Genomic DNA, 57,671 nt, shown 5'->3' on the forward strand with positions numbered 1-57,671 from the left:
ACCACTATGCTGGACGTATTCAAAAACACCAAGATAAAACCTTGCGACACAGTGAGTTCAGCTTGGCTCTCTATGGGCAACGGTGGACGTATGGGATGGAACTGTGGGCCAATCAAGCGTTTCAGTTGATGGCGCTCAAACCCCACAAACGCCTCTATTTTCAGCGGGGTCTCCGTGCCCTATCCTTGATGCAGCAAGCTATCTAGCTATGTTGTCACCCTTTCAGTTATTTCCAATACAATCTAATATTCAGTTTTACGGATTAGCGCTACGGATGAGGTCAGTGCTGAGTGCTGAGTACTAATTTGTATCCGCGATCTGGATAATCAGCTACAGATCTGAGCTTAGAGCATGTTTGCTGTTGCATCGCGGCGGCAACATGCTGTGTTAAAACTTAGTTTTCAAATCTAGAAGTCAGTCGCGAAATCTCGTACTACAGTAGACAGTGTTGCGAACTCATCTTGCTCTATGGCTCAACCCAAAGCCGTTATTTTGCTATCCGGCGGATTAGACTCGGCCACTGCGGCGGCCCAAGCGATCGCAGATGGTTATGAACCGATTGCCCTATCGTTACGTTATGGTCAGCGTCACGACCGAGAACTTCAGGCAGCCCAGCAAATCGCCCAGCACTTGGGCATTGCGGAACATCAAATTATTGATGTAAACCTGGCTCAGTGGGGCGGTTCCTCATTGACCGATCGTAATCAAGCCTTACCTCAAGAGGGGGTGAAGCCCAACGAAATTCCCTCGACTTACGTACCTGGGCGCAACACAGTTTTTATTGCGATCGCACTTTCTTTGGCAGAAGCTAGGGGAGCCGACGCTATTTATCTCGGCATTAATGCTGTGGATTACTCCGGCTATCCGGACTGTCGGCCTGATTACCTCAGCGCCTTTCAGCGATTGGCCGAGCTATCGTCAAAAGCAGGTTTAGAAGGGCATGCCCCACAACTGATTGCGCCACTGGTGAGGGACAGCAAAGTCGATATTGTAAAACGAGCTGTGCAGCTCGGTGTGCCCGTGCCCGCAACCTGGTCGTGCTACCAAGGTGGAGAGGAACCCTGTGGGCGCTGCGACTCTTGCCGGATTCGCGATCGCGCTTTAATTGAAGCTGGCTATGAGCAGTGGGCCACACCCGCTGGGCGAGCGCTATACGCAACGGCCTAAGTCAACCACCTAACTACAGAAGTCACATTGCGCTAATAGAGAAAATAGGGAGCAGGCCTTGCCTGTTCCCTATTGCTTTAGCTGGAGTAATTCATCTAAAGAATGTTTAGTTCGTAATGTTGCTTAAACCTTCTCTGACTTTCTCTTCAACCGTTGTCTCCTGCTGTGAGTTTTCAGGACGATTCATTCGGTTGGCATCAGCACTACCCTGTACCTCGTTAACACCTCTGCGTGCTTCGGTTTGCACTTTGTTGCGACCACGGGGTTCCTCTTGCAGAACCTGCTCAGACTTATTACGCACTTTGGGCAGCGAATCTGATCCCTCATGAGAGCTAGCAGCGGCTGGCAGCACATGAGAAAGCGTGAGCAGAACGCCAAAACAAACAGCGATTAAAACACGTGCGATCGCACGAAAAGACGACTTAAGTTGAATAGTCATTCATGACCTCCAATAAACATTTAAATGTAAAACAAATGATGATCTAACTACTAATTAGTCAAAGAAATCTTTGACTTGAGATTTTGCTCGCTCAGCAGCTCGCTCGGTGCGATCCATGCTACGTTCAGCTTTGCCCTGTGTCCGATTAACGGCTCGTTCTGCTTTCCGCTCTGCTCTGTTTAGGTCGCGACGAATTTTTCCTTGCGGATCTTGGACAGCCTTTTCAAGTTGTCGCCGGGCCTCAGGGCTGGTTTTATCTTCGAACTCATCTTTAGCTCGCTCTCTGACAACATCAGAAGCGGCTGCAATTTGATAGGAGGGAGACTGATTAGAAAGTGCGATCGCAGGTTGGCTAAATGCGAATAAAAAGCTACTTCCACTTACAAAAACAGCCAGCATTACACCGAAACCAACCGCCGCTTTCAGCATTGATTTCAGCAATAGATGCCCTTTACTAATTAGAAAATTAGTCATAATTTAATTCCTTCTAAGTAATGGCATCACTATTAGTATCGTGAACGGGATCAAACTCACATCCATCTGAAGTTGATTATTTTTTTGTCAATACGATCTTTACTCTCTCTATCGATAGAGGTGTGCCCAAGATCGGGTGCGATCGCAGTTATGCATTGCAGAGGTGTATTGCAGGGGCAAAGGCATGTGCAGATGGAATATCAAATTTCGTCAAGCGTTAGTCTACTCTCCGGAGTCGGGCACATTAGGATTGTTGGTTACTAATAATCTTCCACCGCTGGTTTTGCCCTATGTCTCTATCGGTTAGCGTGCGCGATATTCAAACCCTTGTGCAGGCGTTTCATCCCATTGTGGTGATTGAAACGGTTGAAGAAGAACGAGTGCTGGAACTCTTGCAAACGGCTACCAAAGACATGTCAATGCCGCTGTTTCAGTGGAGTATTGCCAACGGTCTGTCGAAAACTCAAGATAGCTTCAATGCTCCCTGGAACAATCAATATGCTCCGCCCGGTTCCCTCAAGTCGGCCTCGCTCGAAAATACGACTGAACCGATTGACGTGCTGAAGCACATCAGTGGCCTCAATATTCAGGCCATTTTTTGGCTGAAGGATTTTGGTAAGCATCTAGATGAGGCGGCGGTCGCACGACAACTGCGCGAGGTGGCACAGGACTTTTCTCTCAACCGCAGCGCCATTGTGATTACGGGTGAGAATGTCTCGCTACCGCCTGAAATTGCCCATGATGCCGTATTCTATGACCTGAAGCTGCCGGAGCGAGATGAGCTGTATAAGGCTGTCTCTCAAACGGTGAAATCGCTGCAAAACCGCAACCGAATCTCAATTGAGCTACAGGAAGACGATGTGCGATCGCTGGTGCAGGCGCTTAGCGGCATGACACTTAAACAGGCTCGTCAGGTCGTCGCCTATGCAGCTCTGGAAGATGGTAAACTCTGCACCCACGACATCAGCCGCATTTTGCATCGCAAGGCTCAGCTAATCCATGAAGGAGGACTGCTAGATTATCTGCCGATGGATCACGAAACGATTGATATCGGTGGCTTTGGTGGTCTCAAGCGGTGGCTAGCCGAAGCAAAAGTTGGATTCAGTTCCCAAGCCCAGGCACTCAATCTGCCTGCGCCCAAAGGTATTCTGATTGTGGGTATCCAAGGCTGCGGCAAATCGCTAGCCGCTAAAAGTATTGCTCGCGGTTGGCGGATGCCTTTGCTCAAGCTGGATGCGGGGCGACTCTACGATAAGTACATTGGTGAGTCGGAGAAAAACTTTCGGCAAGCAATTACCCTGGCAGAGTCAATGGCTCCTACCGTTTTATGGATTGATGAAATTGAAAAAAGCTTCAACGGCGGTAGCGGCGGCGATACGGATGGCGGGCTCAGCCAGCGCATGTTCGGCTCATTTTTAACCTGGATGCAGGAGAAATCCCATGAGGTCTTTGTTGTCGCAACGGCTAACGACATTTCTAAGATTCCACCGGAACTGCTGCGCAAAGGGCGGTTTGACGAAATCTTTTTTGTCGATTTGCCCAATGCTCAGGAACGAGCTGATATCGTAGGCATTCACCTGACGCGACGGCGACAAGACCCAATGCAGTTTGACATGCCAGCGCTGGTAGCGGCCACGGATGGCTTCAGCGGGGCCGAAATTGAGCAGGCGGTGATTAGTTCCCTCTATCACGCGCTGTATCTTAAGAAGCAGCCTTCAACCGAGCTAATGTTGGAAAAAATCAAAACCATGATTCCACTTTCGGTGGCTCGCCGAGAAGACCTACAGCGGCTACGTGCGATCGCACAAGAGCGCTTTGTTAGCGTCCGTTAATCATCAGAATCGTAATCTCCACCCGAACCATATTGCCAAGCATCCTGACGGCGATGCCAACGGTAGCGCTGTTCGGGCGGCAACTGTTCTATCCAGTTTCCGAGCGGTCTATCCAGCGAATTCAATACACTGTACAGTGATAGTCCACCATAATGCCGCAGCCAGTCTACCAAGCTGCCAATCCCCACCTGTGGCAGAATCTGCGTTACCATCAGCGGCTGTGCCGTAGTCGCTTTGAGCAGCGTTTTTGTCAATGCGGGAAACTGCACCACATCCTGCATAAACGGCTTCAGTACATCATCCCCCAGACCAGCCATCTGCTGAAAAACGCTAGACAGCAAGTCATTGATTTGGTTCGGTTGCAACGACTGATCAATACCGACGCTCATCGAGCGCTGAAACAGCCAGGTCACCGACAAATTCGGCTGATAGGGCTGGAGTAGCGCCAAGTCTGCCTGGCCCACTTGATCACAGCGCAGTGCCTCGTCAATGCCCTTGGTTAATCGTTTGAGGTGCCGAATCATTGCACCAAAGCCACCAAAGCTAAGCGGCGACTGGCTCCCGCTGCTATCTCCAATGGGCAATAGCCGATCGTAGGAATAGTGTAATGGGCTTTGCCGATAGCAGGGAAAAAAGCCAAACAGCGCTCGCTGAATATCGAGCTGATCGAGTTCAATATTTTGATAAGTCGGTAAAAGCTGAAAATACTCATTAAACAGCGTTTCCAAACTGGGTCGCTCCGGATGGGCATCTACATAGGTAAACATGTAGGTTGTGCGCCCATCCCGTGCTGGAAATGCTTCCCAAAAATACTGACACTGATTGCGAATTGGCGTAAACGAGGCAATCAGATCTCCTGTTTCGTTCTGCTCATAGCCCTGAGCACAGGTGCCCACCACCAAACAAACCGCATCTGGCTTTTGGCTACCGCGTACATGGCGCACAATTGGTGAAAAATGCCCCATCGCATCCAGCAGCAGGCGAGCTGTCAGCGATTCTGCTGAAGAGACAGCGTCTTGCTGACGCAGATATTTCACCTGCACACCGTCGGCCTGGACAATGACTGACTCAAACGAAGCATTTTCAATCAGTTCACCCCCTGCCGCCAGAAACTTTTGCTTCAGCGTTTCCAGCAAATAAACCGGATCAACGCCGACATTCAGCACATCGCGTACCCAAAAGTCCGGCCCCTGATGGAAATGAATTCGGCCTGGATTGTATTCTGTTGCGATCGCAGTTTCCAGTTCAGTCTCTGTTAGCAATCCCAAATCGACTAGCTCTCGGATTTCTCGCCGGGAAATATTCCACTCTTGGTCTCGTCCCCGTAACTGCCCCCGTTCCAAGAGCGCCACTCGCCAACCTTGTTGTGCCAGTGCCGCACCCATCATGATGCCCAGGGTGCCACCGCAGATGACAACATCCCAATCGGGCAGGCGATCCAGGCCCTCAGCGGTAGTGGTCACAATATCCGGATGGGGTTGGGGTGAGTTTCCTTGTCGATACTGCTGCCAAACCTGATCCGCGCGGCGCAAACGCTCAAGTGTTTTATCGGGAAGCGGCGAGAGATACTGCTCAGTAAGAGACATAGGCTCAACTACAACGGCTGCTGTTCTTTTCTATGCTATAGCCCAAAAGCTAGTACATATGCCAGTTTTCAGTTGTTCCAAGCCAGATCAGTATAAAAATGATCATGGAAACTCAAATTTATGTCTGTGGATTAAAGGCTGAGTGCTTGAGTATGGGTATTAGGTTTTGGAGTTTTGGGTATTAGGTTTTGGGTGCTGAGCTTTGAGTCTTTCAGCTTTTACAGCCCTCTACATTCCTCACGCCTCACTTCTTCAACCACCAAATGGCTGTCCAACGGCTACAACTGCATTTTGGCCACCAAAGCCAAAACTGAAGCATAGGGCAGTCTTAATTGAAGCAGAGTGAGCCTGTCGAACAAAATTCAAGGAAAAATCGGGCTGTTTCAGACCTACACAAGGAGGGGCTGTCTGGTGTCGAAGTGCCAATAAGCAAAAGCTCAGTCCTAAAGCTCCAGATGCTCCCAGGCTGTGACCTGTTGCTCCTTTAGTTGAGCTGACGAGGGGGGCATGAGGAAAAAGCTGCTGGATGAGAGTGGCCTCGTTTTGATCATTCAGCCGTGTACTGGTGCCGTGTGCGTGAATATAGTCCACCTCTGGGGTACTAAGATGACTGCGCTTTAGACAGTGCTCAATAGCTGCGATCGCAGCTTGCTGATCGGGATTGGGCGCACTGACATGATGCCCATCTGCCGTGAGTCCTACACCTAAAATTTGGCCATACACCTTCGCATCGTGCTGTACTGCCGAACGAGCCGACTCCAGTACCAACACAGCCGCTGCTTCTCCAAGTACCAGTCCTTCCCGCTGCCGATCAAAAGGATAACAGCCTGTTGCTGCCAAGGCACCCATTTTGCGGAATCCGGCCAGTGACAGTGGCGTAATGGGCGCTTCAACTGCCCCTGCTAAAACGCGATCGCACTGTCCCGTTTTGATTAATTCATATCCTTGTGCGACTGCCCACAGCCCAGTCGCACAAGCTGCCATTGGTGCTTGTACAACCCCCGCCGCTCCAATCTGATGAGCTGCTGCGATCGCACACTGATGAGGCAGCACATTTAACCATCTTGACAAGCTGCTTAGGGAACGTTGCTGAGCAATATACTCGATTTGCCCTTGATAGCTGCGGCTGGAGCCCATCACCACGCCACAGTCTGACAATGGTGGTTCTAACTGAGCATCTTGTAAAGCCTCAGCCACCGCTCGATAGCGCAACTGATTTAGATCAACCGGACTATCCTGAATTAGTGCTAGAGGGAAAGATTCTAGTGTAGGAAAAGGCTGGTGAAGTGCGATCGCAGTCTGTCCTTTTAAAGTCCGACCCCAAGTTTCCGTTAAATTTCCTAGCGCTGAAACAATCCCAATTCCGGTTACTAATACAGCTTGCTCTGATGCACTCACCGCTCAATGTGTTGGTATGTCCGACGTTATGCTTCAGTGATGGATGGGGGATAGAAGACCATGAAGGCTGTAGAGGGATATAAAGAGCTATGAAGGGAGCCTAGGGCACTGTTTATACATATCTGAATAGTTCTTCTAAATCCCGGACTAATCCCCCTTAGAAAGGAGAACTTTGAACGACTTCCCCCTTTTTTAAGGAGGGCTAGGGGGGATCTCAACGTCGGAACGAAGTCCAACAGACTTATGCATAGTAGTAGGAGTCTGGGAGAGGTGGAAGTGGTCATTCAGGATTGTCGTGTGGCCGTTCGGCATGGTGGCGCTGAAGTAAATCATAACCCGCCGAATTGCAGACTAGAGTTGCACGGTCAACCTCTTCTAATAACCATTGACTTGTAAGAAGGTGTATCTGAGTCTCCATGACTTCACAAGCCTCTACAGCCTCTACAACCCAATCCACCTTACCTCCCAAAACCTAGAACCTAATACTCTAGACTTTATTAGAAATAAAGTTTTTGGGGTTGGAAATTGTTTTGTAGCGCGGCGAAGCCGCGCTACAAAACAATTTCCGATAAAGTCTTCTACTTCTCCTCCGAGTCCGCTGCCTTCTCCACGTCAGCGTTTTTCAAGTTTTCTTCACCCTCAATTACTCGCGCCGATTCAATCACATCTCCCTGCTGAATGGAGTCGATCACATCCATCCCAGATTGCACATAGCCAAATACGGCATAGCTACCGTCTAGAAATGGGACATCTGACAACGTGACATAAAACTGGGAGGAAGCCGAATTGGGCAGTGCAGAGCGGGCCATTGCGACAGCGCCCCGCCGATGATTAAGCACTGGAGAGGATGAAATATTCATTTCCTCAAATGTCTGACCGTAAACGGGCTGCTCCGCTCCTTCAGGCTGGATTTCTAAGGGGATGTAGCGAGGTTCTTGAGTGTTGGGGTCGATAAAACTGCCTGTCCCAAGTTGTTGAGGAGGAAAATTGGGATCTTTACTTTGCGGATCGCCCCCCTGGACAACAAACGGCTGCGGTTCTCGTACAACCCGATGGAACACTAAACCGTCGTAAACACCACGCTTGACCAAATCAACAAAGTTACCCGCTGTTACTGGCGCATGTCCACCATCAACTTCAATGACAATGGGTTCACCTTTAACAATAAGTTCTACTGTTGCGGTTCCCTCCAACACAGGTAAGTTCTGAAGCTGTGGCTGAGAGGTCTGGGCAATGGCGGGAGCACCAGCAGCGGCATTATCGGGTTGTCCAGCTTCAGTCTGAGATGACGAACAGCTCGTTAACGTTAAAGCTGTACAAACTAAACCAATCGTGAACCAGCGGGAAAAACTTAGCTGCATGTCCAATTCAAACTCCTTGAAGATGGCAAAGTATCGCCTTGCTGTGAAAGTACAGTACCGATGGATGACCAACAAGGGATCTATAGGAAAATCCAAGCAAAGGATGATTATTACATACCGACAACAGATTGCGATCGCAGATGATCGCGCTCAATCATCCGTTACTATCCATTACGTAACCCTGTTGTGTACGCTGACTTGGCGTTCTAGTTATTTAGGATGAGCCCGTTCATTGTAATCCTTAGACAGCCTAACCTAAGGCAATCTACAAATGAATCTGCACCGAACTGTCTACAAACCTTCAAGCGGCACTTCTAGAAAGCGGGCTAACGCTGCACCTTGGTTTTCCAATTGCGACAACGGCAAAGGCTGTCCAACTCGCGTCAAGGGAAGATCACCACTGCCTTTTACCCGTAGATACAAGGCGCGACGAGGATTGAGACCTTCTTTGATCTCAACTCGAATAGATTGAACATCTTCCAAGCTGTGGGAAATATCAATTTTGCGGTTTTGTCCAGGAAAGCCCCAACGAAAGACTGTTAGCTTACCGGAATTCTTATTAAATTCGTTGTAGCCACCGCCAATATCCCAGAGAATAACCAGCCACAAGTACAGCGATAGCAACAAGCCAGCTACACCATAAAAGCTCATTGCAATGCCTTGGGGCACAAATACAAGCTGGGTTGGATCAGAGAACGGCAGCAGATTGACTTTGAAATAACTGGATAACCCAGCCAGCAGGAACCCGCCTGCCCCCAGTGCGATCACTGTAGCCCAGAAGTAGTTACTCAAGCGGCGAGAACCGATAATGGTTTGCCGCAGCACTCGATCATTTTGTGTTGTCTTCGTTTTAATGGATGCAGTCATAAGTAGTTGTTTGTTAATGCGTTGAATCTCTTAATGAGTCGTCTATGGGATGAATTGGAGCTGAACGGATCGGAGTGCAATTGACGAATTGCCTAACTGTAAGTCTTCGTTAAGGAATTCAGTCTGAGAAAATTCTAGCGAGATTCCTTCGATCTTTAAGGTCCTGCTGGAAACGGCCAGATCTTATACCTTACAGAACTAAAGCCCCAGTTAGGCAGATTATCACTGCTCGATAACCACAATCCAGAGAGAAAACCAAAGATGAAAATGATACGAACTATTGAAATTGGCAATCGTTACGTCGATTCCAGAGGCAAGCCAAGCCCAAAAAAATTGATGTCCTGCACTACGAAGATACGTGTAAATATTATCTGCCGATAGGGTGATGCAGTTTAGCAAACACATCATGTTGTATTCGTGTAGGCGGTATATGGTCAATATATAGCCGATTTTGACTAAATTTAGCGATCTGGACTCATATATCGCTTCCATTATTAAAAATGCCTTGTAAACCGCGTGATTTCTGGCTTTGGCGAGACCATCTCTGTAGAGGATTTGCGCGATCGCGCGTCCGTTCAATTCGTGCTACACCTTCGATTAGAGCAAAAAACTGCCTGAGAAATTACGTATCGGATTGTAAAATCCGGGATCTCTCCTTATCATATAGAAACGTTAAATCCGCGAAGGCTTGGCTCTTGAGCCAACTTTCGGTTGCTGAGACTAGAACAATGTGGCCTGATCATTCTCATAATCTGAGATGATATTTCACAACACGTTCTGTCTCCGGATGCCAAAGAAGTTTCGTCTTTAGTTGCAGTAGATTCTTAGTCATGTACTGCATAAGATAGATTTCTTTGGGTAGACGCAATATTAATGAGGATTTGAGATGACCATAGCAATGGGACGGGCGCAAGCCAATCGAGGATGGTTCGACGTCCTCGATGACTGGCTCAAGCGCGACCGATTCGTCTTTATTGGCTGGTCTGGTCTTTTGCTATTCCCCTGCGCCTACATGGCGATTGGTGGATGGCTGACCGGCACCACCTTCGTTACCTCCTGGTATACCCACGGTCTAGCCTCTTCCTACCTGGAAGGCTGTAACTTCTTGACCGTCGCGGTATCCACACCCGCTGACAGCATGGGACACTCCCTGCTGTTCCTGTGGGGTCCTGAAGCTCAAGGCGACTTCGTACGCTGGTGTCAAATCGGCGGCTTGTGGAGCTTTGTAGCGCTGCACGGTGCCTTCGGTCTGATTGGCTTCATGCTGCGACAGTTCGAGATTGCTCGACTGGTGGGCGTACGTCCGTACAACGCGATCGCATTTTCTGCGCCGATTGCCGTTTTCGTATCCGTTTTCTTGATGTACCCCTTAGGCCAATCGAGCTGGTTCTTTGCACCGAGCTTCGGTGTGGCGGCCATCTTCCGCTTCCTGCTGTTCCTGCAGGGCTTCCACAACTGGACATTGAATCCCTTCCACATGATGGGCGTAGCTGGTGTCCTGGGCGGCGCACTGCTGTGTGCGATTCACGGTGCGACGGTTGAGAACACGCTGTTTGAAGATGGCGACTCGTCGAACACCTTCCGAGCGTTCAACCCGACCCAGTCGGAAGAGACCTACTCGATGGTGACCGCGAACCGATTCTGGTCGCAGATTTTCGGTATCGCCTTCTCCAACAAGCGCTGGCTGCACTTCTTCATGCTGTTTGTGCCCGTGACGGGTCTGTGGATGAGTGCGGTTGGCATTGTAGGTCTAGCATTGAACCTGCGGGCCTATGACTTCATCAGTCAGGAAGTTCGAGCTGCAGAAGACCCTGAGTTTGAGACCTTCTACACCAAGAACATCCTGCTGAACGAGGGTATCCGTGCCTGGATGGCCCCGCAAGACCAACCCCACGAAAGCTTTGTATTCCCTGAGGAGGTTCTGCCCCGTGGTAACGCTCTCTAATACGATTGTGGGCGGACGCGACCAAGCAACTTCAGGTTTTGCCTGGTGGGCAGGTAATGCTCGTCTGATCAACCTGTCCGGTAAACTGCTTGGTGCTCACGTTGCTCACGCTGGTTTGATTGTTTTCTGGGCTGGTGCAATGACCCTGTTTGAGGTCGCTCACTTTGTACCCGAAAAGCCCATGTATGAGCAGGGTTTAATCCTGCTGCCTCACCTCGCAACCCTTGGCTGGGGTGTTGGCCCTGGTGGTGAAGTATTTGATACTTTCCCCTATTTTGTTGTTGGTGTTTTACACCTTATTTCCTCTGCTGTTCTTGGCTTGGGTGGTATTTACCACGCGGTTCGTGGCCCTGAAACGCTAGAAGAGTACTCTGCGTTCTTCGGCTACGACTGGAAAGACAAGAACAAGATGACCACTATCATCGGTATTCACCTGATCCTGTTGGGATGTGGTGCATTCCTGCTCGTGCTGAAGGCGATGTTCTTCGGTGGTGTTTATGACACCTGGGCACCGGGTGGTGGTGACGTGCGGTTAATTACGAACCCCACGCTAAACCCAGCTATTATTTTTGGCTATCTGGCTGGCTCCCCCTTTGGTGGCGACGGCTGGATCGTTGGTGTCGACAACATGGAAGACATCATCGGTGGTCATATTTGGGTTGGTTTGATCTGCATCGCAGGTGGTGTTTGGCACATTCTGACTAAGCCATTTGCTTGGGCACGCCGCGCATTCATCTGGTCGGGTGAAGCTTACCTCTCCTACAGCCTCGGTGCTTTGTCCCTGATGGGCTTCATTGCTGCTTGTATGGTTTGGTTTAACAACACTGCTTATCCCAGTGAGTTTTACGGCCCTACCAATGCTGAAGCATCTCAGGCTCAGGCTATGACCTTCTTGGTTCGTGACCAGCGTCTGGGTGCCAATATTGGTGCAGCTCAAGGTCCAACTGGTTTGGGTAAGTATCTGATGCGTTCTCCCACTGGTGAGATTATCTTCGGTGGTGAAACCATGCGTTTTTGGGACTTCCGTGGTCCTTGGCTGGAGCCTCTACGTGGACCTAATGGTCTGGACTTAGACAAGCTCCGCAATGACATTCAGCCTTGGCAAGTTCGTCGTGCGGCTGAATATATGACCCACGCACCCAACGCATCCATCAACTCGGTAGGTGGCATTATTACCGAGATCAACTCTGTGAACTTTGTGAACCCTCGTCAGTGGCTGGCAACGTCTCACTTTGTACTGGCGTTCTTCTTCCTGGTTGGTCACCTGTGGCATGCTGGTCGTGCTCGGGCGGCTGCGGCTGGATTCGAGCGCGGTATCAACCGTTCGACTGAGCCTGTATTGTCAATGCCTGACCTTGACTAGGTTTCAAGAAACTGGATTCTCTAAGGAGAGTCTTGAAGTTTGAAAAGGGCGACCTTATTGAGGTCGCCCTTTTCGTTTGCTGAGTTTATCGAGCTTACGTTGAACTATTCGCGGACAAAGTCAGATTCAAGCGTTAAATCCAGGTCGGTTTCAGGTTCGATAATGATGACCTCAACTTCGTCTTCATTGCCCTGATTGATCAGTATTTCTGCCAGAACGCCAACGCCTGCTCCGCCTAATACTTCCAAAATATCAATGCTGCCAAAAATTTCGGATAAGACAGCAGCAGCGGCACCGCCGACTATCGCACCACGCAGGATATCAGGATCGGAGTCTTCGGTGATGATCTGAGTATCCGTAATCTCATCCGAAGTGGCATTGATTGTCAAAGCCTCTTCGTCATTGTCAATACTTGTGTCTGGGAAGACAATGCTTTCGGAGACAAACTGTGTGCCATTATCGGTGGGGCGCAGTTCTCCGGTGATGACGCTATTTTCTGGAATGACGACCCGATTAGTGGAGGGCGATCGCACATCGTCAGCAACGATCAAGTTGACTTCTGCTGTTTCGTCCGGCTTGATGATGATTCGTTCGGCCTCGTTATACTGCACGGGAATTTGCGTACCTGTGGGTAACCTGTACTCTAGCCGCTGTTCTAAAAGCTGAGCGATAGAATAGGGTTTGGGTTGAGTCTGAGCCGCGACTGCGACAGATGGCAGCGTTGTGGCGGTTGCCATGCCCAAGACTACTGTGAATGCTGTTCCGGTATGCCACCCTTTAAACCGTGTCATTGTACCCTCAGTGCTAAAAGCCTTGCGTTATGTGTGGCCGTGACCGATAGATGGCGCGAAAAGTTCCAGATTGAATATCTTTGTAATAATTTTTAGAGCGTTTGTTCACCAGAGAGGTGTGCCCAAGATGAAAATGCGAGCAATCCGTCATCAAGCTATTCATTTAGGGCTTGCGATCGCAGTGGGTGGTTTAGCTCTAGTCGGGAGTGGCTGTGCAACACAGCCAAATTCATCAGATTCTGAAGCATTTTCCGACACTTCATCTGAATCGTTTCCTCAAACCTCTGAATTCATCACCACGGATCCAGAGGCGGCGGCTGATGCTGCATCGGCACCAGCAACGGAAGAGGAAAAGTTTAGTGATGTTCGTGATCTTTATCAAGAAGCATTGAAAGATGGTGATAGTGCCATTTCGCTCTCGCAATCAGCTTTCACGTCTCAAGATTGGCAGTTGGTAGTGAGTCGCTGGCAGCGTGCGATCGCACTTTTGCAGCGAATACCTGCTTCTCACGCCAACTATGGGGATGCGCAGCAAAAGCTTCAGGAGTTTCAGACTCAACTCAGCACTGCTCAGCAGAAGGTGGATCAGCCTAGCCCCAACCGTACGCTTGAACTCGATGCTGAAGCACTAGCGGCGGCTCAGCAGGCGGCTCAACAAACTAATCAAGCCGCCAGTGCGGCTACCAGCAGCGCCGCCACCAGTAGCTTTATCGAATTATGTGATGGTCAATCATCCCTCACAGATGATGCTCAACATACGGTGCAGGCGCTGTTGGAACTGGCTGGCACTGAAAACTGTGGTGAAGCTGCAACTGCTTTGGCGACCCAAACAGTGATTGATTTAGGTGGCAAAGAAATTGTGGACGTGCAGCCGCTGACCAGTTTGCCCCAGATGACTGAGCTACGACTGGGTTCAAATGCGATCGCAGATTTGACGCCACTATCTTCTTTGACCCAGCTTGAAACTCTACTGCTCAACAATAATCAAATTGCTGACGTTGCGCCGTTGGAGTCGTTGACGAAACTGAAAACCCTGATTTTGAACAATAATCAGATCGCCAATATTGCACCATTAGCCGCTCTTACAGCCCTAGAGCAGCTTGAACTGCGTAACAATGCGATTGACCAAGTTACTGCCCTAGCCTCGCTGACCCGTTTGCAGCAGTTAAGCCTCAGCGATAACCAAATTGAAACTGTGAAAGCGCTATCTCCTCTAACTCAGCTCAAAAATTTGAGTTTGGACGGCAATCCTCTAGCGAGTAAAAGCTGTCCGGTTGAAGATGAAGCTGTTTGCCGTTTTTAAATCCCCGGAGGCGATTGCGCGACTGCCTAATTCGGCTGGATTAAATGGACGCTTTAAAGCTGACTCGTAAACGCCTTGCTTGGATAGAGATGCTACGTCTTCTCAGGATTAGCCGATCTCAAACGCTGCTCTTTCGTGCTACGCTCAGCGTTGTCATTATGGGATAAAGCTGTGTTACTAAAGTCCAAGCATTTTCTTGGGAAACACTAGCAGCACCAGCCATCACCAAATCATTGGGTTCTAATCCATCGATTAAATATGAGGATTCATCCTACCGCTGTAGTTGAACCGGGAGCCAAACTGGGCGAAGGAGTAACGGTTGGCCCCTTTGCCTATATTGATACTCAGGTAAAAGTCGGGGCTGGCTGTGCGATTGGCCCTCGGGCGACGCTGCTGCGCTATACAACTTTGGGTGAAAACTGCCGAGTTCATGCGGGGGCCGTCATTGGCGATACGCCGCAGGATTTGGCTTTTGAAGATGTCGAAACGTATGTGAAAATAGGCGATCGCTGTGATCTGCGGGAGGGTTGCACGGTACATCGTGGGACTCAGCCCGGCTCAGTCACGGTTGTCGGCGATGACTGTTTGCTGATGGCCAATAGCCATGTGGCGCATAATGCCCAAATTGGTAATCGGGTTATTTTAGCGAACAATGCCCTGATTGCAGGGTATGCCCAGGTGGGCGATCGCGCCTTTATCAGCGGTGGTTGCCTGGTGCATCAGTTTACTCGTGTTGGCCGACTGGTGATGATGTCAGGCGGTTCGGCCGTGCAGAAAGATGTGCCGCCTTTTTTTATGACGCGGGGCGTCACGATTAACACCATCATGGGCTTAAATGTTGTCGGTTTGCGTCGGGCTGGATTAAGTAGTGATGAGCGCCAGGTGCTCAAGCGAGCAATTCAGGTGCTTTACCAGTCGGGCCTAAGTGTTCCCAGTGCTGTTGACAAGCTAGAGCAGGAACTTGATTCGCCGCTGATTGATGAAATTTGTGCGTTTATTCGCACCTCAGAGCGGGGAATTTGCAAGTTTTTTCGTCGCTAATGGTTTAGTGCTTTATCCATAATTGGATCACTGAAACTGGACAAGTGACGTGGAACCGCCGAGTTGATTTACGTGTAGTTACTTAACAAATCGTCTGTTCCGGCGCGATCGCAGCCCATGCTTTTTGGATCATGAGTCACAATAAAACGGAATCTAGTTACTGTGTTCCCCTCTGACTCTACTGAATCATGAAACGACAGGGACTCTTCCTGACGATTGCGGCAGTTGTTATTCTGTTGCTGCTCTTTTCTAGCACGCTAATCCACTTACTGACGGAATCCTGGTGGTTCGATTCCGTTGGCTTCAGCCCGGTCTTCTGGACGCGGATTCGCTGGCAGGTTGGGTTATGGCTTGCCACGTTCCTGATCTACGGTGGTTTTATCTGGTTGAACTATCGGCTGGCGCTTCATCTCAGCCGCGATCGCAGATTTTATCTGCTAGAGCGAACAGAACTGGGCAACTATGCTGACTGGATTGTGAATGCGATCGCACTGGCCTTTACGATTGGCATTGCCCTACTGGCGGCGTCTGCTACTGTCAGTCACTGGGAAAGCATTTTACGTTTTCTCAATCCGACCCAGTTCGATCAGGCTGATCCAATCTACAACACCGATATCGGGTTCTATGTCTTTCAACTGCCTTTCTATCAGCAGTTTCAGTCCTGGCTACTGGCACTGCTGTTTTGGGGACTGATCATTGCTGCAGTCATCTATGTGCTGAGAGGATCGATTAATCTGGACCGGGGCTGGACCAATCTACTCACGGGTAATGTGAAGCTGCATCTGAGCGTTTTGCTAGCTGCGATCGCGGTTGTGATTACGTTTGGCTTCTGGCTTCAGCGGTTTGAGCTGCTGTATTCACCGACCGGTGTTGTCTATGGAGCCGGGTTTACAGATATCAATGCTCGCCTACACGCCTACTGGATTATGGGCTTTGTTACCCTAGCGCTGGGCACGCTGTTTGTGATCACCCTGTGGCGCAGTGGGTTTGTATTGCCCACCTATGGACTAGTTTTTTATATCATCGTTTTTACGGTGGTGGCAGGTCTTTACCCTTGGTTCCAGCAGCAGTTTGTTGTGGCTCCCAATGAACTGGCTAAGGAACGGCCTTTTATCGAAAATAATATTGAATTTACGCGCAGTGCCTATCAGCTTGGTGACGTAGAGCGTGACGATTACCCAGCGGAAGACAACCTAACGCGGGCTGACATCGAAGCAAGCAGCCCCACGATTCGCAATATTCGCCTGTGGGACTATCGCCCCCTGCTGAGTACCTACCAGCAGCTCCAGGAAATCCGCGCCTACTACCGCTTTACTGATGTAGACGTAGATCGCTACACGATTGACGGCAACTATCGTCAGGTGATGCTATCTCCCCGTGAACTGGATACGTCTCGCCTTTCTGAACAGGCGCGTAACTGGGTCAATCAGCGGCTGAAATATACTCACGGCTATGGATTCGCAATGAGTCCGGTCAACGTAGTACGTCCCGATGGTCTGCCTCAATTTTTCGTTCAGGATATCCCCCCCCAAACCAGTGTCGATCTGGATGTGCAAGAGACGGCCATCTACTACGGTGAACTGACCGAGGATTACATGTTCACGGGCGCAACGATTGAAGAATTTGACTATCCTCAAGGAAATACCAACGCCTCAACTCGCTATGAAGGGGCAGGTGGCGTGCCCGTCGGTAGTCTACTGCGTCAGCTTGCCTATGCCTTTGATTTTGGCGACTTCAAGCTACTCATTTCTAACTATTTGACCAGTGAGTCTAAGATTCACTACCATCGCCAAATTCGCGATCGCGTTGCCCACGTTGCCCCCTTCCTGCGCTACGACTCAGATCCTTACATTGCGATTATCGACGGGCGAGTTCAGTGGATTGTTGATGCCTATACGATTAGCGATCGCTATCCCTATTCTGAACCTGTTGCCCGTGCTTATCGTGCTTCAGCCGCTTTAGGCAATGGGGGTTCTGCTAGTGAGCTAATCCGCGATCGCACAAACTACATTCGCAACTCGGTCAAGGTGGTGGTGGATGCGTTTGACGGCACGATGCAGTTTTACGTGGTAGATGAAACTGATCCGGTGTTAGCAACCTACCGTCAGATTTTCCCTGAGTTGTTTCTAGGTGCGGATCAGGTGCCAGAGCAGGTACGTAATCACTTCCGCTATCCGCTCGATTTATTCAAAATTCAAGCGGTCATATACCTCACTTACCACATGGATACTCCAGAGGTATTCTACAACCAAGAAGATCTCTGGCGCTTCCCGGTAGAGGTCTATGAAGGCAACCAGCAGGTGATGGAGCCGTATTACATGATCATGAGCCTGCCAGGACAGAACCAGGAAGAGTTTGTGCTGATTCTGCCGTTTACACCTGTGAATAAAGACAACATGATTGCTTGGATGGCAGCGCGATCCGATGGTGAAGACTACGGCAAACTGCTGCTATATGAGTTTCCTAAACAGGAACTAATTTATGGGCCGAGCCAGATCGAAGCCCGTATCGACCAAACGCCTGAGATTTCAGAACAGCTTACGCTGTGGAGCCAGCAAGGATCGCGGGTGATTCGTGGAGATTTGTTGGTGATTCCAATTCAGGAATCGTTGCTGTATGTTGAACCGATTTATCTGCGGGCTGAACAGGGTGAACTGCCGGAACTGAAGCGAGTGATTGTGGCCTATCAGGATGGTGTGGTCATGCGAAATACGCTCGAAGAAGCGCTGAGTGCCCTGTTCGGTGAGGGCGCTACTACATCCACACCTCCGACAGCTCCTCCGACAGCTCCGGCAGCGCCTCAGCCACCTGCTGCACCCACACCCGCTGTGCCCGATAGTGCCAACATGTCTGAGCTAATTCAATCCGCCCAAACGGCCTACGACAATGCTCAGGCTGCCCTGCAGCAGGGCAATTGGGCGGAATATGGCCGCCATCAGCAAGAGCTGGAAACAATTTTGAATCAGCTGGCTCAAGAATCAGCGGCTGAAAACAGTGATTGAGAAACAACGAAAAGCGGAGTTTTGTTTACAGACAAACTCCGCTTTAAAACTCAACGTATAACTGAAAGAACAAAGACTTGAAGTAGCCCAAAAAGCTGTTAAATCGGTGCGTTTTACCAGCTTTTGAGGCTGCTATATGACCTGATTAGGCTAGATAGCCAAGAAAAAATCCTAGATCAACGACTGATTTCAGATCCTTAGCCAAGATATTGTGCTTCCTGCTCTAGCTGACGCACTAGATTTTCATCGCCTCGAGAACGAGCCGATTCCATCCTTTGCTGGAGCCGTTGTCGTAATGCTTCACGATGAGCTTCAGCGGTTTTTGTTATGATTTCACGACGTTTTCTGTTCATGGTAAACATCCAATCCTTTGTTAGTGCGGTAATGATTCTACTGCTAATCTAGCATTTTAATTTGTTTTTGTAGTTAATGTTACAGAATCATGTTTATAGTGATTCCAGCTAAGAGTGAGAAAACGAGAGAGGAGAGTGCCTCAGAATGAGGCACTCTCCTCTCTCGTTCTTATCTAGAACCGCTATATTTCGCTTCTGGCCATTATCTTGCCCTTAACTGCAACGGTCATTTGCCGCCGTGTGAGACAAATGACCGTTGGGGATGGTTGATGAGCTAAGTGGAAGAAGGTTTTGTGATTTAAGCTTTTGCGATCGCGCTCATCACAACTCTTCGGGTTGTTGCCCAACGACGACAGGTGCAATTGAGCTGAGTTCTAGTTCCGGGTGTTCGCCTTCCACTTGCTGGCAGTTCCATTCATTTTTGAACAGGAGAACCGGACGACCCCAGGAATCTTTTACCGTAACGGTATTGAATAAACGCCCCGCTTTTTCGAGTGCCTCCCAGCCACCGCCGACCCAGCGGGCGACGCTATAAGGTAGGGGTTCTAGCAGAGTTTCGACGTTGTACTCGTTCTGCAGTCGGAACTGGACGACTTCGAACTGAAGCTGTCCGACGGCAGCCAGAATGGGATCGCGACGGGATTCATTGGCGGAGTACATGATTTGCACTGCCCCTTCCTCACGCAGCTCATTTACCCCTTTGCGGAACTGCTTGAACTTAGAGGGATTGGGATTGCGCAGATAAGCAAATAGCTCCGGCGAAAAACAGGGAATACCCTCGTACTCCAGCGACTGTTTGCCTGTATAAATCGTGTCGCCGATCGCAAATACGCCGGGGTTGTTCAAGCCAATCACGTCGCCCGGATAGGCCTCATCCAGCGACTGACGGCCTTGAGCAAACAGCTTTTGAGGGTGAGATAGGCGGACATTTTTTCCCGTGCGGGCATGGTTCACCACCATATCTTTTTCGAACTTGCCGGAACACACGCGGATGAAGGCGATGCGATCGCGATGTTTCGGATCCATATTGGCCTGAAGCTTGAACACGAATCCGGAGAAATCTGGCTGAGTTGGCTCCACGTCACCCACAGAACTGCGGCGGGGACTCGGCGGCATAGCGTACTCTAAAAACGCATCGAGAAACAGCTTGACGCCAAAGTTGGTCATGGCGCTGCCAAAGAATACGGGTGTCAGTTGTCCGGCATGAACTGCCTCTAAATCCAGGTCTTCACCGATTTCTTCAATGATTTCCAGTTCATCTTTGAACTGGTAGTACAAATCGGGATCAATCAGCTCCTCAATGCGCGGATCGCCAAGTGGAATAACGTCTACCTTGGCTTCTCTGCTACCGTGCGCTGTGCGCTCAAATAGGTGAAATGACTTGGTGCGACGGTCATAAACGCCCCGAAACTGGTCGCCGATGCCAATGGGATAGTTCACTGCATAGGTTTTCAGCCCCAATTCCTGCTCGATTTCGTCCATCAGTTCTAGTGGTTCGCGACCTGGACGATCCATCTTGTTGAAAAAGGTGAAGATGGGTAGCGATCGCATTCGGCAGACTTCAAACAATTTGCGCGTTTGAGGCTCCAAACCTTTGGCCGAATCTTCCAGCATGACCGCATTATCGGCAGCCGCTAGCGTGCGATAGGTGTCTTCACTGAAGTCTTGGTGTCCGGGCGTATCCAGCAGGTTGATCCAGTAGTTGCGATAGTCAAAATGCAGCACAGTTGAGGTGATCGAAATGCCCCGCTGCTGCTCCATCTCCATCCAGTCGGAGGTGGCATGGCGCTGGGCCCGACGAGCTTTGACGGCTCCCGCTTCGTGGATGGCTCCACCGTACAGCAATAGTTTTTCAGTTAATGTTGTCTTACCTGCATCAGGGTGAGAGATAATCGCAAAGTTGCGCCGCCAATCTACAGCACTTTGGATCTCGGCAGGAGCAGCAGAAGTCATAGGCACCAAAACTCAACAAGATAGACGAAAACTACTTCAGGACAGACATTCAGCTTCTGCCTAAACGTAGACCTCTTCTAAGTAATTATAGAGACCTTTTCAGAAGCGACGCACAATCAGCCGTTTTGCTGAGTCCCTTTAACGCTGGAATTCTGCTAAAGTTTGCTCATAATTGGGCATCTTAAGTTAAATTAAGCGACTATCAAAATTAATTGTGCGATCGCACTTTAATCGGCCACTAAATAATATTTCGCTAAAGAAAATTGTAGGTTTTATTCATAGCTAAAACTTCCTCCTAAGTTGCGACGATGACGGCCTAGATTGAAACCGTCATCACAACCTTGATGGTGTTTCTTCTTTAATCTGATTGACTGAAGCCATATTCAAATTTAGGTGTAATTAAATTTGGCGCGATCAAAATCAGGGGCACTCTAATGTTGGACAAATAATGTCATCGGAAACTCTGTACGTCGCGACTTGGAGCAACGAATGACCAGTGACTTACCGGATCAGCCATCTAACCTGTCGTTTAAGGTGTCAAAGCTCAATCCCAACCATCAATCCATCTCACATCGCCCGATTCATCAGCTGATTGAGCAGGTCAATCGAGCTGTTAGTGAGGCGATCGATAGTGAAGCTGCCTTTGAGGTGGTGCTGCAATTGATTTGCCAATTGATTAACGGAGCACTGGCCGAGATCTGGTTGCCAACTCCTCAGCAGGGTGGATTGTGCATTAGCCCAATATGGTACAGTCCGCAGCCGGAGCAGTTTCAAGCTTTCCGCAAGGTGAGTGAGCAATTTAGTGTCACCTTGGGCACGGGCTTGCCGGGACGGGTCGCTGTTACTCGCCAGCCAGAATGGATTGCAGCCATTGAAGCTGAGTCTGACCAGTCGCTGCTCCGTAAGAACGCTGCTCTCCAGGCCAATTTAAATGCTTGCCTGGGCGTTCCGATTAAGGTGGGAGATCGCGTTTTGGCGGTGCTAATTGTGTGGCTGGTCGATGCCAACTCGGTTGACCCAAGCCAAATTGAGCAGGTGCGCCAAATTCTGACCCAGCTGGGTTCAGTGCTGCGACTCAAGCAGAGCGAAGCTGTGCTAGCCGAGCAGCAGCAGCGGCTCACGGCCCTGATGGATTCGCTGCCCGGTATTGTGTTTGTTTCCAATGATGATGCTGAGTGGTCGATGCAGTTTCTTAGCCAAGGCTGTTACCCTCTGACGGGCTATTCTCCGTCTGAACTAGCGGGGCCAGTGCGATCGCAATCGTATAACGATATTACTCACCCCGAGGATCTGCCGCGGGTGTTACAGGCGATTGATGGTGCGATCGCACAGCAGCAGCCCTATGTTGTTGAGTACCGGATTCGAACTAAGCAGGGTGAAGAGAAATGGCTCTGGGAAAAGGGCTACGGCGTAACCAATGCCCAAGGTAAGGTGATTGGTCTTGAAGGCTTTATTACTGACATTACTGAGCGCAAGCAGACGGAGCGGACGCTGCAGGAAAAAGAGGCGTTCTTGAAGCTGATCTTGGACAATATTCCCCAGCATATTTTTTGGAAAGATCGCAACTTGACCTACCAGGGCGGCAACCAAGTTTGGTTGAACTCGATTGGCTTAACCTCGATAGAGGACGTAATTGGCAAAACTGACTACGATCTTTGGTCCTTAGCTCAAGCCGATAATTTTCGGGATGCCGATTTAGATGTGCTGGAGCGCCACAAGCGGCGGATCCATGTTATTCGTCGCAAAATTCAGCAGAATGGGGACGAAATTTGGCAAGACGTGAGCAAAGTGCCGATTTATGATGCCGATAACAACACAATCGGCATTTTAGGCATGTTCGAAGACATCACGGAATGGCGCAAAGCAGAGGAAGCTATTGCCCGTCGTGAACAGTATTTGGCCGCACTTGTCGATCTGCAGTATCGGTTGCTCAACTTGGAATGGGATGTAAGTGCCGATCTGTATGCTGAAATTTTGCCCATCTTGGGACAGGCCGCCCAGGCGAGTCGGGCTGGGGTGTTCGAAGTGGCAGTCACCAAATTGGATCAAATCCTGCCGCAATCGGATAAACCGATCACGGGCTCAACCGCGAGACCGAAAATCACCTGCTGGCAACAGTCGATGTGGGCCGATCCAGACTTTGTGTTAGAGCCGGAGCAGTGGCAACTTCAGCTTGAGCTCTACCACCATCAGTTAAGTCACTGGTTCGAGCAGTTGCTGGCTGGAGAAGAATTGGTCTGTTTAGCTACGGCTCAGCTAGAGACCGAACTACAGGCCGTATTAGCGCCCCTTTCTATTCAGGGAGTGCTGATGCTGCCCCTAAAGCAGGGCAAGGATATTTTTGGATTTATCGTTTTAGAAAACTGTACCTACGAACTGTACTGGGAGGATTCTGAGATTGATTTACTCAAGGCAGCGGCGGCAGCGATCTCGTTGGCCTACGAGCATCAGCAAACCAAGAGTTCTCTCAAACAGGCCGAAGTGAAGTACCGCAGCATTTTTGAAAATGCGGTGGAGGGCATTTTTCAAACTACACCGACAGGTCAGTACCTGACGGCTAATCCGATGCTGGCCCAAATTTATGGTTATGACTCACCGGAAGAGTTAATTCAGTCCATCACCAATATCCAAAGTCAGCTCTATGTCGATCCGCAGCGACGCCTGGAGTTTGAGCAGTTAATGGCGGCACAGGGCTCGGTGTTTAACTTTGAGTCCCAAATCTTTCGCAAAGACGGCAGCATTATCTGGATTTCGGAATCGGCGCGGACGCTCTATGACGAAACGGGTGCGATCGCAGGTTATGAGGGCACGGTGGAGAACATCACCCCGCGTAAGCATGATGAGGCAGAACTGCTAAAGCGGGATCACCTGTTGGAGGGCGTGGCGGCAGCGGCCACCTGCCTGTTGACCCAGCCGGATTTCGCTACGGCCATTCCGAACGTCCTGTCCATCCTGGGTGAGGCCGCTCAAGCCGATCGGGTTTATATCTACGAGAACCATCCCCATTCTCAAACAGGGGAAATGGCGATGAGCATGCGGTTTGAGTGGACTCATGCCGACATTGTGCCCAGCATCAATCAGCCCCACTGGCAAAATCAGCCCTATCGAGAATTTGGCCTGGATCGCTGGTACCAGAATTTTCAGAAAGGTCAGCCTGTGCGCGGTTTAACGTGCGAGTTTCCCGCCAGCGAACAGCAAATTCTACTGCGCGACCAGATTCAGTCGATTTTGATGGTGCCGATTTTCATCGATCAGGTGCTGTGGGGCTATATCGGTTTCGATGCCTGTCAAGAGGCACGGGAATGGACGGCCAGAGAAGAATCGATTCTAGTTGCGATCGCAGCTAGTCTGGGCGGAGCGATCAAGCGCCAGCAAACCGAAGCCCAAATGCGCCATCAGGCCTTTCACGACAGTTTAACTGGCCTGCCCAATCGCACGTTATTCAATGAGCATTTGCCGCTGGAGATTGCCCATGCTCGCCGCTCAGGTGAAATGTTGGGAGTCATGTTTCTCGATCTGGATCGGTTCAAAAATATCAACGATACCCTGGGGCACGCCGTGGGCGATGAGCTGCTCCGACAGGCGACTCAGCGCCTGCAGCAGAGTTTACGCGACGCGGACTTGATTGCCCGCTGGGGTGGCGATGAATTCACCCTGGTTTTACCCCATTTGTCCAGCCCAGACGATGCCGCCAAAATTGCCCGTCGCATTCGGGACAGTCTCGCCACGGCTTTTCATGTTGGGGAGCATGAGCTTTACATCACGAGCAGCATGGGGCTGGCGATCTATCCACAGGATGGAGAAGACTTAAACACGCTCCTCCAAAACGCCGATACCGCCTTGTACCGAGCCAAAGACGAAGGCCGCAACAACTACCAGTTCTATCGGGCTACGCTCAACTCCCAGGCTTCCAGACTGCTCCAGTTGGAAAATCACCTGCATCATGCGCTGCCGCTCAATGAACTGGAACTGTACTATCAGCCCCAAGTGAATATCCAAACAGGACAAGTGATTAAAATGGAAGCGCTGTTGCGCTGGCATCACTCGCACTGGGGCAGCATTTCACCCGGCACATTCATTCCCTTAGCAGAGGAATCAGGCTTAATTGTGCCGATTGGGGAATGGGCCATCAAGACGGCCTGTGCCCAAAATCGCGCTTGGCAACTGGCAGGCATTCCGCCGTTGAAAGTTGCGGTAAATTTGTCGGCGCGCCAGTTTCAGCAACCTTCTCTGCTGGAACGGATTACGCAAATCCTGCAGACCGTCGAGCTGGCTCCAGAATTTTTGGAACTGGAAATTACTGAAACGGCGGCCATGCAGAATTTGGAACATACATCTAATGTGCTGGAGCAAATTCGGGCAATGGGCATCAGCATTTCGATGGACGACTTCGGTACAGGCTACTCCTCCCTGTCCTATTTTGAAGCGATTTCCGTTGCACACAATTAAAATTGACCAGTCGTTTATCCGTGACCTGATTCATCGTCCTGCCGATAAAGCGATTGTCTCAGCGATTATTACTCTCAGCCGAGGACTCGGTTTAAGCGTTGTGGCAGAAGGGGTTGAGACTCAAGCCCACATGGAATGTTTGCGATCGCTAAAGTGCAAGGAGATGCAGGGCTACTGGTTTAGTCGTCCCCTCACTGCAGAGCAAGCGACCCAGTTTCTGTTGGAGCATCAGCAGGATGGCAAGCTATGCGTTTAGGGTACTGTCTTAGCCTGAATAGTAGCTTGAAATCAGCTTGGGAATGAACGGTACGCGGTGCACACAGCTCATTCCCAAGCTCAAGATGGGTTTGTTTCTATTCGCAGTAGCTCAGAGTCCCTTGATCTCCGTCCAGGCAAACTCGTCGTCCCACAACCAAGGCAGCATTCTCGCCATCGTGACCAAAGGGTAGGTTAACCACGACTGGAATATTGAGATCATAAGTGCGATCGCGCAGTACTTCCTCCACACTAAAGCTCGGAATATCCTTGGGTGGATCACACTGACTAAAGCGGCCCAATGCAATTCCCTTAATGCCATTCAGCGCCCCACTCATGCGCCACTGAGTCAGCATCCGATCAATTCGATACGGCGCTTCTCCCACATCTTCAAACGCCAAGATCACATCATTTAAGTGGGGTTGGGCTACGGTACCCAGCAAATGAGTCGCTACGGTCAAATTTGCGGGTAATAGATATCCCGTCGCCTGACCACCAACCCAGCCATCACCCTGCAATGGTGCCAGTTCTGCCCGTCCAGTCACAAACTGAAACAGCCGCTCTAGAGAATGGGGCGGTTCCGCTGCAATGGTTGTTAGTAACGGACCGTGCATCCCCGCGACTCCCTGCGTCGCTAAACTCCACAGCAAACTTGTCACATCCGAAAAGCCAATCAGCCACTTGGGAGCAAGTTGAAAATCATCCGGCCATGTCCAATTTTCCAGTAACCGCGCTCCGCCCCAGCCGCCGCGAGCGCAGAGAATGCCGCGACAATCTGGATCACTCAATGCCTGCTGGAGCTGTTGCCGCCGCTGCTCGTCCGTTCCAGCCAAGTAGCCACTGCGGTCGTCGTATCCCGGACAAAACTCAATCTGATAACCTTGCGATCTCCAAATTTCAACGCCTTGCTCAAATGCCTGTCTCTCCCGCAACGTCCCACTCGGCGCAATCACCCGCAGCAAGTCTCCTGGCTCTAGTGGTGGCGGCAGTTGGCAAGGCTTAAACATCTCAGTACATTTCTCCTTCTCTAACGTCGTTTTTATTAAGGGAGCAAGGGGAAAGGGGGAAAAGGAGCTTTCATATCTAGCATTATTTGAAACATGAAGCTTAAGTTACGGCTACCAACAGAACCCTCTGCTTCCCCGCACCCCTGCTCTGCTCCCCTACTCCCCTGCCCCCCTCACGTCCTCTCCATCAACTCTGAATTATTGATCACGTCCCACAATCAACTCCAGCCTCCGCTGTGCCGCTGCCAATGCTTCCGCAGGTGGTTCACCCAACAGGGACGCTTCAATCGCCCGACCAAAGTTTTCTGATAAGTAGCGATAGCCGGGGATCAAGGGTCGCGATCGCGCCCACTCCATCTGCTGCAAAAACATCTGAAGGGCCGGACTCTCAGCCACAAACGCCTGATAGTCGGGACTATTCAACACATTGGGATTAATCGGTAAGTAACCTGTTTTCAGCGCCCACTCGGTTTGAAACGATTCACTAATCACAAAGTCGAGAAACTCTAGTGCTGCTTGCTCTCGTTCTGACGTTGTTTTCATCACAAAAAAATTCTCACCGCCCACCACCGCCGCAGGCTGATCTCGCATTGGTAGTGGAAAAACATCGTAGTCCACACCTGACTCCTCAAACTGCCCAATATTCCACGGCCCCGTGAACTGCATCGCCACCTGACCGCTCATGAAGCTATCGGTTTCATAACCGCGCTCTGGCGGAGAAAGCTGCACCACACCGTCTTGCACCAGGGATGATGCAAACTCCAAAGCTGCGATCGCACCTTCATTGGTTAAATCCGGCTGCCCATTTTGGACAATTTCACCGCTCGCACTATAAACAAACGGTAAATAGACAAACACATTCCATTCGCCTTTGCCCAGAGATAGCCAGAGGCCATACTGATCGGTAAAGCCATCCCCATTGCGATCGCGAGTTAACTGGGCGGCCACCTGCGCAAATTCTGACCAAGTACGGGGCAACTGTGTGATCCCCGCTTCTTCGAACAGTGACGGACGGTAGAACACACCAACATTATTCGTGCCAAACGGCACTGACCAATAGTGATCTTCCAGCCGCATCGATTCATGTAGGGTCGGAATAATCCGCTCCAGCCGTCCATCTTCCTGGAGCCAATTATCCAGTGGCAGAATCGCCTCCAGTTCAACTAGTTGACCTGTAAACGTTGGGATATACCACAAAATATCCGGCGGAGCGCCACCGACCACGCCCGTCAAAATCTTAGGAATCTGCTGATCCGGCTGACCAATATACAGCGATTCCACTTCAATATAGGGATGAGCCTGATTAAATTGCTCAACTAAAGACTGAAAAACATCACGATTACTAGGCGGACTGATCCCCTGCCAGAGTGTGAGGTGAACGACCTCGCTGTTACCGTTGGCGCTACCGATCCGCGCGGTATCCGTTGGGCCACTCTGACACCCCAGCAGGCCCACCGCCAGGATCAACAAGCTGCACCCCAGCCCCAAGTGTGTCCACAATCGCGGCCAAATAACCTGCCAGAAGCGTTGCGATCGCAACCAAAACAAACAGCATCTCATCGTAAAGTCCTAAAGTATTAGCCCAGCGCAACCGACATTCTAATTAAGTTACTGGCAAATCGAGCGCACAATCCGGCCAGCACAATGAAGCAGCCTGGATCAGAATTGATATCATTAAGAAATGAAACAAAGATTAACGGTCTGCTCCTGCCCACTTAGTACACCTTGTAACAATGGCACGTCGCTCCTATCAGGCGGTTCTACTCGTCGATGGCTATAACATTATTGGCGCTTGGCCCCGGCTAGAGCGCGTTCGAGATCAGCATGGCTTAGAAGATGCCCGTCGTGATCTAGTAGAAGCGCTCACCGGATACAGCACATTCAAGGGATTTGATACGCGGATTGTCTTTGATGCCTATGGGCAGATTGATCCTTCAGTGCCAGAAGCCGTGACCGAGCATGTTTCCATTCACTACACGGATTTTGGTCAAACCGCAGATTCCTATATTGAAAAAGCCTGTGCCATGTTTCGACATGATGTGCGCAAGTTCTCTCAGCGGCTAATTGTCGCCACATCTGACCGAGCACAACAGCTCACGGTCGTGGGTTATGGCGCAGAATGGATGTCAGCCCATCGCTTAATTAGTGATGTCGATCTGGCGCGCCATCAGGTGCGTCGCCGTCAGAAGCCTGCCCGTTCCTCCAGCAAACGGTTCCTATTCAGCTCGCTCGATCCCAAGGCTCAAGCTCGTTTAGCAGAAATGCGATTGGGTTTGACAGAGCGAGAATCGTGAACCTGGTAAAAAGTTCAAAAAAAATTGGCTTTACCCCTTGTCAAACTGTCCCCTGAGTCAGTAATATGAAATTCGCGTCGTTCCTCAGTAGCTCAGCGGTAGAGCGGTCGGCTGTTAACCGATTGGTCGCAAGTTCGAATCTTGCCTGGGGAGTTTAATCTATTCAGCAGAAGTAAGCTTGCAAGCAGGCGTAAGTTCTGCGATCAATATGCCGCTAATAGGTTTACAATTTGTCCTGTTTTCAAGTAGGATAAAATCCGCCTTCCTCAGTAGCTCAGCGGTAGAGCGGTCGGCTGTTAACCGATTGGTCGCAAGTTCGAATCTTGCCTGGGGAGTTTAGTCAACTAGACTGCAACACATAGACTGCAACGTAGATTGAAGGCTCAGGTTGTGGTATGCTCGCTTAGTTTTGATTAGATCTCTGTTCTCTAAATGCAGCGTCGCCAAAGGGCTTGATCTGCTATCTCATCTGCACATGTGGTGTATACACACAGCAAATTGAGGCAGGTGCGATCGCAGATTTTGTTTTGCTGGTTGTTTGGCCTGAATGGCTCAACATCGGCGAATTAATCCGCTGCTTTGGCCCGATTTTAGTATCGATCAATGCAACGAATCAGGGATTCGCCTGAAAAGATTAGGCAGACGTGCTTATAATCGGTACAGAGTTCTATATAAATCTTCGAAGTCTAAAGTATTTCGGCAATAATCGTTACAAGACGTAAGACCCTGTAGAAAAAGATATAGATTCGGAACATGCCACGAATTCTCGTTATTGATGATGATCCTGCGATCGCAGAACTAGTCAGTGTCAACCTAGAGATGGCTGGCTATGATGTTAGCCAAGCTGCTGACGGCATCAAAGGGCAAGCCTTAGCCGTACAGTTGATGCCTGATCTGATTGTCCTGGACCTGATGCTACCGAAGGTAGACGGTTTTACAATTTGTCAGCGGCTACGGCGCGATGAGCGGACGGCAGATGTTCCAGTCTTGATGCTAACCGCATTGGGACAAACCCAAGATAAAGTAGAAGGCTTCAATGCTGGAGCTGATGACTATCTCACCAAGCCATTTGAGGTGGATGAAATGCTGGCGCGAGTGCGGGCACTGCTCCGGCGTACCGATCGAATCCCCCAAGCGGCCAAGCATAGCGAGATTCTCAACTATGGGCCGTTAACGCTGGTGCCTGAACGCTTTGAAGCGATTTGGTTTGACAAAACCGTCAAGCTAACTCATCTTGAATTTGAGCTGCTGCACTGTCTTCTACAGCGTCACGGTCAAACCGTTTCGCCCAGTGAAATTCTCAAGGAAGTGTGGGGCTATGACCCGAACGACGATATCGAAACCATTCGAGTTCATGTTCGCCACTTACGGACAAAGCTTGAACCCGATCCACGCCATCCGCAATACATTAAAACGGTTTATGGTGCTGGATACTGTTTGGAACTCCCGACTAGCGGAGCGGTTCCGGCAGATCTGGGGTTGTCATCGGCAGAATCTTGAAGGGGAATAAGCCGTCTATTGAATAAGTATTACTTATCCAATAGACGATAGTCTGTGTGTCTTTCATAACGAGCCTAAAGAAAACCTTTGGGCAGATGAACCTTGCTAAAAATGTTGTCTACCCTGAAAGCAACCGCCGATGGGGTTAGGTGAGGCATTTTAGGTATAGTTTACGTTATACGTAATGTCTCACACCCCCTGTCGCAACGATTTGCGTTGTCCAGAGTAGACAGAAACCCATATGACACAGCAGAGCTTTGGCGTTATTGGTCTCGCCGTCATGGGCGAGAACCTAGCCCTAAACGTTGAACGCAATGGATTTCCCGTTGCCGTTTATAACCGTACCCGCTCCAAGACCGATGACTTTATGAAAGAGCGGGCAGAAGGTAAGAATATCAAGCCAACCTATAGCCTAGAAGAGTTTGTAGCCTCTCTTGAGCGTCCTCGTCGCATTCTGGTCATGGTCAAGGCGGGCAAACCCGTAGACTTGGTGATTGAGCAGCTCAAGCCGCTGCTCGATCCAGATGACATGATCATCGACGGTGGTAATTCCCTCTATCAAGACACCGAGCGTCGTGTCCAAGATCTAGAATCCACGGGTCTACGCTTCATTGGTATGGGCGTCAGCGGTGGTGAAGAAGGAGCCTTAAACGGCCCAAGCATGATGCCGGGTGGCACAAAAGCTGCTTACGATTCGATTGAGCCCATCGTGACCAAAATCGCGGCTCAGGTTGATGACGGAGCTTGTGTGACCTACATTGGCCCTGGCGGCGCTGGACACTACGTCAAAACCATACATAACGGTATTGAGTACGGCGACATGCAGCTGATTGCCGAAGCCTACGATCTGCTCAAGAATACGTTGGGCTTAGATCATACACAGCTTCATCAAGTGTTTGCCGAGTGGAATGAAACTGAAGAGCTGAACTCGTTCCTGATTGAAATTACGCGGGATGTGTTCAAGCAGATGGATGCCGACACTGGAATGCCGCTGGTTGAGGTGATTCTCGATTCCGCTGGCCAGAAAGGAACCGGACGCTGGACGGTTGTTAGTGCCCTAGAAATGGGGGTTAGCATTCCGACTATTTTTGCCGCAGTGAATGCCCGCATCATGTCGTCTATTAAGGATGAGCGTGTAGCGGCGTCTAAGGAATTATCTGGGCCATCGGGTAAGTATGATGGCGACACACAAGCCTTTGTCAACAAAATCCGGGACGCACTCTACTGTTCTAAGATTTGCTCCTACGCTCAGGGTATGGCCCTGCTGAGTACAGCATCCGACACCTTTAACTACGATCTGAATCTGAGCGAAATTGCCCGCATTTGGAAAGGTGGCTGCATCATCCGGGCTGGCTTCCTCGGTAAGATTCAAAACGCCTTTCAGCACAATCCGAAACTGCCGAATCTACTGCTGGCTCCAGAGTTTAAGCAAACAATCCTGGATCGCCAAGAGGCATGGCGTGAGGTCATTCAGGTGGCCGCTAAGCTGGGTATAGCCGTACCCGCATTTAGTGCATCGCTGGATTACTTTGATAGCTATCGCACGGCAAAACTGCCCCAAAATCTCACCCAGGCCCAGCGCGACTTCTTTGGTGCCCACACCTACAAGCGAGTCGATAAGTCCGGTGTGTATCACACTGACTGGCTGGGCGATGGTAGCACGGAGCAAATGGAAGAGTAGGTTCTCACACCGCTACTCTCGTGTTTGACACCACAACCTAGAAGATCCATCTAAACCTAAAAAGGTCACTTTGCTGTTGCGCGGCGGCAGCAAAGTGACCTTTTTGAGTTTCTGTGCGATCGCAGTTCGGATATCACACTATTATGTATTAATTCTGTTAAATCCTTCTACGGTTTGGTTCAAGAGCGGCGCTTCCAAAGTTAACTGTGTTAGATTGAGCGTACCGTTCCTTGCAGTGTTTTCAATATCAATATGGCAATTACCAAGCGTGGCCTTGTACTAGGCATGACCGCCGTCGCCGTAACCGCTGTAACGATTACAGGGGCTGGCTTGCATTTTTCAGAGAGCCAAGCCTTTTTTCGTGACAGTCCGAAAGAACTAATTGACGAAGTTTGGCAGCTCATCGACCGAAACTACGTTGATGCGACGTTCAATCAGGTTGACTGGCGGGCGCTACGCACTGAATATTTAGAGCGTGAATATAGCGATCGCGAAGAGGCTTATGTTGCCATTCAAGAGATGCTGGAAACCTTGAATGATCCATATACTCGCTTCATGGATCCGCAAGAGTTCCGCAATATGCAGATTGATACCTCTGGTGAACTGACAGGGGTAGGCATTCAGCTTGCCCAGGACGAAGAAACCAATGATTTGTTAGTCGTTGCCCCCATTGAAGACACACCCGCCTTTAAAGCTGGGGTTTTGGCAAAAGACGTTATCACTGCCATCGACGGTCAATCCACTGAGGGAATGGATTTGAATGATGCCGTCAATCTAATCCGTGGCCCAGTTGGTTCCCAAGTTACGCTAACCATCCGGCGCGAAAGCGAAATTATAGACTTCGAGTTAGATCGAGAGTTAATCGAAATTCACCCGGTTCGTTACAGCCAGCAGCAAAGTCCGGCTGGAAGCATCGGCTATATTCGCCTAACTCAGTTTAGTGCTAACGCAGCACAAGAAATGCAGGATGCAATCAGCACGCTAGAAGAAGAGGGCGTAAACGGCTATATCTTAGATTTGCGCTCTAATCCAGGTGGTCTGCTCTATTCCAGCATTGACATCGCGCGCATGTGGCTCGAAGACGGCACTATTGTTTCAACCGTTGATCGGCAAGGTGAATCGGATCGGCAGGTAGCCAACCATCGGGCACTAACCGATAAGCCGCTCGTTGTCCTAGTAGATGGTGGTTCTGCCAGTGCCAGTGAAATTCTATCTGGCGCACTTCAAGACAATGAACGTGCAGTGCTTGTCGGCACTCAAACCTTTGGTAAAGGTCTAGTGCAGTCAGTTCGAGGTTTAGGAGATGGTTCTGGCATTGCCATCACGGTTGCAAAGTACCTGACGCCAAGTGGCCGAGACATCAACAAACAGGGCATCGCGCCAGATATTGAACTTGATTTGACGGACGAGCAGCGAGAAGCACTCTCGCAAGATCGGACGCAAATTGGTACCTCGGCTGATCCACAGTTTGCCAAGGCACTGGAAATTCTGACGCAGCGAGTCATGGCTGAATCGTCAGAGCCTACGGCTGCAGTTTCTCAACCTTAGAAATACGCGCTCTCTCTTACAAAAGGACGGTTGGCACACCAACCGTCCTTTTGTGTTTTATAGCTGTAACCAGCTCAGTTAAACGGACGTTTTAATAGCGCGGCAAGGCCGCACTTGTAACACCAAATCCGACTTGACAATACTTGGCAATGCCCAATGGTGTTAACGTGGCTGACGACTGAGCAGATCAATAATCGCCGCATAATCTTTATCAGGATGATGTCCTTCGGCTTGTCCGCGTCGCGCGTAGTCGAGGGCATCATCAAACTCGTCATCGTGAGTCCGCTGAAAGGGATTGGCCCCAGCACTAAGTAATCGCTCTACGATATCCAGATCGCCTCTATAGGCTGCCTCTGCAATTGGCGTAAACCCAGTTCGCCATCCCCGGTTGACATCTGCACCGGCCTGAATCAAACGATCAACAACAGCCATATTCCCGCTACCCGCGGCCGCAACCAAGGCACTGCCATCGCTGTAATTCAGGTTCGCACCTGCTTGCAATAGTTCTTCTACTTTTGCCAGATTACCGTGACTGGCGGCCTCAACCAAGGCCACATCATTGAGACCCTCTTCAGATGCACCTGCCTGACGAAGTAACTGTTGGACGGCCCAAGTCCCCATCATCAAGGCTGTATTGCCTTCATTATCTCGCAGATTAACATCCGCACCCGCATCAATCAGTGCTTTGACGGCATCGACGTTTTCTCCTGCAATGATCAGCGCAGTTTGGCCCTTATCATTTTGGGCATTCACATCGGCTCCATGCTCAACCAGCAGCCGAATCACTTCAGCTCGGTTAGAAGCAAAGAAACTGCTGGCAATATACATCAAGGCCGTTTGACCTTCATCAAACTCTTCATCACCACGCAAGTTTGGATCGGCTCCAGCATCCAGAAGTGCAATCATCACCTCTTTGTGGCCGTACATCGCGGCCAGCATCAGCGGACTTTTACCGGATTTGGTAATGACATTGGGATCGGCTCCGTCTGCCAGCAGTTGCTGCACCTTGGCCAGTTTCCCGAACAGCGCCGCATCGCCGAGCTGTTCTGCCTGCTTGTTAGCTTCACGGGCTTTCCGCTTGATGGCGTTAGCCATCTCCTTTTGACCATGCTTATCGGCATAGCGACGAGTCTCTTCATCAACAAGATGATAGAGATAATCGTAAACCGCTTGGTGTGCGCCCCGAGCAGCACTCATGATGGCCGTTTCCCCTTGGCTCCAGGCATTGACATCAGCGCCATGCTCTACTAAGGCTGTCACCATGTCCAAGCGACCGTACAGGGCCGCCTGCATAATCGCCCGATAGTCATCTTCCATACCGGCGTCTGGATTTGCGCCTGCCTCCAGCAATAGTTGCAAAATGGGTAGATTATCTTTAGTGATTGCGACTGCCAAGCCAGTTTCTTCGAGCGTGCCTCCTTCTGGAGAAGCTCCAGCATCCAACAGCAGTTTGACCAGATCTGAGCGATTTTGCTGAATTGCCATGCCTAAAGGCCGAGCATTAACCGACCAGTCCAGTAAATCTAGATTGGCTCCGGCAGTAATCAGGGTTTGAATGATCTCCGGCTGGCCTCGGTAAACGGCTGCCACTAGAGGAACTGCTGTATCCCAACCGCTAGGATTCAGCTCTGTACCTGCTTCTATAAAATGTTTAACCTGAGCTAAATCATCTTGAAGAATGGCTCGAATCAAGGGTGATGCATTTTCTTCATCGTATTCAACGGCATCCTCATCATATTCATCGGATTCATCATCCTCGTCTTCGAAATAGTCAGAATCATCGCCCATCATCTGAGCCACACCAGCCTGGGCCAATGCACCTGCAAACTGTAGCCAACCATGTCCTGCATTTGATTCCTGACGGAGAGTGTACTCATCGACCATTTGAGCCACTGTCAACAGGTCTGCAAAGATGACCTGTGCCGCGCCATGCTGTTGCTCGAAATCTTGCACAGTTGTCAGATGCTGCTCCAAAAGCGCAACCGCACTGAGTCCGGGAAACGACATGCGAAAGAGCTGCTGTTCGTCGTAGACGTTCTGGACAATTTGTGTGGTGGTCGTTGTCAAAAAGCTGTCGTCTGCGAATTTCGCAACACAATCAATCCCGCTCAAACCGGATTCTGTCGCCATCACTGAAACAACAATGCAATGATCCGATGTGGCATAGGCGTAAATCTCGATCTGGTCAAATTGAGAGCAGGTTAATTTTCCTAAATACGTTAGACCTTGATCCAGGAGAAGTTGCCCAACCTGGTGAACGCTGGCATGTGCGGATGCCGGTAACGCTTCGTATTCAGTACCAAAATAGTTTCCGGCTTGACCGCTGTAGAGTAGGGGAATCGGCTGGTCTGCACTCATGAAAAACCTTTGAACGACAACTGGAACAAATTGTTTGTCCTAGAGTGCCCGAAATCGTCTATGGACTCATACCAGCTTTATGAAGTAGTGCTATGGTTCAGGAATACAGTAGACAACTAGACAACGACAGTAAATAGCGGCAGTAGACAACTACAATAGACAATGCCGCAATAGAGCAGCAATTAGCTCAGCATGCTTATCATGTCCTGCAATTTAGGATAGACTTCGTTGCTACGAAATATTTTTGGCTGAACGATTACAATGGCGGCGGATTAATCCAGCAAAGCTGTTTATATCAGTCTCTCCATTCAGTTGTTTCTGTTAAGAAAGTTGACACAAATAGACTCCAAATCTGAAAAAGCGGAAGAGGTCTTCTAGGCATCTTTCTATTTTGGGATTGAGTTTTATTGGTTCGTTATTGATGACAAACATTTACATATTGATCAAATGACTATGATTGACTCGACGCGATTAACGCGATCGCGCTTTTTGCGACAAACATGTTTAGGATTGAGTGCCCTGCTGTTGGTCACGGCCTGCGGTGGTGGCGGCACTGATACGGCGAGTGGAGACGGCGCAGCCTCAGCCGACGGTGCCCAAACACTGACCGTTGCCACTGAACCTGCGTTTCCACCGTTTGAAGCTCAGGCCGCAGATGGTAGCCTAGAGGGTTTTGATATTGACCTGATGACGGCGATTGGCGAACAAGCCGGTTATGAAGTCGAATTTGAGAGCTTGCCCTTTGACGGCATTATTCCGGCACTGCAAGCGGGTACGGTAGACGCAGCGATTAGCGGCATGACGATCACCGCTGAACGGGAAGAAAATGTTGATTTTACCGATCCGTACTTTCAGGCTGGACTTGCGATCGCAACTCGCAAGGATGAAGGTACGGTGCAGTCGTTTGAAGATCTAGAAAACAAGCGCATCGCCGTTCAAATTGGTACCACAGGCGCAGAAAAGGCGAATGAAGTATCGGGTGCAGAAGTGAGTACCTTTGATTCGGCTCCACTGGCACTCCAAGAACTCCGAAACGGCAATGTTGATGCCGTGATCAACGATGCCCCGGTGACGCTCTATGCCATCAAAGAGGGCAACTTGGATGATCTGGAAGTGGTGGGTGAACAACTGACATCGGAGTATTACGGCATCGCCTTGCCGACAGGTTCCGAGGATCTAGAGGCGATTAATCAGGCTTTAGATGAGATCATCGCCAACGGCACGTACGCGGAGATCTATCAAAAGTGGTTTGGCACTGAACCGCCTGAGCTACCGGAAAACTACACGCCATAGGTTGTGTTCAGAATGCTCGGTTCTTAACTCGACTTGATTAGGAGTTATGCAATTTAGCCTAGCCAACGCTACTGATAGAGTTATGATCCCCCCTGCCCCCCTTAATAAGGGGGGTGGCGATAGCCGGGGGGATCCTGCAAGCTGTAAAACTTGTCAAGTGCGTAAGTCCTACTGATGTCATTCACTTAAATGGAGCCTGTATTGTGCTGATTCTTGGAGCAATTGATCTAGCACGGTCAATGGAGATTATCGCCGCTGCTCTTCCCAACCTGCTGCGCGGGGCGCTGATCACGGTTGAGCTAACGGCCCTAGCCGTTCTATTTGGCCTCGTTTTTGGATCGCTGATTGGTGTTGCTCGTCTGTCACCGATTCTGCCCCTGCGCTGGTTGACGCGGGTCTATGTTGACTTCTTTCGCGGAACGCCACTGCTGGTGCAGATTTTCATGATTTACTTTGGCATCCCGTCCCTGGCTGGGGGATTGGATCTAGAGTTTCGCTATCCCAATCGGCTGCTGCCTGCCGTTCTCGCCCTGTCGCTCAACGCGGCGGCCTACATTGCCGAAATTGTGCGAGGTGGTATTCAGTCGATTGAACTGGGGCAACAAGAAGCTTCTCAGTCGCTGGGTCTGGGTTCGGCGCAAACCATGTGGTACATCATTTTCCCGCAAGCCTTTCGCCGCATGATTCCGCCGCTGGGTAACGAGTTTATTACCCTGATGAAAGATACGAGTCTGGTTGCTGTGATCGGCGTCGAAGAATTGTTCCGTCGAGGTCAGCTCATCTATGCCAATAACTATGCCGTGTTCCAGATTTTGATTGCGGTTGCCGCGATGTATTTGGTGCTGACGCTGTTGTCGTCTCAGCTCTTTAGCTTCTTAGAACGCTGGATGGACCCGGTGAATAAGGCCAAACGTCGATCTTCAACGGCTGAATTGGCTCAAGAACCTACCGTTTAGGAATTCACAATTGCATTTCTAAACAGAGCATCCTGTACGGACCCAAACATCCCGTAGGGGCGAATGGCCATTCGCCCCTACAAAGGTTTAAACGCCTCTACCACATTTTTAGGATGTTAGCGCTGTGTCAACCCACTGTTTAATCAGCGAGGCGACTTCTTCAACGGGTACATCCTGCGATTCGTGATCGGCCCGCTTTACGACTTCTACTTTGCCGTCTTTCAGTGACCGACCTGTGACAATCCGGAAGGGAATGCCCACCAGATCGGCGTCTTTGAACTTGACTCCGGCTCGCTCATCCCGGTCATCCAGCAGCGTCTCTACACCCGCCGCATTTAGCTCGTTGTAGATTTGCTCGGCAGTCTTCATTTGGTTTTCGTCGCTGATGTTGGGGACGACAACAACGGCATGATAAGGTGCGATCGCAACTGGCCAGATAATTCCATCTTTATCGTAGGACTGCTCGACGGCGGCCTGTGCGAGACGGGATACACCAACACCGTAGCAGCCCATAACCAGCGGCTTCTCTTCACCCTGCTCGTTGGTATAGGTCGCGCCCATTGCCTCGGAGTATTTGATGCCCAACTGGAAGATGTGACCGATCTCGATGCCCCGTGCGGTTTGCAACGTTTGGCTTTGGTCATGCACCGCGCGATCGCCTGCTGCGGCTTTCCGCACGTCTACTACGTTGTCAGGCAGTGTAAACTGGTCGCCCCAGTTTGCTCCGACGACGTGATACCCAGAATCATTGGAACCAGTAACGAAGTTTTTGAGATCTACTGCTGTTTGATCGACTAATCGTTCAAACCTTACAAGATTTTCGCCTCTTTCAAATAGTGCTTGTAAAGCAGAGATTTTCATCTTTAGTCCGTCTACATCAGTTAGTTCATCACGGTTATCACCAGTAACAGCTTCTCCTTTTCCTTCTTCACTGCGAAGATATTTATTTACAGCCTGTTCTATCTCCCTTAAGGTATTAGAGGGATTTGACAGATCTGTTGAAGAAGGTATTTGCCTCCATACTTTTCTCGCCAAGGTTATGGATGACAGAGAGAAAACTCTCTTTAGATCTTCTTCTGATTCAATCTTGAGTGTAGTAGTAAAGTACTTGCTCCAATCAAGCTCGGGAGCTATGTACCCAACTGGAAGAGGTTCTAATCCTGAAGCCATCTGTGCTGAAGTTTCTAAAGCTTGTAGAGAAACAATAGTTATATTCTCTTCCAGCTTCGAAAGCTCATTCTGCAACTTAACCTCATTAACTTCTTGATCTCCTCGTATAGAAACAAGAACAATCATCCTAAACTCAAGTGAAGAATATTGCCGCAGATATCGAACGTCATAAAGAACGTTCTTCACAATTTGTGTTGGAGAACAATCAAGAAACTTTGCTAAGGACGCAATAGTTGGAGTGTTTGGCGTAACCAGCTTTTCGTATTGCTTGAACGGTGAGGGTTCAGCATCAGCAGGTAGCGATACGGCACGCTCGACGTTGGCGGCATACTGGCCATCTTCGGTGTAGAGCACTTCGTCTTCACCCGCTTCTGCCAGCACCATAAACTCCTGGGATTTTGCACCTCCGATCGCACCAGAATCGGCTTCCACTGCCCGAAACGCCAAGCCTGTCCGCCGCAAAATGTTGCAGTAGGCCGTATACATCTTCTGATACGACTCTTCCAGCCCTGCCTCATCGGCATCAAACGAGTAGGCATCCTTCATGATGAACTCGCGACCCCGCATCAGACCAAAGCGAGGCCGAATTTCGTCGCGGAACTTGGTTTGAATTTGGTAGAGATTCTGCGGCAACTGACGATAGGAGCGAATCATCTCCTTGGCGATTGTCGTAATCACCTCTTCATGGGTTGGCCCCAAACCCAGCTCTCGCTGCTGACGGTCGGTGAGGGCAAACATGATGCCTTCGGCTTGGGTGTAAGTATCCCAGCGACCGGACTCGCGCCACAGCTCGGCAGGCTGAATTTGCGGCAGTAGGCACTCCTGCGCTCCGGCTGCGTCCATTTCTTCCCGGACAATCTTCGATACCTTCTTGAGCACGCGCCACATCAACGGCAGATAGGAATACACCCCGCTACCAATCCGCCGAATATAGCCTGCCCGTACCAGCAGCTTATGACTCGGAATCTCCGCCTCGGCTGGATCTTCCCGCAATGTGACAAAAAGCATCTGAGACAATCGCATGGGCGCGTTTCCCTCTCTCAACCCTACTGAATAGTTACACACCAGTTAAGTCTACATGTTCCAGCGCGATGCAACATAGATACGGATTGGCTAACAGGTTACAAATGAGATCATCGCCAGCGTATTTTGGATGGTGTGCGTAAAAAGTGCGATCGCACATCAGAAGTCAGGGTTTTGCATCCCGTATTCTCCATTCTGACCTGCCAACCACCGCAAATTGCCGCCAGTGGATGCCGGCCAGTATCGTTGTGAGGCCACCCATCAAACTCAGAGGAATGACAAACATCGCCACTTCAGGGGGCAGTCCTAAAATATTGACATCGCTTAATGACGCAGGTACCAACCCGATACCAATCGCCAGCGATAAGCAGGGAAACAGCAGGCAACTGACGCTGCCAATGGAACCAAACCAAAACCGGCTTTTTTGCCGCTTGGCGAGCAACAACACCTGGCTTGCCATTGCAGCAAAGAAAACGGAACCTATGAACATTAAAGTACTGCCCACCAGTCCGAAAAGGTCGAGTTTGTCATTTAGAAAATGCCGATAACAGAGCATAAACCAAGCGGCGAAGAGGGTTGCCATCAGTAACAGATTGAGGCCTATACCTATGATTGGGGAGCTGGTATCGCCGACGAGTAAATCTCGCCACAGCGGTAGCCGACCTTCGTGAGTCATGCGGGCGGTGCGAAATCTGGCCCAGTCTTGCAAAGTCTGGCGATCGCAGCTAAGGCTCGGCACTAATAGCAAGCTATAGAGCAAACACAAGATGGCAATCAATGACAGCAGCGGCAACAAGTCATACCCCTCAACTTGGGTCTCCGACAACCCTAAGACGATGAACATAAACAGACCCGTCAGCCAATAGCTATATCGTCGAGCCAGTAAAGACTTTGTAGGGTGTTCAAACCGCCGCTGTAGAGCATGACCTAGCAACACACACCAGCCACAGGCATGCAACACCGTCAATAGGGTGTATTCCACAAAATTGACCCGAAAGATGCTCAGGGGCAGGTTAAGACCATTCGAATGGATCAGACTGTCTACATCAATGAAATAGCATGCACTTCCCAGAGGCGAGAACAAAACGGCCCAGTCCAGCGGTGTGGACGGCATAGGTATATTGCTATCCCACCTAGCTAGCGAAAAAACTCCTACCAGAAACTGAAAACTCAAGCCCCCAGCCGCTGCTAGCCAAGGTATTAGGGACATTAACATCGGTGCTCTGGTGGCCAAACCCAACAGCAACGCTGCTACATACAGAATAATCGTTTGGCTCAGCAAGGCAATGTTAAAGCCAATCAAGTAAAATCCATTGAACCCTGCAGAGAGTCCCGCATAGATTTGGAATGGCACCATAGCCGCGATCGCAAGATACAGACAAATCGGTACGCCTGCTAGTTTGCCACCCAAAATGGTCAGGGCCGAACGGGGACTCATACGCAAGAAATTCAGCGTGCCCCGCCGTTGTTCTTCCACCAAGTTGTTGGTCAATAGAAAGATGCCAAAGCCCATCAAGCACAAGGTCATCAATCCCGACAGGGTAATGAAGATGTTTTGGTACCACTGAGGCCAGTCAATTTGATAAGACAATTTATCTGTCGATAATTGACACCGTTGCTCGTCAGTATCGCCTATTAAACAGTAGTCAACCCGCTTATTTGATATGGCGATGCGGGATACTTGCACCGTAAACTGTCCTCGATCAGGACGATAGAGTGTCAGCTCAACAGTGGAGTGAATCAGCGGCAGGGTTTCTGTTGATAACTGTTGGTGCTCAGTCCCCCGAATTAGGTTCGCTACATTTTCTTCGTGAACCGGACGGTAATCCCCTTGCCAATCAGAGGCTGGGTTTCCAGTGATCTCGGCTATGGTTGCTTTTTCCAATTGTTCTATGGGCACACCATTTAAGGCCACCAAGCGATCCCCGACCCGTAACTGCTGCAAAGCAAACTGCCCTGCCTCATAATCGCCCCGTGCCACTGCTGGAGCCGCAATATTCTCGATGAAAAGTCCTCTTTGCCTACTAACCGTTCGCTCTGACCAGTTAGTGGGCATCACTTTCTCGTACACCTCATCAGGTAAACGCACTGCTGGAGACAAATTAATCTGTGGATAGGTGGTCAACTCTAAATCCGCTGGATCGACTCCGGGCAGCGCATTAATGAAGCAAAACAGCACAATGACCTGTACCAGCAATGACAACCCGATCGCTGTCAAAACTGAAAATCTTCTTAAGCGGCCTTTGAGTTCTCGGAGTAGTTGCGGATTCCAGTCTCCTAGGCGATCAAGGACAGACGTTGTGAGGGTACCGATGGATCTAAACGTCAGCATAACTATCTCCAAGATGGATGGGTGACAGTGGAAGAGATGGGTAGATGAGTAGGTAGGGCAGTTTCGAGTCAGGGGATGGATACTTTTATTTCAAACATACCCCTAACCAGAATGCTGGGACAGCAGGCAATTTCGCATCTGATTAGGTTGCTTGAGTATGACCAATTTTGCAGAAAATATCCTCCAGGCTTTCCCGAAATTGATGGAATTCATAAAGGGGAATGTTGGCATTAATCAGCGATCGCAACAGGTCGGCGGCATCATCAGAATTTCCTACAAACTGAATTGTGATCTGATTAGCTACAGGATCAGCCGCAATTTCTGAAACCAGTGAGCAGTGAGCTAATTCAGCGCGTAAATCCTGTAGCCTGCCGCGAGTACCGATAATGATTTTTGACTGGCTGAGCCGCTGATAGAGTGTTTCTAACGGAGCGCATTCCACCAAGTAGCCAAATTCTAGAATGCCGATCGCGGTACAGAGTTCTGCCAAATCGCTGAGCACATGGGAGGAAATCAAAATGGTCATGCCTAGACTATGAAGATTGCGCATGACCTGGCGAAATGTTTGCCGGGCAATGGGATCAAGCCCCGATACTGGCTCATCCAGCAGCAAAATCGACGGCATGTGAATTACCGTTCTGGCCAGTCCGAGTCGCTGCTTCATGCCCCGCGAAAGCGTTGTAATCAAACTCTCGCGTTTGTGCCCAAGATCGACCAACTCCAAAACCTGCTGAATGCTACGCACTCGCCGTTGCCCTTTCAGGTGATACAGCCGTGCGAAGTAATCTAAATAGTCCCAAACGGTCAGGTCTTCGTATAGCGGAAAATCATCGGGTAAGTAGCCGATTTGTCGCTTTAAGTCTGCCTGCGGACGACTGGGATCTAATCGCTCGCCCTGGAGTAGGATATCGCCAATAGTAGGGGATTCGGCGATCGCTAATAGGCGAATGAGGGTCGTTTTGCCAGCGCCGTTTGGCCCGATCAGACCAAATACAGCACCAGACTCAATTTCCAGGTCAATGTCTCGCAAAACAATTTGGTGATCAAATCGCTTGGTTAGCCGCTGTGTCTGAATAGCAAGGGAAGTATTCATAGTATGAGTAGCATTTATACACAGTAGGCACGGACGAATGCAGCCTCTTGAGCCTGGCCTGCAACTCATATCAAGTCCGTGTGTGAGAACCCTGTTTATTTTTTATGAAATGCTGGCTTAGCCAGCATTTCATAAAAAATAAACAATGGGTTTTTAACCGGATTTCATATCAGTCACTGATTCGCTAATTGACAGAAAAAACTCGTGTTAATCAAGGTGCGCTCTCTGAATATCAACTTGAGTTGCCATTAATCCAGCTCGCTCGCCTGATCAACATCCTCGATCCGTGAAACGACCAGCAGAGCACCCAAAATGATTCCATCAATTATATCCGCGATCAACCGTTGTCTGGGTTGGTAGGTCTGCTGGGTGAAACGTCATCTCTTAAGGCTTTAGGAAAAGCAGCAAAGAGAGATTAGCTTGACGGTTATGCTCAAAGCCGCTGCCGCTGCCGCCCATTAGGCCGAAGTCGAATTTCATCACAGAGTAATGGCTATGAAAGATTGTGTGCGTGGACAATTTGGCATCAACAGTGACAAAGTCCAAGCCGTTGGCTACCAGAAAAAGATGCGATCGCACTTTTCTTTGATGCAATCCCACCACTCATTCAATTAGTCTTCAGCAAATCAGTTGCCGCCGCATATTCCGCCACTGTCAGCGGTTCTTCTTGTAGTTCAATGTCAAACTCAGCTTGGGCAGCGGCAACGAGTGATGTAGTTAGCTCTGGAATCGAAACTCCAAATTGCCCAACTCCGACATATTTTTCCTTGCCGAAGTTGGTGCGTTGCGCTTCGCTTAATGGCACCCTACGATCTTCTTCCTCAAATCCTTTACAGCCCTCTATAGCCTTTGCAGCCTCTACAGCCCTCTCCCCCTCACTCATCATTGAAAACACCTCTTCCAACAGCCCCACATCCTGCTGTACCCGAATCGAGCCATGCTGCAAGATGCCCTGCCGTCGTCGGAGCTGAGCGCTGCCGATTAGTTTTTCTCCAGGCGGTAAGACTAAATCTGCTGCGGTTGCCGTGCCGAAACAGTCAGGATTGTGAATATAGCCCCGTCCGGCTTCGCCAAATTGGAGAGAGAGATTGTGCGATCGCAATCCTGTAATCAAAAATTGACAGAGATAGCGGTAAACCTCCATCCGCGATCCAGGCAAGTTAGAGGTAATTACCGCATAGGTTAAATCGCCTTGATGCAGAACCGCTCGTCCGCCAGTCGGTCGTCGCACCAAGTCAATTGGCTGGCCTTGCCAGGTCAAATGCTGCCAGTGTTCGGGGTGCGATCGCTGATGATAGCCTAGTGAAATTGCCGCAGGTGACCAGGTATAGAACCGCAGCACGCTCGGCATCTTGTCCGCCAAATGCTGCTCTAATAACCACGCATCAATTGCCATCTGTACCGCACCCGGAGCGTCAATCAGCGGTATCAAACGCCAAATATTCGCCATCAATCACCCCAAACACACCATAGGAGCGTTAGCGTAGCCATACCCGAAGGGTTATATGGCCATTCGCCCCTACGTAAAATTGAAAGACACCAGACTAAATTTATTCCTATGAATCGTGGATTGAATAGACTGTAAATCGTTCCATCCGTAGGGACACGGCATTGCCGTATCCCTACCCAAGGATTCCAACTTATTAAATCTGCGTTTCTATACGTTGCCGTATTCCTGCTGGAGCGGTTCATCGACATCATCGGCAATGGTAGCCACGATAGTCATAATCCGCGAGGTTTCAGCCGGAGTCAGTTCCTCCAGCGTCCGGCTCGATACCACCACAACTTCATTACCAATGATGGCAAACCGAGCTTCAAACGTCTCCGACCAGTTCATCTTGAGTAGCTTTTGCATGAGCTGCGCTTCGTTCTTTGCGGGCAAATTTAGCACAGGTGCCCAAACGGTTAACGTATCCTCGTCCTCGGTGCCGGAAAGCTGCACCATCACCTCAACCGTGCCGTACTTGAACTTCCATAGATACTGATCGTTGGCATGGCTGACCATTGCCGTTTGGTCAGTTTCCAGGCTGGAGATCACCGTTTCAATCACTTCAATGTGATTGGCGGCGGTATCCTCTTCAAACTCTTCAGTCATCGTGGGCACCGATTCAAGACTAGATTGGTAAGTCATAAGGAATGAACAAGAGACGTACGCTATCTCAACTCTACAATCTAAAAAAAGCGATTACCGGATCTAGAACGCAGTTCTTTATAAATCCTTTTCTCTTACATCTTGCACCTTGCACGTTGAGAGCCTGAAGAGGTTATTTTGCCGCCGCGATGCGGCGGCAAAATAACCTCTTCAGGGTTTTGGTGCAAAATATGAGTTTCTTCGATATTTGCCTAAATCCTACTTGGTTCGGTATTTTCGCTTTGAGTGCTGCCCATTATCAGACACAATTAAACACGAGAGTTAAATCCGTTAGGAAAGATCATGCCGCCGTTTAACTGGTTTCGTCGCGAGTTTGATGAAAAGGCCCAATCTGAGCAGTCTGCTGAATCGCAAGACCAGCAGACTGCTCAACCCGATGTTGCTGAGTCCAAATCGGATTCTGAATTAGCTGAATCAGCTGCTCCATCGGACTCGCAGCAACAGGCACTTGATTATCTGGAGTGGGCGAAAGCAGCGTATCAAAATATTCAAAAGCAGCAGACTGCAACATCGGCGACTCCTACGGATGCCTCGACTGCAGATCCACCATCATCTGCATCCAGTTCTGAACCAGCAGTCGCAGAACCGGGCGTTGCTGAAGCAGAAGTCACGGAACCAGAAGCCGAAGAAGCAAAAGTAGATGTGCAGGCTGCTCCAGAACCGACGCCAGAGCTAGAATCAGACACGGCGGCTGAAACAACTGAAGCGCCATCCGACGCTGAACCTGCTACGACTTCAGCATCTGTATCCTCTGCCTATGCGGCGGTGGAAGAACCGCTAGAAACACCTGTAGAGGAAGCAGTTGAAGCAGCGTCCACAGAACAGCCGGCTGCCGCCATGCCATTTTGGATGCAGGCCAACGCAGAACGTCAAGAGCGCTTAGAACGGCTGAAAGCCACTGCTGAGGAAGAACCAGAGCTAGAGCCAACACCTCAACCCGCTGCTGCAACCACAAAAACAGCACCACCTGAAATTCCGCCAGAACTGGTTGATTTTGACGAAGGCTTTATGTGGTCAGCGGAAATTTTGGCGGCTCAGGGACGGCGACCTGAAGAGATCTCAGTTGAAGAGATTACTTGGCTGAAGCGGCTGCGACAGGGACTTGGCAAAACTCGACGGGGCTTAGTGAATCAGCTCAAGGCCGTTGTCGGTCAGGGGCCACTGAACGAAGATGCTGTCATGGAGATTGAGGCACTGCTGCTCCAAGCTGATGTGGGTATTGAAGCCACCGATGAGATTATCAGTGGCCTGCAAAAGCGCTTACGGCAAGAGTCACTCCCCCCGGACGCTGCGATCGCATATTTAAAAGAGCTTCTGCGCAATATGTTGGATCAGCCGCTCCAGGGTAAGTACAACGCTACGTTCGCGCCAGAAAAGGACACGTTTAATATCTGGCTGATCACGGGCGTTAACGGTGCCGGTAAAACGACTACGATTGGCAAAATCGCTCATTTGGCCAAGAAGTCAGACTATCGCTGTCTGATTGCAGCAGCAGACACCTTTCGAGCGGCAGCGGTGGAGCAGGTCAAAGTCTGGGGCCAGCGCAGTGATGTGGAGGTGATTGCCAACCCTGGCAAGAATACCGATCCAGCGGCAGTAGTTTACGATGCGATCAGCGCCGCTCAGTCCCGTGAAACGGAACTCTTGCTGGTGGATACGGCAGGGCGACTCCAGAATAAAAAGAATCTGATGGAAGAGTTGAGCAAAATCCGCCGCATCATTGATAAACGCGCCGACAATGCCAAGATAGAGTCGCTGCTGGTGCTAGATGCCACGCTGGGCCAGAACGGTCTGCGACAGGCGGAAGTGTTTGCCGAAGCAGCCCAACTCAGCGGTGTTGTCCTGACCAAGCTGGACGGTACGGCCAAGGGTGGTATCGCTCTAGCCGTGGTGCAGCAGTTGGGTTTACCGATCCGCTTTATTGGAGCGGGTGAGGGCATTGAAGACCTGCGCCCGTTTTCCAGCTACGAGTTTGTTGAAGCGCTACTCAGCGGTTAGTCTTTAATCAAAAAAGCGGGATGGCGCTGCCATCCCGCTTTTTTGATTAAACCAGCGATTTAGTAAAGCGCTCTAGGCGCTCCATACCCTTTTTAATCGTTTCCATATCGGTCGCGTAGGAAAGGCGAATATTGTCATCAGCGCCAAAGGCCACGCCGGGAATCGCAGCCACATGCTCAGTTTCGAGCAGCTTCGTGCAGAAATCCATCGACTTGATGCCTAGTTTAGAGATATTGGGGAACATGTAGAATGCGCCCTGCGGTTCTGGGCAGACAAACCCTGGAATTGAATTTAGCGCTTCATAGATATAGTTGCGACGTTCCGCAAAGGCAAGACGCATTTCTTCCACACAGTCTTGTGACCCTTCTAAAGCTGCTATCGCACCATACTGGGCAAAGGTACACACATTCGACGTGCTGTGGCCTTGAATTTTGGTTGTTGCCTGAATCAGTTCTTCTGGCCCCGCTAGATAGCCAACCCGCCAACCCGTCATCGAGTAGGCTTTGGCAAACCCGTTGCTGGTAATCGTGCGGGCAAAGGCGTCTGGACTGGCTGCACCGATGCTGAAGTGAGTTGCACCATCGTAGAGAATCCGCTCATAGATTTCGTCTGCCACCACCCAAATGCCTGCATCGACAACCACCTGTGAGATCGCACGCACCTCATCGGGTGAGTACACCATGCCCGTCGGGTTAGACGGTGAGTTGAAAACAAATAGCTTCGTCTGAGGCGTAATCGCCTGCTTCAACTGCTCCGGCGTAATCTTGTAGCCTTGATCTACGGTGGTTTCGACAATGACCGACTTGCCACCCGCCAGCTTCACCATTTCGGGGTAGCTGACCCAGTAGGGAGCCGGAATAATCACCTCGTCGCCTTCCTCAATCAGCGCCTGAGTCAGATTGTAAAGCGACTGCTTGCCGCCATTGGTCACAGCAATATTTTTCACTTCGTAGGGAAGCTGATTCTCGGTTTGCAGCTTATGTGCGATCGCAGATCGCAAAGCGGGTTCACCTGCGGCTGGCCCATAGCGAGTTTTGCCATCATCTAATGCCTGCTTAGCGGCAGCTTTAATATGTTCCGGTGTATCAAAGTCCGGTTCTCCAGCGCTAAAGCTACAAACATCTAACCCATCGGCTTTCATGGCTTTGGCTTTTGCAGAGATGGCCAAAGTTAATGAAGCTTCTACCCGATTGACCCGTGCGGCTAATTTCATCCCGTTCTTCCTGCGCACTCACCTACGCACTCACATTCAGCTCTATTTGAATCAATCCACCAGTCAAATTGCTGATGAAATCAGCAGGTTGACGGCACATGTTAACGACACATAGTGCTGTCAGCAATCTGACTAACGCCATAATTCAACCAACCTAGTCTACTTCAGAGAATAAAATCTGACCGTTAACGGTCAAGATTCGATCACATCTCGATCCACGACGCCATTTAATCAGCCTGTCGGAAATCAGCCTGTTATGGACTGTTGTAAAGTAGGCATCACCCACCAGCCCCAATCTTTGGTCAGCCAAAGTCAGGCTAACCCTGTTAAGAGGCCGTTTCTAAAACCGCCTGTAGCCGACTCCGAAATTCACCTTTCGGATGTCCCCCTTTTACTTCACCCAAAATCTGAAACTCATCGCTTTCGGGTTCCTCACAGACTAAATAGGTCGGCCATCCCATTGCTGATTTATCAGGATACTGAGCCAGCAGAATCTGGCGGTACTTCCGATAGGTAGCCGTATCCTGCATTTTGACGTTGATGAAGTCCATCCCTAGTTCGGCGGCAACTTTCTCGTCATAAAAGGACATTTTGTGGCAGATGCCACAGTCTTCAGACGAAAACTTAATGACAGCACGACTCATGAGCGTTTCAATCTCTTTCGGTACATTGCAATTCCCCATTTTCCCAGAGATACTCTGAACTCGTGCCGAAACCGATGTAAATCGTCAAGAAAAATCCCCAGACTCTCCGAAGAGAGGCCAGGGATGAATCAGGGTGCATCTACTAGTCACTCTTTTCCAAGGGCTATGAAGGCGATCCGGACAGTTTTACTAAATTATCGAGTTTTACCGAACTTTGTATGAGACCCAAAGCGATGTGGGATTGCCACGACACCAGGGGTTCATGATAGTCAATCACTCCACTACCATCTCGTTTACTGCGATTGGGATGCGATCGCATCCCAATTACATGAGTGGGAAAACCGTTTAGATAACGATTCAGAAAACAGTTGAAAAATCTCAAATCATCTGAATAGATATTCAAATGGAAATGATTCTCAGTATCATAGATCTGAAAGATATTTCTCAACTGTCTTTCAAATCAAGACGTTATTAATTTTGCTCATGGCTGATTCTCGCTCTACAAAGAACTCCAACAATCAGAATGCTGATGCCCCTAGCTGTGAAAAGTCCCTCGTGCATTTGGACAATGTACGCCAGGTGCAGCCTGAGGTCTTGGAAACAGAAAAAGCTCAGCGGATGGCGGAGTTTTTTAGCGCCTTGGCCGACCCCCATCGGCTGAAGCTCTTGTCAGCGCTGGCGCGGCAGGAACTCTGCGTCTGTGACTTAGCGGCAGCGGTCAAAATGGGGGAATCAGCGGTATCCCATCAACTCCGAGTATTGCGATCGCAGCGTCTGGTTAAGTACCGTCGCCAGGGCCGCAACGTTTACTACGGACTAGCAGACGACCATATCATGGCTCTTTATCGCGAAGTGGCTGAACATCTGGATGAGTAAACCCTGCCACCATTGCCGCTATCGCTAATTCGGTGTAACATCTGAATAACCTTTCAGATGTTCATAAAGTTTCCAGGTGGCCCTATGGTCGAGTCTCATCCCCCTCACGCTGGCGGTTGCTGTGGTGCCGAAGCAGCCTGTAGCCAGGAAACGGCGACCCCCCATCCCGTCGAGGAGCAGGGCGGGTGCTGTGGCCATGACCACGGACATGCCCACGATCGCAACGCCTTTGATCTCCGGCAGGAGCTAACTCCGATTGCGATCGCAGCCGTTCTTTTCCTGATCGGCCTGATCTTCAATCAAGCGCTGCACAATACCCCATTCGCCATTGCCGAATACGCCGTTCTAATTCCGGCCTACCTAATCAGTGGTTGGAGCGTCCTCACCACAGCCGGACGCAACATTCTGCGGGGGCGGATTTTTGATGAGAATTTTCTGATGACGATTGCTACGCTGGGTGCGATCGCGATTCATGAAATTCCTGAAGCAGTGGCGGTGATGCTGTTTTTTCAGGTGGGAGAACTGTTTCAAGGCTATTCCGTGATGCGATCGCGCCGCTCCATCAAAGCGCTACTAGAGGTGCGACCTGATACGGCCAATCTGAGGGTGCAAGATGACGTGCGAGTCGTCTCTCCAGAATCAGTCACAGTTGGAGACACAATCCTGGTGCGTCCCGGTGAAAAAGTGCCCCTAGATGGCGAAATCCTAGAGGGTAAGTCGCTAGTGGATACCTCGGCCCTCACAGGAGAATCCGTCCCGCGCACTGTTGCAACTGGTGACACTGTACTGGCGGGCATGATCAACCAGTCAGGAGTGCTCACTGTGCAAGTCACCAAGCCCTTCAGTGAATCGTCCATCTCCAGAATTTTGGAACTGGTCGAAAATGCCAGCAGTAAAAAAGCTGACACTGAAAAGTTCATTACCCGTTTTGCTCGCTATTACACCCCGGTTGTCGTGTTTCTCTCGCTCGCGGTGGCTATTCTGCCACCTCTATTTCTAGCGGGAGCAACTCCGGCTGAGTGGGCTTACCGAGCCTTAGTCCTGCTAGTTATTTCCTGCCCCTGCGGTCTGGTCATCAGCATTCCCCTGGGCTACTTTGGCGGTGTAGGTGGAGCAGCTAAGCGCGGCATTCTGGTAAAAGGCTCCACCTTTTTGGATGCTCTGACCCAGGTAAGAATGGTGGTCTTTGATAAAACCGGCACCTTGACCCAGGGCAGCTTTCGCGTCACCGATGTGATTACTCACAACGGTTTGAGTCAGCATCAACTGTTAGAGCTAGCAGCCCAAGCCGAGTCTCAGTCTAATCACCCCGTCGCCCAATCAATTCGACAGGCCTACGGACAGGTCATTGATCCCGCAGCGGTTCAGGACTATGAAGAGATTTCAGGCTACGGCATTCGCGCCCGAGTCAATGGACGAGCGGTGCTGGCAGGCAATGACAAACTCCTGCATCGCGAAGCGATTCCCCATGATGTTTGTGTCGTGGACGGCACCGTCGCGCATCTAGCCGTTGATGGTCAGTACAGCGGACGCATCATCATTGCCGATGAACTGAAGGAGGACGCTGTCGAGGCCATTCGCGCCCTTCATGCGCAGGGTATCCAAACCGCCATGCTTACGGGCGACAGCCAATCTGTGGCCGACAGGATTGCCCAAAAGCTGGGGCTTGACCAGTATCGAGCTGAACTGCTGCCCGAAGATAAGGTCGAAGTGCTGGAGGAATGGCTGCATCGAGTCCATCAAACTAAAGGCAAAGTCGCTTTTGTTGGGGATGGAATTAACGACGCACCGGTAATCGCCCGAGCCGATGTGGGTCTTGCAATGGGTGGACTCGGTTCAGATGCCGCCATTGAAACTGCTGATGTGGTGATCATGACTGATGCACCCTCTAAGGTTGCTGAAGCGATCCAGATTGCTCACAAAACGCTGCGCGTTGTTTGGCAAAATATCATTTTCGCGATGGCAATTAAGGGGATTTTCATCGCCCTGGGCGCGATCGGGTTTGCTAGTCTCTGGGAGGCGGTGTTTGCCGATGTCGGTGTAGCGCTGCTGGCCATTCTCAATGCGAGCCGGATTATTCGGAACCCTCAATCACATTAGGTATTCAGCTTGCCACTGGGAGGATATCGCTGTCTCAGTTCGTAGAGTGCCAATAGCCCTGAGCTAAGTAATATGGGTGCAGTGCGCGCGAGCGGCTTGTAGAGGAAAGTTGCTGTTAGCAAGGCGGTTGCCCAACCCCTCATTTTCACTAGTTTAGGCAAATCCCTGGACGATTGCTGTTTCAATAGACTTTATCGGAAATTGTTTTGTAGCGCGGCGAAGCCGCGCTACAAAACAATTTCCAACCCCAAAAACTTTATTTCCAATAAAGTCTAATACCTTTCCCTCAATCACCCAAAATCCTGATCCAGTCTAGCTAATCCATTTTGCTGACCTATCCGCCAAAAACACCATGAAAATAGGGTGGAATTGTTCAACAATTCCACCCTATTTTCAAACTGACGACACTCCGCTGACTTGGCTTTGATGTAGCGTTGGTTTCGCGTTATAAACTAAGGTTCGGTTCTGAACTGCTCAGTGGGCTGAAGATACTCAACCATTTGCTCAATACCGCGCTGGATACGGCGGGTAACGGTCATGGGGCTGACCCCGATTTTCTCAGCCACTTCTTTACGAGATAGACCTTTTAGAAACACATAGTCAATGGCACAACGGGTCTTTTCTTCCAGTTGACTCATCGCCCGATGGAGCTGCTGGCGATCTTCCTCTAGCTGTTGTAATACCTGGTAGTGAGCGTCGGGAATCGTGTCGCCCAGAGTTAATGAGGAATCAGACTGATAGCTAACGGTCGCATCTAGACTGAGCAGGGAACGATTTTTAGAGGCCATCTTCACTTCGCGCCACTCATTCACTGCAACACCCATCCGTTCAGCAATTTCGATATCGTTGGGTTGGCGGCCAAGCTCGCGGGTGAGGGCTAGGCGGGCTCTTTGACCTTCTTTTTGTAGATCTTGCCAGCGACGGGGAATTCTAACTGTATTGCCGCGATCGCGCAGGAAGTGCAGCATCTCACCGCGAATGTAGGGAACCGCAAAGGAGCTGAATGCACAACCTTGGGTAGGGTCAAACCGCTCAATGGCACGGATCAGGCCGAGGTAGCCAATTTGCTCTAGATCTTCATAGGGTTCAGAGCACTGATGGCAAACCCGGTGAGCAATCTTACGGACGAGACCAGCATTTAAGCGAACCAGTTGGTTCCGGAGTCTTACAGAGGGATTCTGCTTGTAAGCAATGAGCAGTTCCATACCACGGGTGCGAAGTGAGGTTGTTTGAGTAGCCATGTCTGCGGAGTACCTTAGTGTTTTGGAGTTCAATCATCGTTGAATTTATTCTCGGCAGAATGACCAATCGAAACCATCGTTGTTTTACGGGACTCTCACCCCTCATTTCGGCCTGATTCAGAGGAAACACGTATAATTTCGGAAAACCGCACTCAAACTGCTTAACATTTCGCAACAATTGAAGTAGCAAAAGCATAATATCGTTAAGCAAATAGCTGCTAGTTATTGCTTGCAATCCTTATTTCGCAAGGCTTTCACGCATCATCCATCGAATCTGAGTTGAAGCGCTAAAGACGAGCCAACCTTTTCCTTTTGCTTTGGGAAATTGGGGAAAGCGACTTGTGCTAGTTGGGTGACCTGTCTGGATAACCCTATAGTGCCCGCATAAACTGTTAAAATCGCGACCAAAATTGCGATTGTGTCGTGCTGCAGCTTCTAAGGTTAAGCCAGATCTTAGGCGTAGCTCTCAATAGGGTCGTTCGTTCTCCTAGCGGCTTAGATGGTGACGCAGGATTAAAAAACGAATTAGACGGATTTAAGCTTGATGAGGAGAAGGTTATGTTTTGTTTAGGCGTAACCTAGTGTTCAGTCAATTAATAATTGACGGGTAAAGTCTATGTAATTTAACCCTGGCATCGGCTGTTGTAAACCGCCAATCAATCCAGGTTTCTTCGTGATTACGATTGTCCTGCCAGGCATCAACCTCGGATTTGAGCGTCTCCAAATCAGGAATACGACGATCTAAACATTGACGACTGAGAATACTCAATTCGATTTCTGCCATATTCAACCAACTTCCATGCTTGGGCGTATGACAAAAGTCCAACCGACTCAAGATTCGCTGTGCTTCTTGTGGCTCAAACGCTTTGTAGAGCGATGCGGGCGAATGGGTATTGAGATTATCTTGAATCACAATCAGTTTCTCTGCCTGAACATAATCTGAATCAACCAACGTTTTGAGCAAGTGAGCATAATCGAGTGCCGTGCGGTGCTGCGTCACTTCCACCCGCCGCCATCCCACCATTGGCTCACAAATCATAAACAGATTCGCTGTACCATTGCGTTCATATTCATAATTGAAGCGTTTGGGGTGTCCCCGTTCAGCAGGAATGGGAACCAGGGTTTCTTTGACTAATTGTTTGGTTGCCTCATCAATGCAAATCACAGGAATCTTGGGATTGTAAGCTGTTTGATACACCTCCAACACGCATTCCATGCGCCAGACAAACTCGGCTGATTGTTCAGGCGGAATTACCCAGCACTCTTGTCGCCAGGGTTGCAGTTCGTTTTTTTCAGCACTTGTCGCACACTCTCATGGCTCAGTTGCTCAACATAGTTCAACTCGACCATCTGATCTGCTAGCAACCGCAATGTCCATCGCCCCTTTCCCTTCGGAACCTCGCTACAGCGCAATGCAATCAAATGCGCCTCAACCTCGCCATTTAATTTCCGTTTTCGACCGCCACCGGGACGGCACTTCAGCGCCGCTTCCAGTCCTTCCTCGACAAATTGCTGACGCACCCGCTCAATCGTTCTGATACTCATGCCAAAGGCATCTTTAATCTCCTGGTCACGCCAACTCCCACTTGGTTGATTGCAATCTGCTTTCAGGAGAATCCGGGCATGATTGATCGTATAAGCCGCTCGTTTGCCCGTTTTAACCATTTGTTCGAGTTCTTGTCGTTCTGCTTCGCTTAAGCTTACGATGTACTTTTTGACCATGTCAGCACCTTGATTGCACTGACTTCATCTTACTCTTTTACCCGTCATCCTTTTATTGACTGACCACTAGCGGTCTCAAAGATTAACGTTCTAATCAAGTGTTGTTGAACAGAAAATAGCAAGTCCTTAATATTTCCATGAAAACCTAACAGGTGTTGTCTAAGAGTGCATAGCACAAACACCTCAGTTATGGCCACTTTAAACGGATTTGCGTCATTGCCCGCCGATACATTTGCCGATGGGCCACCGTCGGGTGCCGATAATGGAGCAATCGATGCGATCGCACGTATCCAGCCTGTGTCGGGTAACGGTCGCACTGGCCCCTTCGACGGTCAGCCCGTGCAAGGATTTAGCGGTGTGCAGTTTGCCCCCAGCGGTACGGGCGATACGTTCTGGTTCCTATCGGATAACGGTTTCGGCAATGAAGCTAACAGCACCGACTACCTGCTGCGGATTTATCAGGCTGCTCCCAGCTTCAGCGGTAACGGTGGGGACGGCAGCGTTGAAATTGAGGGCTTCGTCCAGCTCAGCGATCCAAACGGCCTGATTCCGTTTGAGATTCAAAACGGCGATACCTCCGAGCGGCTGCTCACGGGTACGGATTTTGATATCGAGTCGTTTGTGATTGACGGCAACGGCGATATCTGGGTCGGTGACGAGTTTGGCCCCTTCATCCTGCACTTCAACAGCAGCGGTGAACTACTGGCAGCACCAATTCCCACGCCCAATCCGGTTGACCTCAATACGCTAAACGGTCAAGATCCGCTCGTCATCGGCCACCGGGGGGCCAGCGGTGATTTTCCAGAGCATACGTTAGAGGCTTATCGAGCTGCGATCGCAGCTGGGGCTGATTTTGTTGAGCCTGACTTGGTGATCACCAGTGATGGGGTGCTAATTGCCCGCCACGAGCCGATTCTGGACGACACCACCAACGTCTCTGAGGTGTTTGGCCCGGAGCGGATGTCCACTAAAATGCTGGACGGAGTAGAAGTCACGGCCTACTTTGCCGAAGATTTTACCCTAGAGGAAATCAAGCAGCTACGAGCTGTGCAGTCCCGCGATGGCCGCGATCCAGCGTTTGACGGGCTGTTTGAAATCCCGACGCTGCAAGAAGTAATTGAACTAGTGCAGCAGGTGGAAGCCGAAACGGGTGTTCAGGTTGGCATCTATCCGGAAACCAAGCACCCCACCTTCTTTGATCAGCAGGGGCTGTCACTGGAAGAGCCGCTGATTGAGACTCTACAGGCAACGGGCTTCACTGACCCCAATCGCATCTTCATCCAGTCCTTTGAGTTCCAAAATCTGATTGAGCTACAGGGCATGCTGGATGCAGAGGGTTTGGGCAATATTCCGCTGGTGCAGCTCTATGGCAACACGCTGCCGGATGCGCCCGTAGATGATGGGTTTTCGGCTCCCTACGATATTCGCTTCAACGTTGAGCAAGGTAACGATCTGGAGTCCATCTACGGTGCAGATTTCCTGGCGGCAGTTGAAAATCCACTATCGGAAACGACCGTCTATAGCGACCTCGATAGCCCAGAATTCTTGCAGGTAATCAGCGATCTCTATGCCGAAGGTGCTGGCCCCTGGAAAAACAATATCTTGCTGCGCGAGAGCTTGGATACGCCTGTCGATGGCAATGGCGATGGCGTGGCTGAAATCACGACGCAGCTCACGGGCGAGATCACCTCGTTTATTGACGATGCCCATGCCGCTGGGCTGCAGGTGCATCCCTACACGCTGCGGGATGAAGAGCCGTTCCTGACGCTGAATCCGGACGGTACGCCCCAAACCCCAGAACAGGAGTTTGAGCAGCTGATCGAGATTGGCGCGGACAGCTTCTTTACCGACTTTCCTCGCACGGGTGATCCGGTGCGCGATCGCATTGTTG

The 57,671-nt window shown here is 50.2% G+C and carries 41 protein-coding genes and 2 tRNA genes (2 of these 43 running past the window's edge); 22 read left to right on the forward strand and 21 right to left on the reverse strand.

What is annotated here, in order from left to right; genetic code table 11:
* Positions 1 to 206, forward strand: the 3' end of a protein-coding gene (locus tag AC286M_RS25440; protein ID WP_488203413.1) for an IS4 family transposase. The gene continues 994 nt to the left of window position 1, outside the view; only the last 206 of its 1,200 coding nucleotides appear in the window; its start codon lies beyond the left edge, outside the window; its stop codon occupies positions 204 to 206.
* Positions 207 to 468: 262 nt separating this feature from the next.
* Positions 469 to 1,167: a 7-cyano-7-deazaguanine synthase QueC gene (gene queC / locus AC286M_RS25445; RefSeq protein WP_488207037.1), complete on the forward strand. Its 699-nt coding sequence runs from the start codon at positions 469 to 471 to the stop codon at positions 1,165 to 1,167.
* Between the two features lie 106 nt (positions 1,168 to 1,273).
* On the opposite strand, the gene AC286M_RS25450 is transcribed toward queC, so the two are convergent.
* Positions 1,274 to 1,606 (reverse strand): hypothetical protein, encoded by a 333-nt coding sequence (locus AC286M_RS25450; protein WP_488207038.1) that lies wholly within the window; start codon positions 1,604 to 1,606, stop codon positions 1,274 to 1,276.
* A 54-nt stretch (positions 1,607 to 1,660) separates the two neighbouring features.
* On the reverse strand, positions 1,661 to 2,080 hold the full coding sequence (locus AC286M_RS25455) for an SPFH domain-containing protein (protein WP_488207039.1): 420 nt from the start codon (positions 2,078 to 2,080) through the stop codon (positions 1,661 to 1,663).
* Positions 2,081 to 2,370: 290 nt separating this feature from the next.
* Between AC286M_RS25455 and AC286M_RS25460 the strand changes: the two genes are divergently transcribed.
* Entirely contained in the window at positions 2,371 to 3,912 is a 1,542-nt protein-coding gene (locus AC286M_RS25460; RefSeq protein WP_488207040.1) for an AAA family ATPase, read from the forward strand.
* On the opposite strand, the gene AC286M_RS25465 is transcribed toward AC286M_RS25460, so the two are convergent.
* The 4 genes from AC286M_RS25465 to AC286M_RS25480 all read right to left on the reverse strand — a co-directional run bounded on the left by AC286M_RS25465 (position 3,909) and on the right by AC286M_RS25480 (position 9,124).
* A complete protein-coding gene (locus tag AC286M_RS25465) occupies positions 3,909 to 5,498 on the reverse strand; it encodes an FAD-dependent oxidoreductase (protein WP_488207041.1) in 1,590 nt (529 codons plus the stop codon). The two genes, AC286M_RS25460 and AC286M_RS25465, sit on opposite strands and share 4 nt — an antisense overlap.
* Before the next feature lie 252 nt (positions 5,499 to 5,750).
* Entirely contained in the window at positions 5,751 to 6,896 is a 1,146-nt protein-coding gene (locus tag AC286M_RS25470; RefSeq protein ID WP_488207042.1) for a beta-ketoacyl-ACP synthase, read from the reverse strand.
* 578 nt (positions 6,897 to 7,474) lie between these two features.
* Positions 7,475 to 8,257, reverse strand: coding sequence for a peptidylprolyl isomerase (locus tag AC286M_RS25475; protein WP_488207043.1), 783 nt, complete (start codon positions 8,255 to 8,257; stop codon positions 7,475 to 7,477).
* 291 nt (positions 8,258 to 8,548) lie between these two features.
* Positions 8,549 to 9,124, reverse strand: a complete 576-nt coding sequence (locus AC286M_RS25480) for a photosystem I assembly protein Ycf4 (RefSeq protein ID WP_488207044.1) — start codon at positions 9,122 to 9,124, stop codon at positions 8,549 to 8,551.
* Positions 9,125 to 10,010: 886 nt separating this feature from the next.
* Here AC286M_RS25480 and psbD point away from each other — a divergent pair.
* Both psbD and psbC read left to right on the forward strand, forming a co-directional pair.
* Positions 10,011 to 11,069 (forward strand): photosystem II reaction center subunit D2, encoded by a 1,059-nt coding sequence (gene psbD, locus AC286M_RS25485; protein WP_488205527.1) that lies wholly within the window; start codon positions 10,011 to 10,013, stop codon positions 11,067 to 11,069.
* Positions 11,053 to 12,432: a photosystem II reaction center protein CP43 gene (psbC, locus tag AC286M_RS25490; protein WP_488207045.1), complete on the forward strand. Its 1,380-nt coding sequence runs from the start codon at positions 11,053 to 11,055 to the stop codon at positions 12,430 to 12,432. Before psbD ends, psbC begins: the two co-directional genes overlap by 17 nt.
* A 104-nt stretch (positions 12,433 to 12,536) precedes the next feature.
* Here the strand turns inward: psbC and AC286M_RS25495 are convergent, their stop codons facing one another.
* A complete protein-coding gene (locus AC286M_RS25495) occupies positions 12,537 to 13,223 on the reverse strand; it encodes a hypothetical protein (RefSeq protein WP_488207046.1) in 687 nt (228 codons plus the stop codon).
* Between the two features lie 127 nt (positions 13,224 to 13,350).
* Between AC286M_RS25495 and AC286M_RS25500 the strand changes: the two genes are divergently transcribed.
* The 3 genes from AC286M_RS25500 (at position 13,351) to AC286M_RS25510 (ending at position 18,569) form a co-directional block, all read left to right on the forward strand.
* Positions 13,351 to 14,526, forward strand: a complete 1,176-nt coding sequence (locus AC286M_RS25500) for a leucine-rich repeat domain-containing protein (RefSeq protein WP_488207047.1) — start codon at positions 13,351 to 13,353, stop codon at positions 14,524 to 14,526.
* A gap of 258 nt (positions 14,527 to 14,784) precedes the next feature.
* On the forward strand, positions 14,785 to 15,567 hold the full coding sequence (gene lpxA, locus AC286M_RS25505; protein ID WP_488207048.1) for an acyl-ACP--UDP-N-acetylglucosamine O-acyltransferase: 783 nt from the start codon (positions 14,785 to 14,787) through the stop codon (positions 15,565 to 15,567).
* Positions 15,568 to 15,755: 188 nt separating this feature from the next.
* Positions 15,756 to 18,569, forward strand: coding sequence for a UPF0182 family membrane protein (locus tag AC286M_RS25510; RefSeq protein ID WP_488207049.1), 2,814 nt, complete (start codon positions 15,756 to 15,758; stop codon positions 18,567 to 18,569).
* A 197-nt stretch (positions 18,570 to 18,766) separates the two neighbouring features.
* On the opposite strand, the gene pirA is transcribed toward AC286M_RS25510, so the two are convergent.
* Both pirA and prfC read right to left on the reverse strand, forming a co-directional pair.
* Positions 18,767 to 18,931 (reverse strand): arginine synthesis PII-interacting regulator PirA, encoded by a 165-nt coding sequence (gene pirA / locus AC286M_RS25515; RefSeq protein WP_488207050.1) that lies wholly within the window; start codon positions 18,929 to 18,931, stop codon positions 18,767 to 18,769.
* A 312-nt stretch (positions 18,932 to 19,243) separates the two neighbouring features.
* The gene (gene prfC / locus AC286M_RS25520; protein WP_488207051.1) at positions 19,244 to 20,875 is read right to left on the reverse strand and encodes a peptide chain release factor 3; all 1,632 of its coding nucleotides are present in this window, start codon (positions 20,873 to 20,875) and stop codon (positions 19,244 to 19,246) included.
* Positions 20,876 to 21,364: 489 nt separating this feature from the next.
* Here prfC and AC286M_RS25525 point away from each other — a divergent pair, with 489 nt between their 5' ends.
* Together AC286M_RS25525 and AC286M_RS25530 are read left to right on the forward strand one after the other, a co-directional pair.
* Entirely contained in the window at positions 21,365 to 25,324 is a 3,960-nt protein-coding gene (locus tag AC286M_RS25525) for a diguanylate cyclase domain-containing protein (protein WP_488207052.1), read from the forward strand.
* Positions 25,311 to 25,580, forward strand: a complete 270-nt coding sequence (locus tag AC286M_RS25530; protein ID WP_488207053.1) for an EAL domain-containing protein — start codon at positions 25,311 to 25,313, stop codon at positions 25,578 to 25,580. Before AC286M_RS25525 ends, AC286M_RS25530 begins: the two co-directional genes overlap by 14 nt.
* A gap of 97 nt (positions 25,581 to 25,677) precedes the next feature.
* Here the strand turns inward: AC286M_RS25530 and AC286M_RS25535 are convergent, their stop codons facing one another.
* A complete protein-coding gene (locus AC286M_RS25535; protein WP_488207054.1) occupies positions 25,678 to 26,586 on the reverse strand; it encodes a S66 peptidase family protein in 909 nt (302 codons plus the stop codon).
* A gap of 198 nt (positions 26,587 to 26,784) precedes the next feature.
* Complete coding sequence (locus tag AC286M_RS25540) at positions 26,785 to 28,146, reverse strand: ABC transporter substrate-binding protein (protein ID WP_488207055.1); 1,362 nt, start codon at positions 28,144 to 28,146, stop codon at positions 26,785 to 26,787.
* A 173-nt stretch (positions 28,147 to 28,319) separates the two neighbouring features.
* Between AC286M_RS25540 and AC286M_RS25545 the strand changes: the two genes are divergently transcribed.
* The 6 genes from AC286M_RS25545 (at position 28,320) to ctpC (ending at position 33,609) form a co-directional block, all read left to right on the forward strand.
* Positions 28,320 to 28,880 (forward strand): NYN domain-containing protein, encoded by a 561-nt coding sequence (locus AC286M_RS25545; protein ID WP_488207056.1) that lies wholly within the window; start codon positions 28,320 to 28,322, stop codon positions 28,878 to 28,880.
* A gap of 81 nt (positions 28,881 to 28,961) precedes the next feature.
* Positions 28,962 to 29,033: transfer RNA gene (locus AC286M_RS25550), tRNA-Asn, on the forward strand.
* 110 nt (positions 29,034 to 29,143) lie between these two features.
* A tRNA-Asn gene (locus AC286M_RS25555) sits at positions 29,144 to 29,215 on the forward strand.
* A 418-nt stretch (positions 29,216 to 29,633) separates the two neighbouring features.
* Complete coding sequence (rpaA, locus tag AC286M_RS25560) at positions 29,634 to 30,380, forward strand: two component system response regulator RpaA (RefSeq protein WP_488207057.1); 747 nt, start codon at positions 29,634 to 29,636, stop codon at positions 30,378 to 30,380.
* Positions 30,381 to 30,621: 241 nt separating this feature from the next.
* The gene (gnd, locus tag AC286M_RS25565; RefSeq protein ID WP_488207058.1) at positions 30,622 to 32,061 is read left to right on the forward strand and encodes an NADP-dependent phosphogluconate dehydrogenase; all 1,440 of its coding nucleotides are present in this window, start codon (positions 30,622 to 30,624) and stop codon (positions 32,059 to 32,061) included.
* 252 nt (positions 32,062 to 32,313) lie between these two features.
* Positions 32,314 to 33,609 (forward strand): carboxyl-terminal processing protease CtpC, encoded by a 1,296-nt coding sequence (gene ctpC, locus AC286M_RS25570; protein ID WP_488207059.1) that lies wholly within the window; start codon positions 32,314 to 32,316, stop codon positions 33,607 to 33,609.
* Between the two features lie 162 nt (positions 33,610 to 33,771).
* On the opposite strand, the gene AC286M_RS25575 is transcribed toward ctpC, so the two are convergent.
* Positions 33,772 to 35,967: an ankyrin repeat domain-containing protein gene (locus AC286M_RS25575; RefSeq protein ID WP_488207060.1), complete on the reverse strand. Its 2,196-nt coding sequence runs from the start codon at positions 35,965 to 35,967 to the stop codon at positions 33,772 to 33,774.
* A gap of 453 nt (positions 35,968 to 36,420) precedes the next feature.
* Between AC286M_RS25575 and AC286M_RS25580 the strand changes: the two genes are divergently transcribed.
* Positions 36,421 to 37,260: a basic amino acid ABC transporter substrate-binding protein gene (locus AC286M_RS25580; protein WP_488207061.1), complete on the forward strand. Its 840-nt coding sequence runs from the start codon at positions 36,421 to 36,423 to the stop codon at positions 37,258 to 37,260.
* A gap of 203 nt (positions 37,261 to 37,463) precedes the next feature.
* On the forward strand, positions 37,464 to 38,216 hold the full coding sequence (locus AC286M_RS25585) for an amino acid ABC transporter permease (RefSeq protein WP_488207062.1): 753 nt from the start codon (positions 37,464 to 37,466) through the stop codon (positions 38,214 to 38,216).
* A gap of 108 nt (positions 38,217 to 38,324) precedes the next feature.
* Here the strand turns inward: AC286M_RS25585 and proS are convergent, their stop codons facing one another.
* From proS to AC286M_RS25610, 5 genes are all read right to left on the reverse strand, one after another.
* A complete protein-coding gene (proS, locus tag AC286M_RS25590) occupies positions 38,325 to 40,409 on the reverse strand; it encodes a proline--tRNA ligase (RefSeq protein WP_488207063.1) in 2,085 nt (694 codons plus the stop codon).
* Positions 40,410 to 40,575: 166 nt separating this feature from the next.
* Positions 40,576 to 42,741 (reverse strand): hypothetical protein, encoded by a 2,166-nt coding sequence (locus AC286M_RS25595; protein WP_488207064.1) that lies wholly within the window; start codon positions 42,739 to 42,741, stop codon positions 40,576 to 40,578.
* A 142-nt stretch (positions 42,742 to 42,883) separates the two neighbouring features.
* On the reverse strand, positions 42,884 to 43,834 hold the full coding sequence (locus AC286M_RS25600; protein ID WP_488207065.1) for an ABC transporter ATP-binding protein: 951 nt from the start codon (positions 43,832 to 43,834) through the stop codon (positions 42,884 to 42,886).
* 607 nt (positions 43,835 to 44,441) lie between these two features.
* Complete coding sequence (locus AC286M_RS25605) at positions 44,442 to 45,284, reverse strand: lipoate--protein ligase family protein (protein ID WP_488207066.1); 843 nt, start codon at positions 45,282 to 45,284, stop codon at positions 44,442 to 44,444.
* A gap of 207 nt (positions 45,285 to 45,491) precedes the next feature.
* On the reverse strand, positions 45,492 to 45,965 hold the full coding sequence (locus AC286M_RS25610; RefSeq protein WP_488207067.1) for a YbjN domain-containing protein: 474 nt from the start codon (positions 45,963 to 45,965) through the stop codon (positions 45,492 to 45,494).
* A gap of 303 nt (positions 45,966 to 46,268) precedes the next feature.
* On the opposite strand from AC286M_RS25610, the gene ftsY reads away from it, so the two are divergent.
* Entirely contained in the window at positions 46,269 to 47,984 is a 1,716-nt protein-coding gene (ftsY, locus tag AC286M_RS25615; RefSeq protein WP_488207068.1) for a signal recognition particle-docking protein FtsY, read from the forward strand.
* Between the two features lie 46 nt (positions 47,985 to 48,030).
* Here the strand turns inward: ftsY and AC286M_RS25620 are convergent, their stop codons facing one another.
* Complete coding sequence (locus tag AC286M_RS25620) at positions 48,031 to 49,197, reverse strand: pyridoxal phosphate-dependent aminotransferase (RefSeq protein WP_488207069.1); 1,167 nt, start codon at positions 49,195 to 49,197, stop codon at positions 48,031 to 48,033.
* A gap of 326 nt (positions 49,198 to 49,523) precedes the next feature.
* The gene (locus AC286M_RS25625) at positions 49,524 to 49,841 is read right to left on the reverse strand and encodes a thioredoxin family protein (protein WP_488207070.1); all 318 of its coding nucleotides are present in this window, start codon (positions 49,839 to 49,841) and stop codon (positions 49,524 to 49,526) included.
* 483 nt (positions 49,842 to 50,324) lie between these two features.
* On the opposite strand from AC286M_RS25625, the gene AC286M_RS25630 reads away from it, so the two are divergent.
* Together AC286M_RS25630 and AC286M_RS25635 are read left to right on the forward strand one after the other, a co-directional pair.
* Positions 50,325 to 50,717 (forward strand): ArsR/SmtB family transcription factor, encoded by a 393-nt coding sequence (locus AC286M_RS25630; protein ID WP_488207071.1) that lies wholly within the window; start codon positions 50,325 to 50,327, stop codon positions 50,715 to 50,717.
* A gap of 84 nt (positions 50,718 to 50,801) precedes the next feature.
* Positions 50,802 to 52,817, forward strand: a complete 2,016-nt coding sequence (locus tag AC286M_RS25635) for a heavy metal translocating P-type ATPase (RefSeq protein ID WP_488207072.1) — start codon at positions 50,802 to 50,804, stop codon at positions 52,815 to 52,817.
* Between the two features lie 452 nt (positions 52,818 to 53,269).
* On the opposite strand, the gene AC286M_RS25640 is transcribed toward AC286M_RS25635, so the two are convergent.
* Both AC286M_RS25640 and AC286M_RS25645 read right to left on the reverse strand, forming a co-directional pair.
* Positions 53,270 to 54,058 carry an RNA polymerase sigma factor SigF gene (locus AC286M_RS25640; RefSeq protein ID WP_488207073.1) on the reverse strand — a complete coding sequence of 263 codons (789 nt, stop codon included), beginning with the start codon at positions 54,056 to 54,058 and terminating at the stop codon, positions 53,270 to 53,272.
* A 589-nt stretch (positions 54,059 to 54,647) separates the two neighbouring features.
* Positions 54,648 to 55,780 (reverse strand): IS630 family transposase gene (locus AC286M_RS25645; RefSeq protein WP_488204380.1). Its coding sequence is split into 2 segments (ribosomal slippage): positions 54,648 to 55,354 and positions 55,354 to 55,780, totalling 1,134 coding nucleotides; the frame shifts between segments, so codons are not numbered across the junction.
* Between the two features lie 189 nt (positions 55,781 to 55,969).
* On the opposite strand from AC286M_RS25645, the gene AC286M_RS25650 reads away from it, so the two are divergent.
* Positions 55,970 to 57,671, forward strand: the 5' portion of a protein-coding gene (locus AC286M_RS25650) for a glycerophosphodiester phosphodiesterase family protein (protein ID WP_488207074.1). 2,324 nt of this gene lie beyond the right edge of the window; only the first 1,702 of its 4,026 coding nucleotides appear in the window; it begins with the start codon at positions 55,970 to 55,972; its stop codon lies off the right edge, out of view.

Source organism: Thainema salinarum CENA647, from assembly GCF_057732415.1.

Coding starts and splice junctions, on each gene's coding strand:
- queC (WP_488207037.1), top strand. CDS start 469: ATGGCTCAACCCAAAGCCGTTATTTTGCTATCCGGCGGATTAGACTCG.
- AC286M_RS25450 (WP_488207038.1), bottom strand. CDS start 1,606: ATGACTATTCAACTTAAGTCGTCTTTTCGTGCGATCGCACGTGTTTTA.
- AC286M_RS25455 (WP_488207039.1), bottom strand. CDS start 2,080: ATGACTAATTTTCTAATTAGTAAAGGGCATCTATTGCTGAAATCAATG.
- AC286M_RS25460 (WP_488207040.1), top strand. CDS start 2,371: ATGTCTCTATCGGTTAGCGTGCGCGATATTCAAACCCTTGTGCAGGCG.
- AC286M_RS25465 (WP_488207041.1), bottom strand. CDS start 5,498: ATGTCTCTTACTGAGCAGTATCTCTCGCCGCTTCCCGATAAAACACTT.
- AC286M_RS25475 (WP_488207043.1), bottom strand. CDS start 8,257: ATGCAGCTAAGTTTTTCCCGCTGGTTCACGATTGGTTTAGTTTGTACA.
- AC286M_RS25480 (WP_488207044.1), bottom strand. CDS start 9,124: ATGACTGCATCCATTAAAACGAAGACAACACAAAATGATCGAGTGCTG.
- psbD (WP_488205527.1), top strand. CDS start 10,011: ATGACCATAGCAATGGGACGGGCGCAAGCCAATCGAGGATGGTTCGAC.
- AC286M_RS25495 (WP_488207046.1), bottom strand. CDS start 13,223: ATGACACGGTTTAAAGGGTGGCATACCGGAACAGCATTCACAGTAGTC.
- AC286M_RS25500 (WP_488207047.1), top strand. CDS start 13,351: ATGAAAATGCGAGCAATCCGTCATCAAGCTATTCATTTAGGGCTTGCG.
- lpxA (WP_488207048.1), top strand. CDS start 14,785: ATGAGGATTCATCCTACCGCTGTAGTTGAACCGGGAGCCAAACTGGGC.
- AC286M_RS25510 (WP_488207049.1), top strand. CDS start 15,756: ATGAAACGACAGGGACTCTTCCTGACGATTGCGGCAGTTGTTATTCTG.
- pirA (WP_488207050.1), bottom strand. CDS start 18,931: ATGTTTACCATGAACAGAAAACGTCGTGAAATCATAACAAAAACCGCT.
- prfC (WP_488207051.1), bottom strand. CDS start 20,875: ATGACTTCTGCTGCTCCTGCCGAGATCCAAAGTGCTGTAGATTGGCGG.
- AC286M_RS25525 (WP_488207052.1), top strand. CDS start 21,365: ATGACCAGTGACTTACCGGATCAGCCATCTAACCTGTCGTTTAAGGTG.
- AC286M_RS25535 (WP_488207054.1), bottom strand. CDS start 26,586: ATGTTTAAGCCTTGCCAACTGCCGCCACCACTAGAGCCAGGAGACTTG.
- AC286M_RS25540 (WP_488207055.1), bottom strand. CDS start 28,146: ATGAGATGCTGTTTGTTTTGGTTGCGATCGCAACGCTTCTGGCAGGTT.
- AC286M_RS25545 (WP_488207056.1), top strand. CDS start 28,320: ATGGCACGTCGCTCCTATCAGGCGGTTCTACTCGTCGATGGCTATAAC.
- rpaA (WP_488207057.1), top strand. CDS start 29,634: ATGCCACGAATTCTCGTTATTGATGATGATCCTGCGATCGCAGAACTA.
- gnd (WP_488207058.1), top strand. CDS start 30,622: ATGACACAGCAGAGCTTTGGCGTTATTGGTCTCGCCGTCATGGGCGAG.
- ctpC (WP_488207059.1), top strand. CDS start 32,314: ATGGCAATTACCAAGCGTGGCCTTGTACTAGGCATGACCGCCGTCGCC.
- AC286M_RS25575 (WP_488207060.1), bottom strand. CDS start 35,967: ATGAGTGCAGACCAGCCGATTCCCCTACTCTACAGCGGTCAAGCCGGA.
- AC286M_RS25580 (WP_488207061.1), top strand. CDS start 36,421: ATGATTGACTCGACGCGATTAACGCGATCGCGCTTTTTGCGACAAACA.
- proS (WP_488207063.1), bottom strand. CDS start 40,409: ATGCGATTGTCTCAGATGCTTTTTGTCACATTGCGGGAAGATCCAGCC.
- AC286M_RS25595 (WP_488207064.1), bottom strand. CDS start 42,741: ATGCTGACGTTTAGATCCATCGGTACCCTCACAACGTCTGTCCTTGAT.
- AC286M_RS25600 (WP_488207065.1), bottom strand. CDS start 43,834: ATGAATACTTCCCTTGCTATTCAGACACAGCGGCTAACCAAGCGATTT.
- AC286M_RS25605 (WP_488207066.1), bottom strand. CDS start 45,284: ATGGCGAATATTTGGCGTTTGATACCGCTGATTGACGCTCCGGGTGCG.
- AC286M_RS25610 (WP_488207067.1), bottom strand. CDS start 45,965: ATGACTTACCAATCTAGTCTTGAATCGGTGCCCACGATGACTGAAGAG.
- ftsY (WP_488207068.1), top strand. CDS start 46,269: ATGCCGCCGTTTAACTGGTTTCGTCGCGAGTTTGATGAAAAGGCCCAA.
- AC286M_RS25620 (WP_488207069.1), bottom strand. CDS start 49,197: ATGAAATTAGCCGCACGGGTCAATCGGGTAGAAGCTTCATTAACTTTG.
- AC286M_RS25625 (WP_488207070.1), bottom strand. CDS start 49,841: ATGAGTCGTGCTGTCATTAAGTTTTCGTCTGAAGACTGTGGCATCTGC.
- AC286M_RS25630 (WP_488207071.1), top strand. CDS start 50,325: ATGGCTGATTCTCGCTCTACAAAGAACTCCAACAATCAGAATGCTGAT.
- AC286M_RS25635 (WP_488207072.1), top strand. CDS start 50,802: ATGGTCGAGTCTCATCCCCCTCACGCTGGCGGTTGCTGTGGTGCCGAA.
- AC286M_RS25640 (WP_488207073.1), bottom strand. CDS start 54,058: ATGGCTACTCAAACAACCTCACTTCGCACCCGTGGTATGGAACTGCTC.